Annotated in this window: 55 protein-coding genes and 3 tRNA genes; 29 read left to right on the top strand and 29 right to left on the bottom strand. The window is 69.3% G+C overall.

Annotation, left to right across the window (positions count from 1 at the left end):
* Positions 1-38: 38 nt before the first annotated feature.
* On the bottom strand, positions 39-1469 hold the full coding sequence (locus ACZ6JE_RS10575) for a CCA tRNA nucleotidyltransferase (protein WP_243213695.1): 1431 nt from the start codon (positions 1467-1469) through the stop codon (positions 39-41).
* Positions 1470-1644: 175 nt separating this feature from the next.
* On the opposite strand from ACZ6JE_RS10575, the gene ACZ6JE_RS10570 reads away from it, so the two are divergent.
* The 6 genes from ACZ6JE_RS10570 (at position 1645) to ACZ6JE_RS10545 (ending at position 9616) form a co-directional block, all read left to right on the top strand.
* Positions 1645-3942, top strand: coding sequence for a DUF6049 family protein (locus ACZ6JE_RS10570; RefSeq protein ID WP_464318905.1), 2298 nt, complete (start codon positions 1645-1647; stop codon positions 3940-3942).
* Entirely contained in the window at positions 3939-5609 is a 1671-nt protein-coding gene (gene murJ, locus ACZ6JE_RS10565; RefSeq protein ID WP_464318904.1) for a murein biosynthesis integral membrane protein MurJ, read from the top strand. The genes ACZ6JE_RS10570 and murJ overlap by 4 nt, the downstream gene beginning before the upstream one ends.
* A 182-nt stretch (positions 5610-5791) precedes the next feature.
* Complete coding sequence (gene trxB / locus ACZ6JE_RS10560; RefSeq protein ID WP_192061219.1) at positions 5792-6790, top strand: thioredoxin-disulfide reductase; 999 nt, start codon at positions 5792-5794, stop codon at positions 6788-6790.
* A gap of 68 nt (positions 6791-6858) precedes the next feature.
* Positions 6859-7185, top strand: coding sequence for a thioredoxin (gene trxA, locus ACZ6JE_RS10555; RefSeq protein ID WP_055799001.1), 327 nt, complete (start codon positions 6859-6861; stop codon positions 7183-7185).
* A gap of 114 nt (positions 7186-7299) precedes the next feature.
* The gene (locus ACZ6JE_RS10550; protein WP_192061218.1) at positions 7300-8607 is read left to right on the top strand and encodes an aminotransferase-like domain-containing protein; all 1308 of its coding nucleotides are present in this window, start codon (positions 7300-7302) and stop codon (positions 8605-8607) included.
* 49 nt (positions 8608-8656) lie between these two features.
* A complete protein-coding gene (locus ACZ6JE_RS10545; RefSeq protein WP_464318903.1) occupies positions 8657-9616 on the top strand; it encodes a D-alanine--D-alanine ligase family protein in 960 nt (319 codons plus the stop codon).
* A 915-nt stretch (positions 9617-10531) separates the two neighbouring features.
* On the opposite strand, the gene ACZ6JE_RS10540 is transcribed toward ACZ6JE_RS10545, so the two are convergent.
* The 8 genes from ACZ6JE_RS10540 to rpmH all read right to left on the bottom strand — a co-directional run bounded on the left by ACZ6JE_RS10540 (position 10532) and on the right by rpmH (position 15785).
* A complete protein-coding gene (locus ACZ6JE_RS10540) occupies positions 10532-11479 on the bottom strand; it encodes a ParB/RepB/Spo0J family partition protein (RefSeq protein ID WP_192061216.1) in 948 nt (315 codons plus the stop codon).
* Positions 11479-12381, bottom strand: a complete 903-nt coding sequence (locus ACZ6JE_RS10535) for a ParA family protein (protein WP_308196159.1) — start codon at positions 12379-12381, stop codon at positions 11479-11481. The genes ACZ6JE_RS10540 and ACZ6JE_RS10535 overlap by 1 nt, the downstream gene beginning before the upstream one ends.
* A gap of 322 nt (positions 12382-12703) precedes the next feature.
* A complete protein-coding gene (rsmG, locus tag ACZ6JE_RS10530; protein WP_464318902.1) occupies positions 12704-13345 on the bottom strand; it encodes a 16S rRNA (guanine(527)-N(7))-methyltransferase RsmG in 642 nt (213 codons plus the stop codon).
* A 20-nt stretch (positions 13346-13365) separates the two neighbouring features.
* Positions 13366-13944: a Jag family protein gene (locus tag ACZ6JE_RS10525; protein WP_464318901.1), complete on the bottom strand. Its 579-nt coding sequence runs from the start codon at positions 13942-13944 to the stop codon at positions 13366-13368.
* Between the two features lie 23 nt (positions 13945-13967).
* The gene (yidC, locus tag ACZ6JE_RS10520) at positions 13968-14930 is read right to left on the bottom strand and encodes a membrane protein insertase YidC (RefSeq protein WP_192061212.1); all 963 of its coding nucleotides are present in this window, start codon (positions 14928-14930) and stop codon (positions 13968-13970) included.
* A gap of 10 nt (positions 14931-14940) precedes the next feature.
* Positions 14941-15303: a membrane protein insertion efficiency factor YidD gene (yidD, locus tag ACZ6JE_RS10515; RefSeq protein ID WP_464318900.1), complete on the bottom strand. Its 363-nt coding sequence runs from the start codon at positions 15301-15303 to the stop codon at positions 14941-14943.
* On the bottom strand, positions 15300-15638 hold the full coding sequence (rnpA, locus tag ACZ6JE_RS10510) for a ribonuclease P protein component (protein WP_192061210.1): 339 nt from the start codon (positions 15636-15638) through the stop codon (positions 15300-15302). The genes yidD and rnpA overlap by 4 nt, the downstream gene beginning before the upstream one ends.
* Positions 15639-15647: 9 nt before the next feature.
* Positions 15648-15785: a 50S ribosomal protein L34 gene (rpmH, locus tag ACZ6JE_RS10505; protein ID WP_043595303.1), complete on the bottom strand. Its 138-nt coding sequence runs from the start codon at positions 15783-15785 to the stop codon at positions 15648-15650.
* A gap of 366 nt (positions 15786-16151) precedes the next feature.
* Here rpmH and dnaA point away from each other — a divergent pair, with 366 nt between their 5' ends.
* From dnaA to ACZ6JE_RS10455, 10 genes are all read left to right on the top strand, one after another.
* Positions 16152-17567: a chromosomal replication initiator protein DnaA gene (gene dnaA / locus ACZ6JE_RS10500; protein WP_055799026.1), complete on the top strand. Its 1416-nt coding sequence runs from the start codon at positions 16152-16154 to the stop codon at positions 17565-17567.
* 494 nt (positions 17568-18061) lie between these two features.
* The gene (gene dnaN / locus ACZ6JE_RS10495; RefSeq protein ID WP_192061209.1) at positions 18062-19210 is read left to right on the top strand and encodes a DNA polymerase III subunit beta; all 1149 of its coding nucleotides are present in this window, start codon (positions 18062-18064) and stop codon (positions 19208-19210) included.
* Between the two features lie 54 nt (positions 19211-19264).
* Positions 19265-20152: a phosphogluconate dehydrogenase (NAD(+)-dependent, decarboxylating) gene (gene gnd / locus ACZ6JE_RS10490; RefSeq protein WP_464318899.1), complete on the top strand. Its 888-nt coding sequence runs from the start codon at positions 19265-19267 to the stop codon at positions 20150-20152.
* A gap of 16 nt (positions 20153-20168) precedes the next feature.
* Positions 20169-21338, top strand: coding sequence for a DNA replication/repair protein RecF (gene recF, locus ACZ6JE_RS10485; RefSeq protein WP_192061207.1), 1170 nt, complete (start codon positions 20169-20171; stop codon positions 21336-21338).
* Complete coding sequence (locus tag ACZ6JE_RS10480; RefSeq protein ID WP_243213707.1) at positions 21335-21904, top strand: DciA family protein; 570 nt, start codon at positions 21335-21337, stop codon at positions 21902-21904. Before recF ends, ACZ6JE_RS10480 begins: the two co-directional genes overlap by 4 nt.
* Before the next feature lie 165 nt (positions 21905-22069).
* Positions 22070-24049, top strand: coding sequence for a DNA topoisomerase (ATP-hydrolyzing) subunit B (gene gyrB / locus ACZ6JE_RS10475; protein WP_192061206.1), 1980 nt, complete (start codon positions 22070-22072; stop codon positions 24047-24049).
* Positions 24050-24125: 76 nt separating this feature from the next.
* The gene (gyrA, locus tag ACZ6JE_RS10470; RefSeq protein ID WP_192061205.1) at positions 24126-26795 is read left to right on the top strand and encodes a DNA gyrase subunit A; all 2670 of its coding nucleotides are present in this window, start codon (positions 24126-24128) and stop codon (positions 26793-26795) included.
* Positions 26788-27195, top strand: a complete 408-nt coding sequence (locus tag ACZ6JE_RS10465; protein ID WP_243213711.1) for a DUF3566 domain-containing protein — start codon at positions 26788-26790, stop codon at positions 27193-27195. The genes gyrA and ACZ6JE_RS10465 overlap by 8 nt, the downstream gene beginning before the upstream one ends.
* An 84-nt stretch (positions 27196-27279) precedes the next feature.
* A tRNA-Ile gene (locus tag ACZ6JE_RS10460) sits at positions 27280-27353 on the top strand.
* A 40-nt stretch (positions 27354-27393) separates the two neighbouring features.
* Positions 27394-27466 (top strand) — tRNA-Ala (locus tag ACZ6JE_RS10455).
* A gap of 354 nt (positions 27467-27820) precedes the next feature.
* Here ACZ6JE_RS10455 and ACZ6JE_RS10450 read toward each other — a convergent pair.
* Complete coding sequence (locus ACZ6JE_RS10450; protein WP_243213713.1) at positions 27821-28357, bottom strand: hypothetical protein; 537 nt, start codon at positions 28355-28357, stop codon at positions 27821-27823.
* 138 nt (positions 28358-28495) lie between these two features.
* On the opposite strand from ACZ6JE_RS10450, the gene ACZ6JE_RS10445 reads away from it, so the two are divergent.
* Positions 28496-29035: a peptidylprolyl isomerase gene (locus ACZ6JE_RS10445; protein WP_192061203.1), complete on the top strand. Its 540-nt coding sequence runs from the start codon at positions 28496-28498 to the stop codon at positions 29033-29035.
* Complete coding sequence (locus tag ACZ6JE_RS10440) at positions 29036-29893, top strand: rhomboid family intramembrane serine protease (RefSeq protein ID WP_192061202.1); 858 nt, start codon at positions 29036-29038, stop codon at positions 29891-29893.
* A gap of 172 nt (positions 29894-30065) precedes the next feature.
* Here ACZ6JE_RS10440 and ACZ6JE_RS10435 read toward each other — a convergent pair whose 3' ends face one another.
* On the bottom strand, positions 30066-30314 hold the full coding sequence (locus tag ACZ6JE_RS10435) for a cell division protein CrgA (protein ID WP_192061201.1): 249 nt from the start codon (positions 30312-30314) through the stop codon (positions 30066-30068).
* A gap of 107 nt (positions 30315-30421) precedes the next feature.
* Between ACZ6JE_RS10435 and ACZ6JE_RS10430 the strand changes: the two genes are divergently transcribed.
* Together ACZ6JE_RS10430 and ACZ6JE_RS10425 are read left to right on the top strand one after the other, a co-directional pair.
* Positions 30422-31195 (top strand): class E sortase, encoded by a 774-nt coding sequence (locus ACZ6JE_RS10430; RefSeq protein ID WP_464318898.1) that lies wholly within the window; start codon positions 30422-30424, stop codon positions 31193-31195.
* 160 nt (positions 31196-31355) lie between these two features.
* Complete coding sequence (locus ACZ6JE_RS10425) at positions 31356-31994, top strand: anthranilate synthase component II (protein ID WP_464318897.1); 639 nt, start codon at positions 31356-31358, stop codon at positions 31992-31994.
* Positions 31995-32175: 181 nt separating this feature from the next.
* Here ACZ6JE_RS10425 and pknB read toward each other — a convergent pair whose 3' ends face one another.
* From pknB to ACZ6JE_RS10390, 7 genes are all read right to left on the bottom strand, one after another.
* A complete protein-coding gene (gene pknB, locus ACZ6JE_RS10420) occupies positions 32176-33870 on the bottom strand; it encodes a Stk1 family PASTA domain-containing Ser/Thr kinase (protein WP_464318896.1) in 1695 nt (564 codons plus the stop codon).
* Positions 33871-34039: 169 nt separating this feature from the next.
* Positions 34040-35842, bottom strand: coding sequence for a protein kinase domain-containing protein (locus ACZ6JE_RS10415; RefSeq protein ID WP_192061197.1), 1803 nt, complete (start codon positions 35840-35842; stop codon positions 34040-34042).
* A complete protein-coding gene (locus ACZ6JE_RS10410; RefSeq protein WP_192061196.1) occupies positions 35839-37314 on the bottom strand; it encodes a peptidoglycan D,D-transpeptidase FtsI family protein in 1476 nt (491 codons plus the stop codon). Before ACZ6JE_RS10410 ends, ACZ6JE_RS10415 begins: the two co-directional genes overlap by 4 nt.
* Positions 37314-38777, bottom strand: a complete 1464-nt coding sequence (locus ACZ6JE_RS10405; protein ID WP_464318895.1) for an FtsW/RodA/SpoVE family cell cycle protein — start codon at positions 38775-38777, stop codon at positions 37314-37316. Before ACZ6JE_RS10405 ends, ACZ6JE_RS10410 begins: the two co-directional genes overlap by 1 nt.
* Positions 38761-40005 carry a PP2C family protein-serine/threonine phosphatase gene (locus ACZ6JE_RS10400; RefSeq protein ID WP_192061194.1) on the bottom strand — a complete coding sequence of 415 codons (1245 nt, stop codon included), beginning with the start codon at positions 40003-40005 and terminating at the stop codon, positions 38761-38763. The genes ACZ6JE_RS10405 and ACZ6JE_RS10400 overlap by 17 nt, the downstream gene beginning before the upstream one ends.
* Before the next feature lie 7 nt (positions 40006-40012).
* Positions 40013-40531: an FHA domain-containing protein FhaB/FipA gene (locus ACZ6JE_RS10395; protein WP_464318894.1), complete on the bottom strand. Its 519-nt coding sequence runs from the start codon at positions 40529-40531 to the stop codon at positions 40013-40015.
* Positions 40528-41244 (bottom strand): FhaA domain-containing protein, encoded by a 717-nt coding sequence (locus tag ACZ6JE_RS10390; RefSeq protein ID WP_192061192.1) that lies wholly within the window; start codon positions 41242-41244, stop codon positions 40528-40530. Before ACZ6JE_RS10390 ends, ACZ6JE_RS10395 begins: the two co-directional genes overlap by 4 nt.
* A gap of 107 nt (positions 41245-41351) precedes the next feature.
* Here ACZ6JE_RS10390 and ACZ6JE_RS10385 point away from each other — a divergent pair.
* A tRNA-Leu gene (locus ACZ6JE_RS10385) sits at positions 41352-41435 on the top strand.
* A 55-nt stretch (positions 41436-41490) separates the two neighbouring features.
* Here ACZ6JE_RS10385 and ACZ6JE_RS10380 read toward each other — a convergent pair.
* A complete protein-coding gene (locus tag ACZ6JE_RS10380; protein ID WP_192061191.1) occupies positions 41491-42174 on the bottom strand; it encodes an SOS response-associated peptidase in 684 nt (227 codons plus the stop codon).
* Positions 42175-42289: 115 nt separating this feature from the next.
* On the opposite strand from ACZ6JE_RS10380, the gene ACZ6JE_RS10375 reads away from it, so the two are divergent.
* Positions 42290-42808 (top strand): universal stress protein, encoded by a 519-nt coding sequence (locus ACZ6JE_RS10375; protein WP_464318893.1) that lies wholly within the window; start codon positions 42290-42292, stop codon positions 42806-42808.
* Positions 42809-42894: 86 nt separating this feature from the next.
* On the opposite strand, the gene ACZ6JE_RS10370 is transcribed toward ACZ6JE_RS10375, so the two are convergent.
* A complete protein-coding gene (locus tag ACZ6JE_RS10370) occupies positions 42895-43809 on the bottom strand; it encodes a cation diffusion facilitator family transporter (RefSeq protein ID WP_192061189.1) in 915 nt (304 codons plus the stop codon).
* Positions 43810-44020: 211 nt separating this feature from the next.
* Here ACZ6JE_RS10370 and ACZ6JE_RS10365 point away from each other — a divergent pair, with 211 nt between their 5' ends.
* Positions 44021-44911 (top strand): SDR family oxidoreductase, encoded by an 891-nt coding sequence (locus ACZ6JE_RS10365; RefSeq protein WP_192061188.1) that lies wholly within the window; start codon positions 44021-44023, stop codon positions 44909-44911.
* On the opposite strand, the gene ACZ6JE_RS10360 is transcribed toward ACZ6JE_RS10365, so the two are convergent.
* From ACZ6JE_RS10360 to nucS, 4 genes are all read right to left on the bottom strand, one after another.
* Entirely contained in the window at positions 44877-46220 is a 1344-nt protein-coding gene (locus ACZ6JE_RS10360; RefSeq protein ID WP_464318892.1) for an MFS transporter, read from the bottom strand. The two genes, ACZ6JE_RS10365 and ACZ6JE_RS10360, sit on opposite strands and share 35 nt — an antisense overlap.
* Positions 46217-46894 carry an HAD hydrolase-like protein gene (locus ACZ6JE_RS10355; protein ID WP_192061187.1) on the bottom strand — a complete coding sequence of 226 codons (678 nt, stop codon included), beginning with the start codon at positions 46892-46894 and terminating at the stop codon, positions 46217-46219. The genes ACZ6JE_RS10360 and ACZ6JE_RS10355 overlap by 4 nt, the downstream gene beginning before the upstream one ends.
* A gap of 80 nt (positions 46895-46974) precedes the next feature.
* A complete protein-coding gene (locus ACZ6JE_RS10350; protein ID WP_192061186.1) occupies positions 46975-47214 on the bottom strand; it encodes a hypothetical protein in 240 nt (79 codons plus the stop codon).
* A 107-nt stretch (positions 47215-47321) separates the two neighbouring features.
* Positions 47322-48017, bottom strand: coding sequence for an endonuclease NucS (nucS, locus tag ACZ6JE_RS10345; RefSeq protein ID WP_192061185.1), 696 nt, complete (start codon positions 48015-48017; stop codon positions 47322-47324).
* Positions 48018-48163: 146 nt separating this feature from the next.
* On the opposite strand from nucS, the gene ACZ6JE_RS10340 reads away from it, so the two are divergent.
* Complete coding sequence (locus ACZ6JE_RS10340) at positions 48164-48859, top strand: hypothetical protein (protein WP_464318891.1); 696 nt, start codon at positions 48164-48166, stop codon at positions 48857-48859.
* 37 nt (positions 48860-48896) lie between these two features.
* A complete protein-coding gene (locus ACZ6JE_RS10335; protein ID WP_320477653.1) occupies positions 48897-49964 on the top strand; it encodes a LacI family DNA-binding transcriptional regulator in 1068 nt (355 codons plus the stop codon).
* Between the two features lie 181 nt (positions 49965-50145).
* On the opposite strand, the gene ACZ6JE_RS10330 is transcribed toward ACZ6JE_RS10335, so the two are convergent.
* From ACZ6JE_RS10330 to ACZ6JE_RS10315, 4 genes are all read right to left on the bottom strand, one after another.
* A complete protein-coding gene (locus ACZ6JE_RS10330; RefSeq protein WP_192061182.1) occupies positions 50146-50643 on the bottom strand; it encodes a CarD family transcriptional regulator in 498 nt (165 codons plus the stop codon).
* Positions 50644-50647: 4 nt separating this feature from the next.
* Entirely contained in the window at positions 50648-50983 is a 336-nt protein-coding gene (locus tag ACZ6JE_RS10325; RefSeq protein ID WP_243213736.1) for a histone-like nucleoid-structuring protein Lsr2, read from the bottom strand.
* A gap of 183 nt (positions 50984-51166) precedes the next feature.
* Positions 51167-51403 carry a helix-turn-helix domain-containing protein gene (locus ACZ6JE_RS10320; protein WP_464318890.1) on the bottom strand — a complete coding sequence of 79 codons (237 nt, stop codon included), beginning with the start codon at positions 51401-51403 and terminating at the stop codon, positions 51167-51169.
* Positions 51376-52164, bottom strand: coding sequence for a hypothetical protein (locus ACZ6JE_RS10315; RefSeq protein ID WP_464318889.1), 789 nt, complete (start codon positions 52162-52164; stop codon positions 51376-51378). Before ACZ6JE_RS10315 ends, ACZ6JE_RS10320 begins: the two co-directional genes overlap by 28 nt.
* Positions 52165-52463: 299 nt before the next feature.
* Here ACZ6JE_RS10315 and ACZ6JE_RS10310 point away from each other — a divergent pair, with 299 nt between their 5' ends.
* On the top strand, positions 52464-53237 hold the full coding sequence (locus ACZ6JE_RS10310) for a glucosamine-6-phosphate deaminase (RefSeq protein ID WP_464318888.1): 774 nt from the start codon (positions 52464-52466) through the stop codon (positions 53235-53237).
* Entirely contained in the window at positions 53234-54463 is a 1230-nt protein-coding gene (locus ACZ6JE_RS10305; protein WP_464318887.1) for an N-acetylglucosamine-6-phosphate deacetylase, read from the top strand. The genes ACZ6JE_RS10310 and ACZ6JE_RS10305 overlap by 4 nt, the downstream gene beginning before the upstream one ends.
* A gap of 143 nt (positions 54464-54606) precedes the next feature.
* Here the strand turns inward: ACZ6JE_RS10305 and ACZ6JE_RS10300 are convergent, their stop codons facing one another.
* The gene (locus ACZ6JE_RS10300) at positions 54607-54789 is read right to left on the bottom strand and encodes a hypothetical protein (protein ID WP_464318886.1); all 183 of its coding nucleotides are present in this window, start codon (positions 54787-54789) and stop codon (positions 54607-54609) included.
* Positions 54790-54810: 21 nt separating this feature from the next.
* Here ACZ6JE_RS10300 and ACZ6JE_RS10295 point away from each other — a divergent pair, with 21 nt between their 5' ends.
* Both ACZ6JE_RS10295 and ACZ6JE_RS10290 read left to right on the top strand, forming a co-directional pair.
* Positions 54811-55515 (top strand): hypothetical protein, encoded by a 705-nt coding sequence (locus ACZ6JE_RS10295; protein ID WP_464318885.1) that lies wholly within the window; start codon positions 54811-54813, stop codon positions 55513-55515.
* A gap of 66 nt (positions 55516-55581) precedes the next feature.
* Positions 55582-56136, top strand: coding sequence for a hypothetical protein (locus ACZ6JE_RS10290; RefSeq protein WP_464318884.1), 555 nt, complete (start codon positions 55582-55584; stop codon positions 56134-56136).
* Positions 56137-56293: the final 157 nt, after the last annotated feature.

Raw genomic sequence — 56293 nt, 5'->3', positions numbered from 1 at the left:
CGGCACGGCTCGGCTCCGCACGGCACGGCACGGCTCGTCTACGCCCCGCGCGCGCCCCACCAGGCCAGCAGCCGCTCGGTCGCCGCCTCGGCGCCCAGCGGCCCCTCTTCGGTGCGCAGCTCGAGCAGGAACCGGTACGCCTCGCCGACCTCGCGACTCGGGCCGATGCCGAGCACCCGCTGGATGTCGTCGCCGTCGAGGTCGGGTCGCAGCGAGTCGATCTCTTCACGCTCGCGCAGGTCGGCGATGCGGTGCTCGAGGTCGTCGTAGGCGAAGCCCAGACGGTCGGCCTTGCGGCGGTTGCGGGTCGTGACGTCGGCGCGGGTCAGCATGTGCAGCCGCTCGAGCTGGTCGCCGGCGTCGCGCACGTAGCGACGCACGGCGGAGTCCGTCCAGCCGCCCTCGGTGTAGCCGAAGAAGCGGAGGTGCAGCTCGATCAGGCGGTGGACGGCCGCGATCGTGTCGTTGTCGAAGCGCAGCGCCTTGAGCCGCTTCTTCGCGAGCTTCGCGCCGACCACGTCGTGGTGGTGGAACGTCACGACCCCGCCGGGTTCGAGTCGACGCGTGGCCGGCTTGCCGCAGTCGTGCAGCAGGGCGGCGAGACGCAGCGTGAGGTCGGGGGAGTCGCCGGGGTGCCGCTCGGCCTCGTAGCCGATGGCCTGCTCGAGCACGGTGAGGCTGTGCTCGTAGACGTCTTTGTGGTGGTGGTGCTCGTCGACCTCGAGGCGCATCGCCGCGAGCTCGGGCATCACGTGCTCGGCGAGCCCGGTGTCGACCAGCAGGCGGATGCCCGGGGTCGGGGTCGCGGTGCGCAGCAGCTTCGAGAGCTCGTCGGCGACGCGCTCGACCGAGACGATGGACAGGGTGGAGGCGCGGGTCGTCATCGCCTCGCGCACCTCGGGCGACACCTCGAAGCCGAGCTGCGCGGTGAACCGTGCGGCTCGCATCATCCGCAGCGGGTCGTCTCGGAAGCTGTCGACGGCGGCGCCGGGTGTCGCGAGGCGCTGGGCCAGGAGGTCGTCGACACCGCCCGACGGGTCGACCAGCACCTGCTCGGGCAGGCGCAGCGCCATGGCGTTCACGGTGAAGTCGCGGCGCACCAGGTCGCCCTCGAGCGTGTCGCCGAACTCGACGACGGGCTTGCGGGTCTCGCCGTCGTAGACGTCGCTGCGGTAGGTCGTGATCTCGACGACCTCGCCGTCGACCCGTGCCGCGATGGTGCCGAACTCGCGCCCGACGTCCCAGTGGGCCTCGGCCAGCGGCACGACGATCTCGAGGATCTGATCGGGGGAGGCGCTGGTCGTGAAGTCGAGGTCGTTGACCCGGTGCCCGAGGAACGCGTCGCGCACCGGACCGCCCACCAGGGCGAACTCGTGACCCGCGGCGGCGAAGGCGGCCGACAGGCGGGCGATGCGGGGAGTGGCGGCCAGTCGACCGAGGCGCTCGACGGCGGCGGCGACGTTGTCCATGGGCGACCACTTTGCCACACGAGGAGGCGCGGATCACCGTCGCGCGCCTCCTCCCCAGGGCTGGTTCCCCACCCCCGAAGCGCCCGCCGGGCGTGCTCGAGGTCCCCCTGCGAGGGACGATTCTCTAGACTCGCCTTGCTCGCGCGACCCCTGCGTCCGTGCGAGCGCCATCACTATGAGACTTCTCCCCGCCTTCCTGGCCCTCGTGACGACGCTCGGCGTCGCGGGCGCCGCGCTGCCCGCCGACACGGCGACGGCCGCGTCGGCGGGCACGGGCACGACGGCGTCGGCCGCGAGCGAGGCGGCCACGGCGGCCGACGGCGACTCGGTCACGCTGACGGTCGCGCCCGAGGCCGACGGGGTGCTGCGCTCGGGCGACGACCTCGACCTGACACTGACGATCAGCAACGGCGGCGAGACCGACCTCGAGGCGGGCAGCGCGCGGATCTACCTCGACCGCGACTCGTTCCTCACCCGCTCGAAGCTCGCCGACTGGCTCGAGCCCGAGACGACCACGGGCGACGACTACCTGGGCCTCTACATGGCGCGCGTCGACGTCCCCGCCGTCGCCGCCGGTCAGAGCGTCACGGTCGACGACGTGTCGATCCCGGCCGAGCGGACGGCCCTCGACGGGTGGACGTGGGGTGCGCGGGCACTCGGCGTGCGCCTCCTGGGCTCCGACGGGCTGCAGGTCGCGCAGGCCCGCAGCAGCGTCGTCTGGTACCCGAGCGAGAGCTTCCAGCCGACGAGGCTCTCGGTCGCCGTGCCGATCACGACCCCCGAGACCGAGAGCGGCGTGCTCGACGCCGCCGCGCTCGAGGCGTACACCTCGGCCGACGGGACCCTGACCCGGCAGCTGCGCCAGGTGGTGGGCAGCTCGGCGACCGTGGCCGTCGACCCGATGATCATCACGTCGATCCGCCTGCTGGGCAGCGAAGCCCCCGAGTCGGCCGTCGAGTGGCTCGACGAGCTGACGTCGGCGGGCCTCGAGACGTTCCCCCTCACCTACGCCGACGCCGACGTCGCCGGGCTCAGCCAGGCCGGCGCCCCCTCGGTGCCGGCGCCCACCTCGTTCGACTCGTTCGTCGACGAGTCGCGGTTCGACACCTCGGCCACCGCGACCGACGTTCCCAGCCCGGTCGAGACCGGCGACACGAGCGACGGGTCGGACTCGAGCACCAGCTCGTCGGGCTCGGGCTCGTCCGACTCGGGCTCCGACTCGGGCTCCGGGGCCGCCGGCTCCGGTGCGACCGCGACGCCCACCGACGAGCCGACCGCCACCCCCACCGAGGCCCCCTCGGCGCCGCCGCTGCCGACGACCGAGTCGCTGCTGGCGTTCCCGTGGTCGCTCTCGTCGATCGCCTGGCCCGTCGACGACAGCGTCGTCGCCTCCGACGTCGACACGATCACCCAGCGCGACTACACGTCGACGATCCTCTCGAGCTCGAACGTGAACGTGGCGACCGACGCGACCGAGAACGCGCCCGTCGACCTCGGCGGCTCGACCGGTCTCGTCTCCGACGACACACTCTCCGATCTCGTCCGCGAGGCCGCCTCGGCCACGTCGACCGACCTCTGGCAGTCCGCGATGGCCGAGCTGTCGGCGAGCGTCGCGACGATCGCGAAAGAGCGCCCCAGCGACGCCCGCACCATGCTCGCGACCCTCGACCGCTCGTGGTCGATCGACGGCGACCGTCTGCGCCAGACCCTCCAGGCGCTCGACGCGCTGCCCTGGTCGGCCCCGTCGTCGCTGGGCGACACCCTGGCAGCCGAGCCGACCGATGCGACGGTCGTCGACCGGCCCGAGCCGGCCGAGCGCCTCCGCGAGCTCCGCTCGCTCGTCAGGTCCGACCAGCAGGTCACCGACTTCTCGACCGCGCTCGAGCAGCCGCAGACCGTCACCGGCGCCGCCCGTCTGCGCACTCTGGCCCTGTCGTCGAACGCCTGGCGCGACAACGCCGAGGGTCTGACGAACGAGGTCGCCGACGCCGCGATCGCGGCCACCGAGACCTCGAAGCTCGTCTCGATCGTGCAGGGCAGCGATCAACTCATCCTCGGCGACCGCTCGTCGCTGCCGCTCTACGTGCAGAACACCTCCGACTCGGCAGCGACGGTGTTCCTCACCCTCGCGCCGTCCAGCTCGCGCCTCCTCGTCGAGGAGAACCGCATCCCCGTGACCGTGCAGGCGCAGTCGCAGACCCGTGTGCGGGTGCCCGTGCAGTCCATCGCCAACGGAACGGTCGACGTCTCGATGTCCCTCGTCAGCTCCACCGGGGTCACCATCGCGACCCCGGCCGTCGTCTCGATCAACGTGCAGGCCGGGTGGGAGACCGCGATCACCTGGGCCTTCGGCATCGGCTTCGCGCTGCTGTTCGGCGGCGGCATCTACCGCACGATCCGCAAGCGCCGTCGCGGCGCAACCGACGGAGACGCCACGTCGCACGACGCATCGTCGGAAGACGCCGTCGCGTGACCGGTCAAGGCGGTCTCGGCCGCGCCAGCGTGCTGCTCGCCTCGGGCACGATGGTGTCGCGGGTGCTCGGCTTCGTCAAGACGGCCGTGCTCGCCGCGGCGATCGGCCAGTCGGCGAGCCGCGCCGCCGACTCGTTCGCCCTCGCGAACCAGCTGCCGAACAACATCTACGCGTTGATCGCCGGCGGGCTGCTCAGCGCCGTGCTGGTGCCCCAGATCGTCCGGGCGGCGACCCACGACGACGACGGGGGGCAGCGCTTCATCAACAAGATCGTCACCCTCGGCACGATCGTCTTCGCCGCCGTCGGGCTGCTCGGCACCCTGCTCGCCCCGGTGCTCGTCTCGATCTACGCGCAGCAGGCGAATGCATCCGGTCAAGGGGGTTACACCTCCGAGTCGCTGGCCCTGGCGACCGCGTTCGCCTACTGGTGCCTGCCGCAGATCTTCTTCTACGCCATGTACTCGCTGCTCAGCGAGGTGCTCAACGCCCGTCAGGTCTTCGGCCCGTTCACCTGGGCGCCGGTGCTCAACAACGTGGTCGCGATCGCCGGTCTCGTCGTCTTCATGGTGCTGTTCGGCGGAGCCGAGTCGAACTCGTCCGTCGATGTCTGGTCGCCCGACCGCATCACCGTCATCGCCGGCACCGCGTCGCTCGGCGTGCTGGCGCAGGCGGCGTTCCTGCTGCTGTTCTGGCGTCGCGCCGGGCTCACGTTCCGCCCCGATTTCCGCTGGCGCGGGGTCGGTCTGGGCGCCACCGGCAAGGCGGCCGGCTGGCTGTTCGGCATGGTGCTCGTCACCCAGGTCGCCGGCCTCGTGCAGAGCCGGGTCGCCTCGCAGGGCAGCGGCGCGGGCGCCTCGAACGCCGTGCTCGCCAACTCGTGGCTGCTGTTCATGCTGCCGCACGGCATCGTCGCCGTCTCGATCGCGACCGCCTACTTCACCCGGATGAGCGGTCACGCCTCCCGCGGCGACCTCCGGGCCGTCCGCGCCGACCTGTCGCAGTCGCTCCGCACCATCGGCATGTTCATGGTCTTCGCGACCGTGGCGATGTGCGTCGTCGCCTACCCGTTCGCGAGCTTCTTCGAGCGGACCTTCGAGGGCGCCAGCCAGATGGCCCAGGTCATCCTCGGCTTCATGCCGGGGCTCATCCTCTTCAGCGTGCTGTTCGTCGTCCAGCGGGTCTTCTACGCCCTGCACGACCAGCGCACGCCGTTCTTCATGCAGGTCGTCCAGTCGAGCATCTTCGTGGTCGGCACCCTCATCTCGTCCGCCGTGGTGGCAGACGACCAGGTGGCCGTCGCCATCGCCGTGACCACCTCGATCGCCGGCTCGACGCAGACGGTCGTGGCGCTCGTGCTCATCTCGCGGCGCCTCGACGGCATGGACGGCCGTTGGGTGCTGCGCCGCTACGTGCAGTTCCTGTTCTTCTCGCTGATCGCCGGTGCCGTCGGGCTCGTCGTGGTAACCGCCATGGGCGGTTTCTCGACCGACGGATTCGCCCACACCGGCCGGATCCCCGGTCTGCTGACCGTCATGGTCGCGGCCGCCGTCATGGCCGTCGTCTACCTCGGCATGCTCAAGCTGATCCGGCTGCCCGAGCTCGAGGCCCTCACGGCGCCGGTGTGGAACCGGGCACGACCGATGCTGGCGCGCGTCCTGAAGCGCTGATCTGCGCCTCCTCGGTGTCCGGCCTGCGAAGTCCGCAGGGGCGAGCCGTGCCTCCCGGGTCGCTCGGAATAGCCCGTCGTTAGGATGTGTTCACTCAGACGGTCGGGCGAGAACGTCGATCGGGCACCACGGCTCGAACGCATCTGGCACGACATCCGCCACGATCTTCCAGAGAGGTGCTCATGCGCCAGATCATCATCATCGGCTCCGGCCCCGCGGGCTACACGGCCGGCATCTACGCCGCACGAGCCGGGCTCGAGCCGCTCATCGTGGCCAGCTCGGTCGAGGCCGGCGGCGAGCTCATGAAGACCACCGAGGTCGAGAACTTCCCGGGCTTCCCCGACGGCATCATGGGCCCCGACCTCATGTTCAAGCTGCAAGAGCAGGCAGAGAAGTTCGGCGCCGAGGTGCTGCTCGACGACGTCACCAGCGTCGACCTGACCGGTGACGTCAAGAAGGTCACGCTCGGCAACGGCACCGTCGAGGAGGCCGTCACGGTGATCTTCGCCACGGGCAGCGCGTACCGCAAGCTCGGCCTCGCCGACGAAGAGCGCCTCAGCGGCCGCGGCGTCAGCTGGTGCGCCACCTGCGACGGCTTCTTCTTCAAGCAGAAGGAGATCGCGGTCGTCGGTGGCGGCGACTCGGCGATGGAGGAGGCGACGTTCCTCACCCGCTTCGCCAGCAAGGTCTACGTCATCCACCGCGGCGACTCGCTGCGTGCGTCGAAGATCATGCAAGAGCGCGCCTTCGCCAACGACAAGATCGAGTTCCTCTGGAACAAGACCGTCACGAAGATCAACGGCGACGAGAAGGCCACGGGCGTGCAGCTGACCGACACGGTCGACGGCAGCACCAGCGACCTCGACCTCGACGGTCTCTTCATCGCGATCGGCAACGACCCCCGCGTGCACCTCGTCCACAACCAGCTCGACCTCACGGTCGACGGCACGATCGCCGTCGAGGGCCGCAGCTCGAAGACCAACCTCCGCGGCGTGTTCGCGGCCGGCGACGTCATCGACGCGACCTACCGCCAGGCGGCCACCGCCGCCGGCTCCGGTGTCGTCGCAGCGCTCGACGCCGAGCACTTCCTGGCGAGCCTCGACCAGACGTTTCTAGCCGAGAACACCGAGGGCGCGGCCGAGGGCATCGACACGGCCGAGTCCGTCGCGGTGGGCGTCTGACCGGCGCACCCGGTCACCGTCTCGCGAACCCCACAGCCCTAACAGTCCCCACGACGAAAGGAACCACCATGAGCACCGCCAAGGCAGTCACCGACGCGTCCTTCGAGAGCGACGTCATCACCTCCGACAAGACGATCCTGGTCGACTTCTGGGCCGAGTGGTGCGGCCCGTGCCGCGCCGTCTCGCCGATCCTCGACCAGATCGCGGCCGAGCACTCCGACAAGATCGAGATCGTCAAGCTGAACGTCGACGACAACCCGCAGACCGCGGCGAAGTACCAGATCACCTCGATCCCCGCCATGAAGGTCTACCGCGGTGGCGAGGTCGTCAAGACCGTCATCGGCGCGAAGCCCAAGCAGGCCCTCGAGGCCGACCTGGCGGAGTTCCTGGCGTAGTCGACAGACCGCATCGAGAGCCCGCCCAGCACCACGCTGGGCGGGCTCTCGTGGTCTCACCGCCGCACCAGGCATAGTCTTGAGCGATTCACCCTCCGACCGTTAAGGACGCAGATGAGCGACAAGGGCACCAACCTCGATCCGTGGTACGACTCGTACGCCGACCGCACGGCCGGCCTGAGCGCCTCCGAGGTCCGAGCCCTGTTCGCCGTCGCCTCCCGCCCCGAGGTGGTCTCCCTGGCCGGCGGCATGCCCTACGTGTCGGCCCTGCCCCGTGAGCTCGTCACGGGCTCGATCGACCGCGTCATGTCGAAGGGCGGGGGCGCGATGGCGCTCCAGTACGGCTCGGGGCAGGGCACACCGGCGATCCGCGAGCACATCATGCAGATCATGGCGATGGAGGGGATCCGCGGCAGCGCCGACGACGTCGTCGTCACGACCGGCTCGCAGCAGGCGCTCGACCTGGTCACCCGGCTGTTCATCAACCCGGGCGACGTCGTGCTGGCCGAGTCGCCGAGCTACGTGGGCGCCCTGGGCGTCTTCAAGGCCTACCAGGCCGATGTGCAGCACGTCGCGATGGACGACGAGGGGCTGATCCCGGAGGCGCTGCGAGAGGCCATCACGGCCGTCACCTCGCGGGGCGGCACGATCAAGTTCCTGTACACCATCCCCAACTTCCACAACCCGGCCGGTGTCACGCTCTCGTGGGCCCGCCGGCTCGAGATCCTCGAGATCTGCCGCAGCGCGGGCATCCTCGTGCTCGAAGACAACCCGTACGGGCTGCTGTCGTTCGACGAGCCGGCCCCGCAGGCCATGCGCTCGGTCGACGACGAGGGCGTCATCTACCTCGGCTCGTTCTCGAAGACGCTCGCCCCCGGGTTCCGCGTCGGCTGGGCCCTGGCCCCGCACGCGATCCGCGAGAAGCTGATCCTCGCGAACGAGTCGGCCACCCTGTCGCCGAACTCGTTCGGTCAGTTCGTCATCACCGAGTACCTCGATCAGGCCGACTGGCGGGGCCAGATCGACATCTTCCGCGATCTCTACCGCGAGCGGCGCGATGCGATGCTGTCGGCCTTGGGGGAGTACCTGCCGTCGCTCAGCTGGACGCGCCCCGAGGGCGGCTTCTTCGTGTGGCTGTCGCTGCCCGACGAGCTCGACTCGAAGGCCATGCTGCCGCGGGCCGTGAAGGAGCTCGTCGCCTACACGCCCGGTACGGCGTTCTACGCCGACGGGGGAGGGCGACAGAACATCCGTCTGTCGTTCTGCTACCCGACGTCCGAGATGATCAAAGTCGGCGTGGCCCGGCTGGCGACCGTGATCAATGGCGAGCTCGATCTGCTCAACACGTTCTCGGGGGCGCAGCTCGGCAAGCCCAGCCGTCAGCGCGAGGGCGTCACGATGCCTCCGCCGAACATCTCCTGATCAGGCTTTTACCCGTAACACCGCTCTCTCTCCCGAAGGATCACCGGCCATGAACTCGAGCCCTCTGCGCAACGTCACCGTCCTCGCCGGCGGCATCTCGCACGAGCGGGACGTGTCGCTGCGATCAGGGAGGCGCGTGGTCGACAGTCTCACCTCCCACGGCATCACGGTGGAACTGCGTGATCCCGATGCGACTCTGCTGGCTCACCTGACCGAGACGCGGCCCGACGTCGTGTGGCCGGTGCTGCACGGGGCGAGCGGTGAGGACGGCGCTCTGCGGGGCCTACTCGAGGCGCTGGACATCCCGTTCGTCGGCAGCACCTCCGCCGCGGCGCGACTCGCATGGGACAAGCCGACGGCCAAAGAACTCGCCCGTCGAGCCGGGGTTCTGACCCCTCGCGGACTCACGCTGTCGCACGACGCGTTCCGCGAGCTGGGCGCCGCGGGAGTCCTCGCAGCGATCGCCGACGAGCACCCGGTGCCCGTCGTGGTGAAGCCGGCCCGAGGAGGCTCGGCGCAGGGAGTCACGGTCGTCGAGTCCGCAGATGGCCTGCCCCGTGCGATGGTCGACGCCTACACGTACTGCGACGACGTGATCGTGGAGCAGAAGATCACCGGCACCGAGATCGCCGTCGGGGTCATCGACACCGGTGATGGTCCGACGGCGCTGCCAGCTGTGGAGATCGTGCCGCGGAGCGGCTTCTACGGGTTCGACGCGCGCTACAACGCGGGGGAGACCACCTTCTTCACACCCGCGCGTCTCGACGATGACGCTGCTGCTGGTGCGGCCCGGGCTGCGGTCGCGGTGCACGAGGCACTGGGGCTGCGGCACCTGTCGCGGGTCGATCTCATCGTCGATGCGGCGGGTGCCGCGTGGTTCCTCGAGGTGAATGTACTGCCCGGGCTCACCGAGACCTCTCTCGTACCCATGGCACTCGATGCCGCTGGCTTCGAGCTCGGCCTCGTCTATGCCGCGCTCGCTGAGAAGGCAGTGCGCGACCACCAGTAGGTCTGCCACGCCGATCTGTGTGGCTGTGTTTCACGTGAAACCCGGTGGAAGTGCGGCACTCTCTCGCGTTAAAACTCCTTCATGTGCCTCGTCGCGCTACTGAGGCACGTGCGCCGGTCCCGTTTCACGTGAAACGTACCGACTTGACCGACGACACACGGACCTTTGCACCTGGCGCACGGCGCCGGGCACCCGCAGACCCTAAACCCCAAACCCCGGATCCCGAGCCCCGAACCCATCACCTCGTACTTGCACGCTGCGTGCCTGCCCACCCGCGGACCCGGCACCTCCCTCTCGAACACCCGCGCACCTGCGCACCTCCGCACTTGCGCTCCGGCGCACCGGCGCTCCGGCGCACCGGCGCACCGGCGCACCGGCGCACCGGCGCAGGCGACTATGCGTAGATGGACCACCGCCATCGATTCACATACCTGCGCAACCACATGCGCCCTCTCCGTGGTGTCCTGACACAGCCGCAAGTTAGATCGCCGCAGTCCTGCCCGTCGCATGGCCCTGCGGATGTATTGCTCGGGCGTCGCGCCACGATCGGCGACTCGGATATCCCGACACAGCACGGAAGAACAGGTCGTACCGTCGAAACTGCTGTTCACAGACATGTGACAGCGCATCGGCGTCCAGCGACGAGCATCACAGCATGGCTATCACAGAGACGAGCAGACCCTCTAGATCGCCGTGCACGCCCCTGCACGGTACGACCGCGACAACGAACGGTGCCCGGACCCGGGCCAGGGCGAGACTGAAGGGCAGGCCCACCTACCAAGCCAGGCGATGAATCGGGTCTGTACGCAGCCAGTGTAAGTAACAGGACTGCCCAGCATCCTCGACGTCGAAACGCCCCCTCCAAGGAGGGGGCGTTTCACGTGAAACACGACCGCCGAGACGGCCAGTTCGACCTCAGACCACGGGATCCTGGCCCAATTCGCCCAGGATACGGTTCAGGTCGTCGATCGTGGCGAAGTCGATGGTGATCGACCCCTTTCGCGCACCCAGGTTGACCTTTACCCGTGTCTCGAGCCGGTCGCCGAGGCCCTCGGCGATCTCGTCGAGGTGCGCTTGGTGGCGGCCGGCCGCCTTGGTGGTCTTGGCCTTGGCCGGAGACCCTGCAGCGATCGCCTCAGCCTGTCGGACGGAGAGATCCTCGTTGACGATCTTCTCCGCGAGACGCTCCATCAGCACGGGGTCGCCCGTCGACAGGATCGCCCTTGCATGACCGGCCGACAGCACGCCCGCAGCCACCCGGCGCTGCACACTGGCCGGCAGCCTCAGAAGGCGCAGCGTGTTCGTGATCTGAGGTCGGCTTCTGCCGATGCGAGTGGCGAGTTCATCCTGAGTGATGCCGAAGTCGGCAAGAAGTTGCTGATAGGCGGATGCTTCCTCCAGCGGGTTCAGCTCAGCCCTGTGCAGGTTCTCCAGCAGAGCATCACGCAGCATCGCGTCGTCAGCGGTGTCTTTGACGATCGCCGGGATCGTCGCGAGACCCAGCTCCTTCGTCGCGCGGAGTCTGCGCTCGCCCATGACGAGCTCGTACTGCACCGGCGTCGTCTTCTTGCCCTTGTTCGGCAGGGGCCGTACGACGATGGGCTGCAGCACACCGACCTCGCGGATCGACGTCACGAGCTCAGCCAGCTCCTCGTCACGGAACTCCGTGCGCGGCTGCTTCGCGTTCGGAACCACGTCGAGGGGATTGAGGTTCGCCAACCGAGCCCCGGGCACCGCGACCAGGTCTTCCGCCGTCTGCTGCGCCGTGGGGAAGAACACGTCGACAGGGCGTCCCTGTGTCTCGTCGTTCACGGGGATGAGAGCGCCGATGCCGCGCCCGAGTCCGGTTCTCTTCGTAGCCACTACTGGGGTGCTCCTCGGTGTGCGAGTTCGGCGGCCGCCTCGAGGTACGAGATCGACCCGGGGGAGTTCTGGTCGTAGCTGATCACGGTCTGCCCGTAACCAGGGGCTTCGCTGATCCGCACCGAGCGGGGGATCAGCGTCTTGAGCGCCTCCTTGGGGAAGTGCTCGCGTACGTCGGCGACGACCTGCTGCGCCAGGTTCGTGCGCCCGTCGTACATCGTCAGCAGGATGCTCGACACGGCCAGACGCGGGTTGAGGTGCTTCTCGATCAGCTGGATGTTGCGGAGCAGCTGGCTCAACCCCTCCAGCGCGTAGTACTCGCACTGGATCGGGATCAGGACTTCTCCTGCAGCGACGAACGCATTGATGGTGAGGAGACCCAGTGACGGCGGGCAGTCGATGAACACGTAGTCGTAGCGCTGGCCCGCAGCCTCTGTCCGCTCGAGGTGTGCTTCCAACGCCGTGCGGAGCCTCTGCTCACGGGCGACGAGAGAGACGAGTTCGATCTCAGCACCGGCGAGGTGGATGGTGGCCGGGATGCAGAACAGGGTGTCGAACTCGGGGCTCTGCTGCACGACGTCGTCCATGTTGCCGTCGTTGACGATGACGTCGTAGACGCTCGGGGTGTCCGCCCTGTGGTCGACTCCGAGAGCGGTCGAGGCGTTGCCCTGGGGATCGAGGTCGATGACGAGCACGCGGGCGCCACTGCGAGCCAGGGCGGCGGCGAGGTTCACCGTCGTCGTCGTCTTACCCACACCACCCTTCTGGTTCGACACGGTCAAGACCCGTGTCTCCGCCGGCGGGGGAAGCGGCGCACGCGACAGTGCCGCCTTGCGCCGATTCAGGTCGGCGAGCTCCCGAGCCAGGGGAGTGGTGCCGTCGTAGTCAGTGGAGGAACTCACCGGATGGATTCTCCGAATCGCCATGTTTCACGTGGAACAACGTGGGTGCCGCCCGACGAACACAGTCGAACACCGAGGAGGCGCGGCGACAGGTCGAGCACTGGCTCAACTTTAGCTTGCAGCACCGACAAAGCACGGAGGTGAGCGTGCAATAACAAACAAAGCGTCGAAACTCCTGATCAAGGGTAGTTCAGGTACCAAATCGGGTGTCGCATGCGTCAAACACTCTCTCAGCGCTACAGCCACCACGAGTCGCACCCCGACGCGACCGAACGCGCTCAGATCGGCTCCTGTGGAGCCGGATCGCGCCTCCTGAAGGTGGTCACGCCAGGGTGGCGCGGAACACCCGGGTCGTCTCGGCCGGGTCGACCACGCCGACGCCCAGCTCGATCACCTCGACGTCGACGAGATGGTTCTTCGCGATGACCTTGCGAGCCGCGTCGACCTCGGCATCGACCCGCGCGCCCTTCATCAGCAGCAGCTGGCCGCCCGTCTTCACCAGGGGAGCGGTCAGCGGGATCAGCTTCGACAGCGCCGACACCGCGCGGGCGGTCACCTGGTCGAGCCAGCCGTCGAGCTCGACCTCCTCGGCACGTGCCCGCACGACCTCGACGTTCGTCAGGCCCATGCGCTCGGCCTCGGCACGCAGCCAATCCGTGCGACGCTCCATCGGCTCGATCAGCACGAGCGTCGCGCCGGGTCGTGCGGCCGCGAGCACCAGGCCGGGCAGACCCGCACCCGACCCCACGTCGCCCACGCGGCCGTCGACGAGGAGCGGAGCGACGAGACCGGAGTTGACGATGTGCCTCGTCCACAGCCGCGGCAGCTCGAGCGGGCCGATCAGACCGAGCTCTTCGCCGTACTGGGCGAGATCACGTGCGTACTGCCGCACCACGTCGATGCGGTCGCCGAAGATCTCGGCGGCGACGGCCGGTTCGGTCTCGAGGGTGCTCTGGTCGGCCATCGGTCGTTCGACGTGCCGACTCAGGCGCGGGTGATGACGGTGTGGCGGTCGCGGCCTTCGCCCTCGGACTCCGAGGTGAAGCCACGGGCGGCCACGATGTCGTGGACGAGCTTGCGCTCGTACGACGACATGGGGGGCAGCGACGCCGCGGTGCCGCCCTCTTCGAGCTTCTCGACCGCACGGTCGACGAGGGCCCCGAGCTCCGCCTCGCGGATGGCGCGCGAGCCGCCGATGTCGAGGATGAGCCGCGAGAACTCACCGGTCTTGGTCTGCACCGCGATGCGCGTCAGCTCTTGAAGGGCGTTCACCGTGTCCGGCTTCGACAGCACGCGGAGGTTGCCCTCGCCCGTAGAGTCCACCGAGATGTACGAGCGGCCGGCGCGGACCTCGATGTCGATGTCGCCGTCGAAGTCGCAGATGTCGAGCAGCTCTTCGATGTAGTCGGCGGCGATCTCACCCTCGTCGAGGTCGCCCGTCGAGGAGGCGCGGGTCGCGTTCTCGTCGGAGCCCTCGGCGGCACTCGGGTCGACCCGCGCCTCCTCGGGGGACTCGGTCTCGGAGGCGACGCCCTCGGCGTCGGTCGGCTGCGTGTTCGTCACGTCGTTGTGGTCCGTCTCGCTCGTCACTTCTTGTTGCCGTTCTGCTTCTTGGCGCGGTTCTTGCCCACCGGCTGAGTGCGCTGGGTGGTCTTCGGCACGGCCGGAGCCGACTCGATCTCGGTCACCGTGATCGCGGGCAGACCCTGCCCCTTGCGCTGCTGCTTGCGAGCGAGGCGCTCTTCGCGGGCGAGCGCGGCCTCGCTGCCGGGCGTGGGCATGTTGCGGATGACGATGAACTGCTGCGCCATCGTCCAGATGTTCGAGGTCAGCCAGTAGAACATGACGCCGAGGGGGAACGAGAGACCCGAGAAGACGAAGACGAGGGGCAGCACGTAGAGGAGCATGCGCTGCTGCTTGAACATGGGGCTCGCCTTGGTCTCGGGCGACATGTTCTTGGAGACGATCTGCAGCTGGGTGATGAACTGCGACGCGGTCATGACGACGACCATGCCCGCGGCGATGAGACGCACCTCCCAGGTGGTGGCGCTGAGGAAGGTCTCCTTCAGCGGTGCGCCCCAGAGGGTCGCCTCGCCGAACGACGTGGAGAGCGCCTGGTTCAGCAGGCCGACCCCGACGCCCTCGCGCTGGGCGTTCTGCAGCACCGAGAAGAGGCTGAAGAAGATCGGCATCTGGATCAGCAGCGGCAGGCACGAGCTGAGCGGGTTGGTTCCGGTGTCTTTGTACAGCGCCATGGTCTCGCGCGACATGGCCTCGCGGCTGAACTGGTCGCGCTTGCCCTTGTACTTGTCTTGGATCTTCTTGAGCTTGGGCGCGATCTCCATCATGCGTCGCTGGCTCTTGATCTGCCGGACGAAGATCGGGATGAGCAGCGCGCGCACGACGAGCACCAGGCCGACGATCGACAGCACCCACGTTCCGCCCCAGTCGAAGCCCATGCCCGCACTGGTCAGGAGTTCGTGGAAGCCGACGAGGATCGCCTCGACGACCCACTTGAGGGGCCAGAGGATGGTGTCGATGAAGCCCATGGTGTTCGGGTCAGCCCTTTCCGTGGCTCTGTACGAGGAGACCGTGCGGTGCGACGGGAGCGGAGGCTCGAGCCGCACGACGGGGGAGCACGAAGCCGGAGCCCGTGATCGAGAAGTTCTGGAACCGCGGTTCGGGGACGTCGTCGATGCCGCCCGCCGCCCAGGGGTTGCACCGCGCGATGCGCCAGGCGCCGCGAGCGGAGCCGGCGACGACGCCGTACCGCTGGATCGCTTCGAGCGCGTACCGCGAGCACGACGGGTGGTACCGGCAGACCTCGCCGTAGAGCGGGGAGATGACCGCCCGGTAGGAGCGGAGCACGACGATCGCGACGTTGCGTGGAAGCAACGACACGAACAGTACGAGTTCTCTCACGCTTTCACGACCTTGTCGACGACCCCTGAGATATCCCTCAGCAGGGTAGACCAGGAAACGTCGACACTGCCTGGCAAAGAGCGGATCACGATGTCGGTGCCCGGAGGCAGCGACGGCAGCAGCTCGTGGCAGACGTGCTTGAGGCGACGACGCACGGTGTTGCGGGCGACCGCATTGCCCACGGTCTTGGCCACGATGAACCCGAACCGGACGTCGCCGCCGTCGTCATGACGACGCACGTAGACGACCGAGTGCGCCGTGGCCGACTTGCGGCCACGGCGCACGGTGTTTCGGTAGTCGTCTGCGCGGACGATCCGGTTGGCTCTGGCCAACACCGGGTGCGACTACGCGGAGAGTTCGGTGCGACCCTTGCCACGACGGGCGGCGAGGATGGCGCGACCCGCACGGGTGCGCATGCGAGCACGGAAACCGTGCTTCTTGGCGCGGCGACGGTTGTTCGGCTGGAACGTTCTCTTGCTCATGGTGTTTTCTCCAGTGATGCGGACCTGGCCTGCTGCCATGATCCGAGAAGTCTTGTACAGCCCAACTGGCTGAAATCAACTGATTAAAAGTACGCGGCATCGGCCCTGCGGTCAAACGGCAGCCTCGGGGGAGTTTATCCACAGTGTTGAAAACTCCGATTGCAGAAGACATACTCATCCGAACTAGGGTGGGTACCTCCCGCTCCGGATCCGCGTAAACACGGGGAACGAGCACCACTCCCGGCTGAATCGGCCACCGCCGACCCGTGGACAAAGCTGTGCATAACTCGGTACGCCGAGATGCCGTCGCCCCCGGGGCGCACGGCGTGCCCAGCACGCAGATCACCGGCAGAAAGAGAAATCCCCGTGGCGAACACCGTCGATCCGGTCCAGGACCTCTGGCGGTCCGTGCTCGCGAGTCTGACCACCGACGACCGCATCACCCCCCAGCTGCACGGCTTCATCAGCCTGGTCGAGCCGAAGGGCGTGCTCGGCGGCACCCTCTACCTCGAGGTGCCCAACGACCTCACCCGGGGCATGCTCGAACAGCGCATCCGGGGTCCGCTCCTCGAATCGATCGCCGCGCTCGGCGACGACTCGGTCGCGAGCTTCGCCATCACGGTCAACCCCGACATCACGCCCGACACCCTCACCCAGCAGCCCGAGCAGACCGAGCCGGCCCACTACATCGAGGCCCCGTTCGTCCCCACCCCGGTCGAGTCGCCGACCACGGGCAAGCGCAACGACTCGCGACTGAACCCGAAGTACAGCTTCGACAACTTCGTCATCGGGGCCTCGAACCGGTTCGCCCACGCCGCCGCGGTCGCCGTGGCAGAAGCGCCGGCCAAGGCCTACAACCCCCTCTTCATCTACGGGTCGTCCGGTCTGGGCAAGACGCACCTCCTCCATGCCATCGGCCACTACGCCGAGACGATGTACCCGGGCATCCGCGTCCGCTACGTCAGCAGCGAGGAGTTCACGAACGACTTCATCAACTCGATCGCGAACAACCGCTCGAACCTGTTCCAGCAGCGGTACCGCGAGATCGACATCCTCCTGATCGACGACATCCAGTTCCTGCAGGGGAAGGACAGCACCCAGGAGGCGTTCTTCCACACCTTCAACACGCTGCACGATCACGACAAGCAGCTGGTGATCACGAGCGACCTGCCGCCGAAGCACCTGACCGGCTTCGAGGACCGCATGCGCTCGCGCTTCGAGTGGGGCCTCATCACCGACGTGCAGGCGCCCGACCTCGAGACCCGCATCGCGATCCTCCGCAAGAAGGCGCAGAGCGAGAAGCTGCAGATCCGCGACGAGGTGCTCGAGTTCATCGCCACGAAGGTGTCGAGCAACATCCGCGAGCTCGAGGGCACGCTCATCCGGGTCACGGCGTTCGCGAGCCTGAACCGGACGGCCGTCGACCTGGCGCTGGTGCAGACCGTGCTGAAGGACCTCATCACGCTAGATGAAGACAACATCATCGCGCCGGTCGACATCATCAACCACACCGCCGACTACTTCAAGCTCTCGGTCGACGACCTCTACGGCTCGTCGCGGTCGCAGGCGATCGCGACCGCGAGGCAGATCGCGATGTACCTGTGCCGCGAGCTGACCAGCCTGTCGCTGCCGAAGATCGGTCAGCTGTTCGGCAACCGCGACCACACGACGGTCATGTACGCGAACAAGAAGATCAGCGAGCTGATGAAGGAGCGCCGGTCGATCTACAACCAGGTCACCGAGCTCACCAGCCGCATCAAACAGGACACCCGCTACAAATAAGGGCCCGGTCGAGGGGCGAGATCGTCACCTCCCGGCAGCACCGTCCGAACGGGCGTCGACCATCGGTCGGCGCCCGTTCGTCGTCTCGTCGACCTGCAGGAGGCGCGCAACAGCACCCAAGGAGACCGGACGATCCCACAGTGTGGATAACCTGTGGAAAGTGGTGGATAACTTGGGGGCCGGTTGTTCACGGATGACATGACCCTGTGGGAACAGCCCTCGACCCCACCGGCGGTCGTCCCGGAGTTTGTGATTCCGGTCCACACCGAGTGCACAAGTCACACGGTTGTAGTTCCCTGTCGCCGCGGGGTTTTTAACAGGTTATCCACACTGTGCACAACGGTTAAGACTGTTAATCCTCATTACAAGAAATCATTGGAGAGACAACCTTGTGGACGGATCGAGGGCCCTCGAGGCCACGGGTCCGGGGCGCCGATTGCTGTGCCAGTATTAACCGGCCATCCACGAGCAGGTAGTCGATAGGGGTCCCCCGCGTGAAGTTCCAGGTCAACCGTGACGTCTTCAGCGATGCCGTCTCCTTCGCGGTGAAGCTCCTTCCGCAGCGCACCACGCTGCCGATCCTGAGCGGGGTGCTGATCGAGGCGGACGCCGACGGCCTCACCCTGTCGTCGTTCGACTACGAGGTCTCGGCTCAGACGCAGATCCCCGCCGAGGTCGACGAACCCGGCACGATCCTCGTCTCCGGGCGTCTGCTGGCGGACATCGCGAGTCGCCTGCCGAACGCTCCCGTCACGTTCTCCACAGAGGAGAACCGCATCGCGGTCAGCTGCGGGTCCGCCAACTTCTCGTTGCTGAGCATGCCCGTCGAGGAGTACCCGACGCTGCCGACGGTGGGCGAGCAGTCGGGTGTCGTACCCGGCGACCGCTTCGCACTGGCCGTCTCGCAGGTCGCCGTCGCCGCGTCACGCGACGACGTCACCCCGGTCATCACGGGTGTCCAGCTCGAGGTCACCGAGAACGCACTCTCGCTCGTGGCCACCGACCGCTACCGCGTGGCCGTCCGAGGTATCGACTTCGACCCGGGCACCGCGGCCAGCGCCGAGACGACCACCGCGCTCGTCCCGGCCCGCACCCTGCAGGAGGTCGGCAAGACCTTCGGCAACGCGACCACCGTCTCCGTGTCGATCACCGGCAGCGACGACCGCGAGCTCATCGCGTTCCAGGCCGGCAACAAGACCGTCACCTCGCTGCTGATCAAGGGCAACTTCCCCCCGGTCAAGCGGCTCTTCCCCGAGACCGTCGAGAACTACGCCGTGATCAACACGGCCGAGCTCGTCGAGTCCATCCGCCGCGTCTCGCTCGTCCTCGAGCGCGAGGCGGCCCTCAGGTTCACGTTCACCATCGACGGCCTCACCCTCGAGGCCATCGGTAGCGAGCAGGCGCAGGCGTCAGAGTCGATCGATGCGTTGTTGACGGGAGAGGACACCGTGGTCTCGTTGAAGCCGCAGTTCCTCCTCGACGGTCTCGGAGCAGTCCACTCCGAGTTCGTCCGCATCTCCTTCACGAAGACGGAGAACCCGAACAAGCCCGGTCCGGTGCTGATCACCAGTCAGTCCTCCAAAGACCAGGCAGGCGCTGACAGCTACAAGTACCTGCTGCAGCCCAACCTCCTCCTGCGCTAGACGCGCCCCCCAGAGCAGGCGCCCACCCGCGCCTCCCACGAACAAAGGAAACCTATGCACATCGGCCTCGTCGGTCTCGGCAAAATGGGCAACAACATGCGTGCCCGCCTCCGCGACAAGGGCATCGAGGTGACCGGTTACGACGCCAACCCCGCCGTCTCCGACGTCGCCACGCTCTCCGATCTCGCCGCCGGGCTCCCCAGCCCCCGCATCGTCTGGGTGATGGTCCCCGCGGGTGACATCACCGCCGCCGTCATCGAAGACCTCTCCAAGGAGCTCTCCGAGGGCGACCTGGTCATCGATGGCGGCAACAGCAAGTTCACCAGCGACTTCGCGAACGAGAAGCTGCTCGGCGCCAAGGGCATCAAGTACATCGACGCCGGCGTCTCGGGCGGTGTCTGGGGCAAAGACAACGGGTACGGCCTCATGGTCGGCGGTTCCACCGAGAACGTCGCCGTCGCACAGCCGATCTTCGACGCGCTCCGTCCCGAGGGCCCCCGCGAAGAGGGCTTCGTGCACGCCGGCGACACCGGCGCAGGTCACTACGCGAAGATGGTCCACAACGGCATCGAGTACGCGATCATGCAGGCCTACGGCGAGGGCTACGAGCTCCTCGAGGCCCGCTCCGACCTGATCAAGAACGTGCCCGGCACCTTCAAGGCCTGGCAGCGCGGCACCGTCGTGCGCTCCTGGCTGCTCGAGCTGATGGTCCTCGCCCTCGAGGCCGACCCGAAGCTCGCCGAGATCTCGGGCTACGTCGAGGACAGCGGCGAGGGTCGCTGGACTCTCGAAGAGGCGATCAACCACGCCGTGCCGATGCCGACGATCAGCGCGTCGATCTTCGCGCGCTTCGTCTCGCGTCAGGGCGAGGGTTCGCCGACCATGAAGGCCGTCGCCGCGTTGCGCAACCAGTTCGGTGGCCACGCGGTCAAGAAGGCCTAGCGCCTCTCCGGCCCGCGTGCGAGTACTGCATCTCAGTCTCACCGACTTCCGCAACTACACCACTGCAGAAGTCGGCCTCGCGCGCGGGCCGAACCTCTTCGTCGGCAGCAACGGCCAGGGCAAGACGAACCTGGTCGAGTCGCTCGGCTACCTCTCGAGTCTCGGCTCGCACCGCGTCTCGAGCGACGCCGCCCTCATCAGACAGGGCGCCGACTCCGCGATCGTCCGGGCCCGACTCGAGGCCGACGGTCGCGAGCTGCTCGCCGAGGTGCAGATCAACCGGTCGTCGGCGAACCGGGCGCAGATCAACCGCGGCGCGATCAAGCCCCGCGAGCTGCCGCGCTACTTCACCAGCGTGCTGTTCGCCCCCGAAGACCTCGCGCTCGTGCGAGGCGAACCGTCGGGTCGCCGCCGGTTCCTCGACGAGCTGCTCGTCGCCCGATCACCTCGCTTCGCCGGCGTCCAGACCGACTACGAGCGGGTGCTGAAGCAGCGGAACACCCTGCTCAAGTCGGCCAGGGCCAGCGGCGTCAAGGCCGGTCAGCTCGGCACCCTAGACATCTGGGACGAACGTCTCGTCGCCCTCGGCAGCGAGCTCATCATCGCGCGCGATCGACTGGCCGCCGATCTCGCCCCCGAGGTCGCCCGCGCCTACGCCGCCGTGGCCGGTGAAGACCACCGGGCCCGGCTCGCCACCGTGCTGAGCATCCGCGGGTCCGTCCCCGACGACGAGACCGCGGCGGCCGCGGAGGTCCCCGACGAGGCGATCCCGGCCGAGTCCGTCGCCGACGTGTTCCGCGAGGCGCTCGCCCGCGTGCGTCCCTCCGAGCTCGATCGCGGTCTCACCCTGGTCGGGCCGCACCGCGACGACCTCTTCCTCTCGTTGAACGGCCTCCCGGCACGCGGTTACGCCAGCCACGGCGAATCGTGGTCGTTCGCTCTGGCATTGAAGCTCGCGTCGGCGGCGGTCGTCCGCTCCGAGTCGGCCACCGGCGACCCCGTCATCGTGCTCGACGACGTGTTCGCCGAGCTCGACGGATCCCGCCGCGAGCGTCTCGCCGACGAGGTCGCCGGCTACGAGCAGGTGCTCATCACCGCCGCGGTCGAGGGCGACGTGCCGCAGCGGCTGAAGGCGCACACCGTGCGCATCGCGGCCGGCACCATCGTCGACGAGGCGACCCCGTGACCGACGCGCCCGATCCGTCCGAGACCGGCGCCGCGCCTCCTCCGGTCCCCGGCCCGCAGCTGCCGCCGGTGGAGCCGCCGCCCGCCGACGAGGCGCAGCGGGTGTATCTGCGCTTCCGCCGGGTCTTCGGCGACCCCACGAGCCGGTCGCGCGACGGTCGACGACGCAAGGCCATCAAGCTCGGATCGCCGAGTCAGCCCTTCGGCACGGGTCGCGAGCCACGGGGCATCGCCGACGTGCTCGCCAGCGTCACGACCGAGATGGGCTGGAACTCCCCGCTCGCGCAGTCCGAGCTGATGGAGGCGTGGCCCGCGCTGGTGGGCGACGAGCTCTCGGGGCACTCGCATCCGGTGTCGATCGACGACGGCACGCTCACCGTGCAGTGCGATTCGACGGCCTGGGCGACGCAGCTCCGTCTGATGCGCGGACAGGTCACCACGACCATCGTCCAGAGGTACCCCGAGGCGGGCATCCAGTCGGTGCGATTCTTGGCACCCAACGCCCCGACCTGGAAACGCGGTCCCAGATCGGTTCCAGGGCGTGGTCCTCGCGATACCTACGGGTGACGAGGGTGAATCGTCCAAGGCGGTGGAGAAAATCCCTCTGAGGGCGGATTTCGCCCCGTCGCGGACGGGCCTGCGGTAGACTCGGAAGGTCGTCCGCCGGCCTCTCCAGGGGTTCGGAGAACGGGCGTTCCACCCTCGTCCCATCCGGCAGGAGCCTCCCCGCACATGTCACCTGACACCACCGACGCCCAACCCGACCACTCTTACGGCGCCGGCGACATCCAGGTGCTCGAAGGGCTCGAGGCCGTCCGCAAGCGACCGGGCATGTACATCGGCTCGACAGGGCCCCGGGGTCTGCACCACCTCGTGTACGAGATCGTCGACAACTCGGTCGACGAGGCCCTCGCGGGGCATTGCGACCACATCGAGATCACGATGCGCGAAGACGGCGGCGTGCGCGTCGTCGACAACGGCCGCGGCATCCCGGTCGACATCCACCCGGTGGAGGGGCGGTCGACGGTCGAGGTCGTCCTCACCGTGCTGCACGCCGGCGGCAAGTTCGGCGGTGGCGGGTACGCGGTCTCGGGCGGTCTGCACGGCGTCGGCAGCTCCGTCGTCAACGCGCTCTCGAGCGAGCTCGACGTCGAGGTCCGCCGCCAGGGCAACGTGTACCGGCAGAGCTTCACCGACGGTGTGCCCGTCGCCCCGCTCGCCAAGGGCGAGGCGGACGAGACCACCGGCACCACGATCACCTTCTGGCCCAACGCCGAGATCTTCGAGAGCATCGAGTTCGACTACGAGACGCTCCGCACCCGATTCCAGCAGATGGCCTTCCTGAACAAGGGCCTCCGCATCGAGCTCAGCGACGAGCGCGTGCAAGAGGACGACGCCGAGCCGAGGCACGACGTCTTCCACTACGAGAAGGGCCTCGTCGACTACGTCGAGTACCTCAACACGGTGAAGAAGGTCGAGACCGTCCACGACGACATCATCGCCTTCGAGCAGGAGGACACCGAGAAGAAGATCTCGCTCGAGGTCGCCATGCAGTGGAACACCTCGTACCAGGAGAGCGTCCACACCTACGCGAACACGATCAACACGCACGAGGGCGGCACCCACGAAGAGGGATTCCGTGCGGCGCTCACCACGCTGGTCAACCGCTACGCGAAAGACCCGAAGAACAAGCTGCTGAAGGAGAAGGACGACAACCTCACGGGCGACGACGTCCGCGAGGGCCTGACCGCCGTCATCTCGATCAAGCTGGGCGAACCGCAGTTCGAGGGTCAGACGAAGACGAAGCTCGGCAACACCGAGGCGAAGTCGTTCGTGCAGAAGGTCGCGTTCGACCAGATCACCGACTGGTTCGACCGCAACCCGCGTCAGGCCGCCGAGATCGTCCGCAAGGGGATCCTCGCATCGCAGGCCCGCATGGCCGCCCGCAAGGCGCGCGAGCAGACCCGCCGCAAGGGCGTGCTCGAGTCGAACGGCATGCCCGGCAAGCTGAAGGACTGCCAGAGCAAAGACCCCTCGCTCAGCGAGATCTTCATCGTCGAGGGCGACTCGGCCGGCGGTTCGGCCGTGCAGGGGCGCAACCCCGAGACCCAGGCGATCCTGCCCCTCCGCGGCAAGATCCTCAACGTCGAGAAGGCCCGTCTCGACCGCGCGCTCGGCAACAACGAGGTCCAGGCGATGATCAAGGCCTTCGGCGCCGACATCGGCGAGGACTTCGACCCCGACAAGGCCAGGTACCACAAGATCGTGCTGATGGCCGACGCCGACGTCGACGGCCAGCACATCACGACGCTGCTGCTGACCCTGCTGTTCCGCTACATGCGTCCGCTGATCGACCTCGGCTACGTCTACCTCGCACAGCCGCCGCTCTACAAGCTCAAGTGGAGCAACGCGCCGCACGAGTACGTCTACAGCGACGCCGAGCGCGACGCCGTGCTGGTGTCGGGTCGCGCCGCCGGCAAGCGGATCCCCAAGGAGAACGCGATCCAGCGCTACAAGGGCCTCGGCGAGATGGATTACAAGGAGCTGTGGGAGACCACGATGGACCCGGAGACCCGCACCCTGCTGCAGGTGACCCTCGAGGACGCCGCGGCCGCCGACACGATCTTCGACACCCTGATGGGCGAGAACGTCGAGTCGCGACGCAACTTCATCCAGCAGAACGCGAAAGACGTGCGCTTCCTCGACATCTGACACGCGCCTCCGGTGATCCGGAGGACATCCGCGCCCCGCGGAGCAGATCGGGGCCGACGACGACAAACGGAGAATCATGGCCGACGAGCCGACAGACACCCCCGAGGGCACCGACCCCGAGGTCACGCCCACCTTCGCGGCGGCGCTGAAGCGCGACAGCATCGAGCAGGTCGACCTCCAGCTCGAGATGCAGCGCTCGTACCTCGACTACGCGATGAGCGTCATCGTCGGGCGCGCGCTGCCCGAGGTCCGCGACGGCCTGAAGCCCGTGCACCGCCGGGTCATCTACGCGATGTACGACGGCGGGTACCGCCCCGACCGCGCGTTCTCGAAGTGCTCACGCGTCGTCGGCGACGTCATGGGTCAGTTCCACCCGCACGGCGACACGGCGATCTACGACGCGCTGGTGCGTCTGGTCCAGCCGTGGAGTCTGCGCTACCCGCTCGCGCTCGGCCAGGGCAACTTCGGCTCGCCCGGCAACGACGGCGCCGCGGCACCGCGGTACACCGAGACCAAGATGGCGCCGCTCGCACTCGAGATGGTCCGCGACATCGACGAAGACACCGTCGACTTCCAAGACAACTACGACGGCCGCACGCAAGAGCCGGCCATCCTGCCCAGCCGGTTCCCGAACCTGCTCGTCAACGGCTCGGTCGGCATCGCGGTCGGCATGGCCACGAACATCCCGCCGCACAACCTGCGCGAGGTCGCGTCGGGTGCGCAGTGGTACCTCGAGAATCCCGAGGCGTCGCGCGAAGAGCTGCTCGAGGCGCTCATGCAGCGCATCAAGGGGCCCGACTTCCCGACGGGCGCGCAGATCCTCGGCGTCAAGGGCATCCAGGACGCCTACCGCACGGGTCGCGGCTCCATCACGATGCGCGCCGTCGTCAACGTCGAAGAGATCCAGGGTCGCACCTGCCTCGTCGTCACCGAGCTGCCGTACCAGGTCAACCCCGACAACCTGGCGATCAAGATCGCCGAGCTCGTCAAAGACGGTCGCGTCGGCGGCATCGCAGACATCCGCGACGAGACCTCGGGTCGCACCGGTCAGCGACTCGTCATCGTGCTCAAGCGCGACGCGGTCGCGAAGGTCGTGCTGAACAACCTCTACAAGCACACGTCGCTGCAAGAGAACTTCGGCGCGAACATGCTCGCGATCGTCGACGGCATCCCGCGCACGCTCGCGCTCGACGGCTTCATCTCGGCCTGGGTCGATCACCAGATCGACGTCATCCAGCGGCGCACCCGCTTCCGTCTGAAGAAGGCCGAAGCCGACGTGCACATCCTGCGCGGCTACCTGAAGGCGCTCGACGCCCTCGACGAGGTCATCGCGTTGATCCGCCGGTCGCCCACCGTCGAGGAGGCGCGGGTCGGCCTGATGGACCTCCTCACGGTCGACGAGATCCAGGCCTCGGCCATCCTCAACCTCCAGCTGCGCCGTCTGGCCGCCCTCGAGCGGCAGAAGATCCAGGAGGACGCCGACAAGCTCGAGCGCGAGATCGCCGACTACAAGGACATCCTCGCGAAGCCCGAGCGCCAGCGCACGATCGTCAGCGACGAGCTGGCCGAGATCACCGAGAAGTTCGGCGACGACCGGCGCACCGAGATCATGTTCGGCTTCGACGGCGACATGAGCGTCGAGGACCTCATCCCCGAAGAGGAGATGGTCGTCACCATCACCCGCGGCGGTTACGTGAAGCGCACCCGCAGCGACAACTACCGCAGCCAGCACCGCGGCGGCAAGGGCGTGCGGGGTGCGCAGCTGCGCGCCGACGACGTCGTCGATCACTTCTTCGTCACCACCACGCACCACTGGCTGCTGTTCCTCACGAACAAGGGTCGCGTGTACCGCGCCAAGACCTACGAGCTCCAGGAGGCCGGTCGCGACGCGAAGGGCCAGCACGTCGCGAACCTGCTCGCGATGCTGCCCGACGAGCAGATCTCGCAGGTGCTCGACATCCGCGACTACGAGGTGGCCCAGTACCTGGTGCTAGCCACCCGCGACGGTCTGATCAAGAAGACCGCGCTCACCGAGTACGACACGAACCGCACCGGCGGCATCATCGCGATCAACCTGCGCGACGACGACGAGCTCGTCTCCGCCCTGCTGGTCGACGAGCACGACGATCTGCTGCTCGTCTCGCGCCACGGGATGTCGCTCCGCTTCACGGCGACGAACGACTCGCTGCGTCCGATGGGTCGGTCGACGTCGGGTGTGAAGGGCATGACGTTCCGCGAGGGCGACACGCTGCTGTCGGCGTCGGTCTCGGACGACGAGGGCTACGTGTTCGTCGTGACCGAGGGCGGCTACGCCAAGCGCACCGCCGCCGACCAGTACCGGGTGCAGAACCGAGGCGGTCTCGGCATCAAGGTCGCCAAGCTCGCGGAGGCGCGGGGCGACCTCGCCGGCGCACTCATCGTCGGCGAGGACGACGAGGTGCTCGTGGTGCTGTCGAGCGGCAAGGTGGTACGGTCTGCCGTGGCCGAGGTGCCTGCCAAGGGCCGCGACACCATGGGTGTCGTGTTCGCACGGTTCGCCGCAGATGATCGGATCATCGCCGTGGCGCGCAACACCGAGCGCAACCTCGTGGCACAGTCCGACGAGGCTGTCATCGATGCCGTCGGTGACAACGAGGCCGTACCGGCCGTCAGTCCCGGAGACGTGATCGACGCCGTCGACACCGACGCCACGACGACCGATGTGCCGAACGACGGCACCACCGGAGAGGAACCGATCAATGAGTAGTGTCGCCGAGCGACTTCAGCGCAAAGCCAAGCGACCTGCGGGCACCAAGCAGGTCAGGCTGAAGCTGGTCTACATCGACTTCTGGTCGGTCGTGAAGCTCTCGTTCCTGATCGCGGTCGCCCTGGGCATCATCACCGTCGTCGCGACGTTCCTGATCTGGTTGATCCTCAACCAGACGGGCATCTTCAACGACCTGGACCAGCTGCTGCGAGACATCCTCGGCGATCAGGACTTCTCGATCCAAGAGTCGTTCAGCATCGGCCAGGTCATGCTCTTCGCGATCGTCGTCGCCATCCTGAACGTCGTGATCGGCACCGTGATCGGCGCCATCGTCGCGGTGCTCTACAACCTCAGTGTGCGTGTGACCGGCGGTCTCCTCGTCGGTTTCACCAACAACTGATCCGTTCCATCGGATCGTCGACGCGGCCGCCGCGTCGACGATTCGGAAACTCCGTCGTGGTGTTGTAGGCTTTACGACGGTTCGGGGGCTATAGCTCAGGCGGTTAGAGCGCTTCGCTGATAACGAAGAGGTCACAGGTTCAAGTCCTGTTAGCCCCACTCCCGTGAGATCCACCAGCGGGTGAAACCCCAGCTCCACGGGGCCTTAGCTCAGTTGGTAGAGCGCCTGCTTTGCAAGCAGGATGTCAGGAGTTCGATTCTCCTAGGCTCCACGAGAAGTACTTCTTTCCCCGCTCCCCGATGTCCTCGGGCAGCGGGGATTTCTTGTCTGTGCTCGTCATGCCTCAGCGCTGGCACGTTCCGGTTCGGCGGGTTCGTGTCATCGGGGGCGGGTCAGCGCTGACCCGCCGCAGATGACACGAACCCGCCGAAGCAGACGTACGGGCAGCGGGCAGCGTGTGCGGGCGGCGGGCAGCGTGTGCGGGCGGCGGGCAGCGTGTGCGGGCGGCGGGCAGCGTGTGCGGGCGCCGGGGAGCGTGTACGGGCGCCGGCTGCACGTGCCGGCTCCGGACGGCGAGAGGGCCCGCATCCGTTGGATGCGGGCCCTCTCGGTGGTTCGGCGGAGACTAAGCCTTCGTGTCGGCGTCGTCGTCCGCGACCCAGAGCTCGTCGTCGGCACGGAGCGTCTGCACGGCGGCGAAGACGAGAGCGCCGAGGGCGATGACGCCCACGCCGATCAGCAGCACGCCGCCGACGCCGGGGCCCGACTTCTTGGGGGCGGGAGCGTACTTCTTCGCGACCTTCGCGCCCTGCTTCTTGGCGTTCTTGACGGCCTTCTGCACCTTGGGGTCATTCGTGATGTCGAGACCGTTCAGGTACGACTGCACGCTCGGGTACACGTCGTGCTTCAGGCGGTCCTGAGCCTTGGTCGCGTACTTGCTGCCGGCGGCGAGACCGGTCGACACGGCCGGGCGGACGTTGTTGTCCACCGCGGAACGGACCCGGGGCACGACCTCCTTGTTGGCGGCCTTCACTCCGGCGTCGCGGACGTCGACGAGGACCTTGCCAGCGTGGCCGAGCACCTCGCGCTGCTCCGTCCACACGTCGGACGCGTGCTTCTTGAACTTCTTCAGTTCCTTCTTCTGCTTGCGTGACAGGGCCACAGTGTTCCTCCAACGAGTAGGCAACGGGGCCAGAGGGATACTGGCTCCTCCATCCTGGCACGACGCAACCTGACAGGGAACACCACGAATTCTGTACCCACCCTGAGGTCGACGGGCCCCTGTGAAAGAATGAGGTCCATGTCAAAGCACACTTCTGTTGCCACCGTGACGACCTCGCTCGGCACGATCAAGGTCAACCTGTTCGGCAACCACGCCCCCAAGACCGTCGCCAACTTCACCGGCCTCGCCACCGGCACCATCGAGTGGAAGCACCCGGGCACCGGCAAGGTCAGCACCGACAAGCTCTACGACGGTGTCGTCTTCCACCGCATCATCAAAGACTTCATGCTCCAGGGCGGCGACCCGCTCGGCCAGGGCATCGGCGGCCCCGGCTACCAGTTCGACGACGAGATCAACCCCGAGCTCGACTTCAGCCAGCCGTACGTCCTCGCCATGGCCAACGCCGGCACCCAGGGCGGCAAGGGCACCAACGGTTCGCAGTTCTTCATCACGACCGTCGCCACCCCCTGGCTGCAGGGCAAGCACACCATCTTCGGCGAGGTGGCCGACGACGAGTCCAAGAAGGTCGTCGACGCCATCGAGGCGGTCAAGACCGACGCTCGCGACAAGCCCCTCGAGGACGTCGTCATCCAGAGCGTCACCATCGACGAGGTCTAAGTGACGCGACCCTCTCCGTCGGATGCGGGCAACTTCTGCTACCGACACCCCGATCGGCAGAGCTTCGTGCTCTGCCAGCGCTGCGGACGGACCATCTGCGGGCAGTGCCAGACACCGGCGGCCGTCGGTGTGCACTGCCCGGAGTGCGTTCGTGAGGCGCGCAGCAACGCCCCGCGGGTCCAGCCCGCGGTCGTGACCCGCATGCGGAGCGCGTCGGCGAGCGGTGCGCCCGTGGCGACGTATTCGCTGATCGGCGTCAGCGTGCTCGTGTACGTGCTGCAGTTCGTCTTCGGTTCCGCTCTGACGAACCAGCTGTCGTTCTCGGCGCCGTTCGAGATCACTCAGCCGTGGCGACTCGTCACGTCGCTGTTCGCGCACGCCGGTCTGCTGCACCTGCTGTTCAACATGTACGCGTTGTTCATCTTCGGCGGGCAGCTCGAGCGGACGCTGGGCCGAGGTCGCTACCTGGCGCTGTACTTCATCAGCGGGGTAGGAGGCGCGGCAGCGGTCTCGCTGATCGCTCCTTTGTCGAGCGTGATCGGCGCCTCCGGGGCCATCTTCGGCCTCATGGCGGCGTTCTTCGTGATCGCCCGCAGTCTGGGCGGCTCGAACGGGGTGCAGCTGCTGGTGCTGGTCGGCATCAACCTGGTGATCGGCATCGTCCTGCCGAACGTCTCGTGGCAGGCGCACGTCGGCGGCCTCGTGGCCGGTGCCGCGGTCGCGTTCGTGTTCTCGAAGACCCGGCATCGGTCGAAGCGCGCGGTCCAGACCGCCGCGATCGCCGGGATCGGCGTCGTCGTGCTCGCGATCGTGTTCTGGCGCTCGTACGAACTCGCACAGGCCTACGGCATCATCTGACCCGGCGAGGGTTCGAACACGCAGACGACAGAAGAGGCGGCTCCGTTCAGGAGCCGCCTCTTCTGTCGTTCGTGGCCGGGCCGGGACTTTTCACACCGTTGTCCACAGAAAGTTATCCACAGGTTTATTAACACTGGGGATAGTTACATCCGTGTAAGTCCGAAGGTGTGTTCTAGCGCCAGCGGGTCGTCATCAGGAACCCGATGAACATGATGCCGAAGCCGACGAGGATGTTCCACGAGCCGATCGACGGCACGGGCAGCGTGCTCTGGCTGACGTAGAAGACGACGATCCAGGCGAGCCCGATCAGCATGAAGCCGAACATGACGGGCTTGAACCACACCGGGTTCGGGGCGTCTGCGGCCGTGCGCGTCTCGCGCGGATCGATGGGCTTCGAGGTGCGGTTCGTGTCTTTGGCCATGGCCGACATCATACCGTGGGGCCTTCAGGAGGCGCGGGGGAGGTCGATCCGTCCACAGTCGTCTCCGAGACGGCCGGCCCCCGAGGGCCTGCACCTAGAATCGAGCCATGACCGACGACCAGCGCCGACCCGGTCGGAAGCCGCGGTCGCGTCGGGCCCCTCACCGCACCTCCTTCGTGGGTGTCGTCGGTGAGCTGCTGATCACGGCCGGTGCGCTCGTGCTGCTCTTCATCGGGTGGCAGCAGTGGTTCAACGACCTCGTCGTCGCCGGTGAGCACCGCGATCAGGCGTCGAGTCTCAGTGAGCGCTTCGAGCAGGAGGCCGGGCCGGCGAGAGAGCCCGACGCCGACGGGTCGTTCGGCGATCCGCCGGTGGGCGAGCAGCCGACGGAGGCCGAGGAGTTCGCGAACTTCTACGTGCCGCGCTTCGGCGACGACTACGCCGTGCCGATCGCCGGGGGCACGAGCACGGTCAAGACCCTCAACACGGTCGGGATCGGGCACTACGACCAGACGCAGATGCCGGGAGAGGTCGGCAACTTCGGCATCGCCGCGCATCGGACGACCTACGGCGCCCCGTTTAACGCGATCGCGGACCTCCGTGCGGGCGACAAGATGTACGTCGAGACGAAGGACGGCTGGTACACCTACGGCTTCCGCAATCTGCAGTACGTCCAGGCGACCCAGGTGTCGGTGCTGCAGCCGGTGCCCGACGCCCCGGACGTCTCGTCCGCCTCGGGCGAGCGACTCATCACGTTGACCAGCTGCAATCCGATGTTCACCGCCCAGGAGCGCATCGTCGCCTACGGCGTCTTCGATTCGTGGCAGCCGCTCTCCGCCGGGCCTCCGGCCGAGCTCGCCGCCACCGATGTGGGGAGCTGATCATGTACGCAGCCCTGTGGCGTATTCTTCCGGGTCCGTGGTGGGTGAGGCTGGTGATAGTGCTGGTCCTGCTCGCAGCGGTCCTCTTCGCACTCGTCGAGTGGGTCTTCCCCGCCGTCAACGAGCTGCTGCCCGCCCCCGACGTCACTGTGGAGAACCCATGACGCGCATCCTGGTCGTCGACAACTACGACAGCTTCGTGTACACCCTGAACGGCTACCTGCAGCAGCTGGGCGCCGAGACGGAGGTCGTCCGCAACGACTCCTTCTCGGGTCGCGACGCGGCCGCGCGCATCGGCGACTACGACGCCGTGCTGCTCTCGCCCGGTCCGGGCACGCCCGCGGCCGCCGGGGTGTCGATCGACGTCGTGAACGCCGCCCTGCAGGTCGACAAGCCGCTGCTCGGAGTCTGCCTCGGGCACCAGGCGATCGCCGAGGCGCTGGGTGCGACGGTGACCCACGCCGAAGAGCTGATGCACGGCAAGACCTCGGCCGTGACGCACGACGACAGCCCCTTCTACGACGGCGTGCCGCAGCCGTTCACCGCGACGCGCTACCACTCGCTCGCCGTCGTCGACGAGACCGTGCCGGAGGCCCTGGAGGTCACGTCACGCACGACGGGCGGCATCATCATGGGCCTGCGGCACCGGAGTGCACCCATGTACGGCGTGCAGTTCCACCCCGAGTCGGTCTTGACCGAGGGCGGCTACCAGATGATCGGCAACTGGCTCGGCGAGGCGGGGCTGCCCGAGGCGAAGGTCACGGCCCGAGGGCTGTCACCGCTGCTCGACCTCAGCTGAGAGCGGGCGCGCTGAGCCCACGGCGGGCGCCGGGCGGCGCGACGGGTCAGGTGGACCGGGGTGGGTGCGATGTCGATGAACCGCGTTCGCGACGATGAACCGCGGTACATCGCGGTTCATCTTCGCGAACGCGGTTCGAGACGACCTGACGTGACCCGGCACCGCTCGCGCGCTCGCTCGGTCAGCCGCTGCAGACCCGGAGGGTGATGGCCGAACCCTGCGGCTGATCGCCGGGTGCGAGGGTCTGCCCGGCGACGACGCCGCCCGTGCAGGTGAAGTCGGACTCGAGCGTCACGACGAGTCGCAGCTGCACGCCGAGCTGCGTGTTCGCGTCGACGGTCGACTGCCCCGTCACATCGGGGACGTTGACGAGCCCGTTCGAGACGATCAGATCGACCGTGCTGCCCGTCGGCACCTCCGTGCCCGTCGCCGGGTCGGCCGAGATGACCGCGCCCTGGGCGACGTCGGGCGAGTAGTCCGTGGTCTGCTGGCCCTGCGTGAAGCCAGCATCGGACAACGACACCCAGGCCGCGTCGACCTGCGAGCCGACGATGTCGGGCACGGCCGCCAGCTGCGGGCCGGTGGAGACGGTGACCGTGACGGTGGTGTCGAGAGGGACGGACATGCCCGAGGTCGGATCGGTCGAGATGATGTCGCCCTCGGACACGGTGTCGTCGGGCATCTCGGCCCGGGTGACGTCGAGTCCGAGCTCGCCGAGCTCGGCGGAGCCCTCTTCGTAGCTGACCCCCACGAGATCGGGGATGCGCGCGGACTGCGTGTTGTCGACCACGGGAGGAGTCAGATTGACGACCCAGAAGACGACGGCGACGATGACGATGGCGACCAGGACGATGCCGGCCCAGATCCAGGCGACCGGAGGTCGGGTCTGAGTGCGCTGCGGGCGGGTGTTGTCGTCGGAGGCGAGCTCTTTCAGCGCCGCCTCGCTGCCCGCCGCCGCGGCGGGGTTGACGCCGAACAGCGTCGAGCCGGCGGCAGCGGCGGGGCGACGACGATTCGGCGCCCGCCCGTCGGCGGCGGCCTCGACGTCGGAGCGGAACTCGGCCGCGGTCTGGAATCTCTCGAAGCGGTCTTTGGCCAGCGCGTGCAGGACGACGGCGTCGAGCGCAGGCGAGATGCTCGGGATGATCGTGCTGGGCGGGACGGGGGGCTCGCTCACGTGCTGGTAGGCCACGGCGACCGGCGACTCGCCCCGGAACGGCGGACGCCCGGTGAGCAGCTCGAAGAGGAGCACACCGGTCGAGTAGAGGTCGGTGCGGGCGTCGACGGTCTCGCCCCGGGCCTGCTCGGGGCTGAAGTACTGGGCCGTGCCGAGGATGGAGGTCGTCTGGGCGACGGTGGCCGACGAGTCGGAGATGGCCCTCGCGATGCCGAAGTCCATGACCTTGACCTCGCCGGCGTGGTTGATCATGACGTTGCCGGGCTTGATGTCGCGGTGCACGACGCCGGCACGGTGGGAGTACTCGAGCGCCGTCAGGATGCCCTGCGTGATGCGCGCGGCCTCGGCGGGCTCCATCGGGCCCTCGGCTGCGATGTCTTTGAGGAGCCGCCCCTCGACGTACTCCATGACGATGAAGGGGACCTGCACCTCGTGGCCGTTGGCCGAGCGCACGGTCTCTTCGCCCGCGTCGAACACGCGGACGATGGTCGGGTGGGCCATCCGCGCAGCGGCCTGCGCCTCTTGGCGGAACCGGGTGCGGAACGCCGGATCGGTGGCCAGCGCCGGCTTCATCAGCTTGATCGCGATGCGACGACCCAGACGGGCGTCGGTGCCGACGTGCACGTCTGCCATGCCGCCACGACCGATGCGCTCACCGATCTGGTAGCGGTTGGCGAGGAGTTCGATGCCCTCTCTCACGCCTTCGACCACGCCGTACACTCCCTCACGAGACCGCGAACTCGGAACACACGGTCGCAGCAAGTGTACTTGGCCGTCTGGCCCCAGATCGGGTGTCGAGGTCCGTCGTGGGGATGATTGTCACGGGTTCGTGACCACGGCCGACGAGGGCCGTGGTCACGAGAGGGTGCTACGGGGTGGGGACGACGGGGTCGGTCGGAGGCGTCGTCGGCTCGGCGGTCGGCTGCGACTCGTCGGCCGTCGCGGTGACCGTCACCCCGGGCGACGGGTCGGACGCGAGGTCGCCGCAGTTCGCGACGTAGGCGACGGTCACGTTGCCGGGAGTCGTCGTCACGACCTGGATCGAGGAGACGTTCGCGCCGACGGCGCCGCCGGTCTGGCCCGCCGTGTCGGTGCCCCCGGTGATCGAGTACGAGTAGCCGGTCAGCGAGTAGCCGGCCGGGCAGCCCGCGTAGGGCTCCCACGTGATCGTGGCGGCGTCCGTGCCGTCGGCGGTGATCTGGGTGGGCGACGCGGTCGGCGACCCGGGCTGGGTCGGCTGGGGCGCCTCCTGGTAGATCAGGATCGTCACGGTGCTGCCCTTGCGGACGTTGCCGCTCGGGTTCAGGCTCGCGACGGTGCCGACGTCTTGAGCGCTGGCGGGGGCCGCCGAGCTCGGAGCCGACTCGACCGCGAGGCCGAGGGCGCCGAGCGCCGCCCGTGCGTCGCTCTCGCTCATGCCGACGTAGTCGCCGGGCACGACGTTGACCGTGTCGGGCGTAGGGCTCGGCGTCGGGCTCGGCGTGGTCCGCGTCGGGCTCGGCTCGGTCGACGGCGCGGCCGACGACGAGGTCGGCGCGGGCGCGGGCTCGTTCGAGCTCAGCGCGAATGCGATCACGGCGACCGCACCGGCCAGGACGAGCACCCCGAGCACGATGAGGGGCCAGAACCAGGGGCTCCGCCGCTTCGGCTCGTCGTCGAGGTCGTCGTCGCGCAGGGCGTCGGGGTCTGCGGACCCGGGCGTGTAGGCGCCGGTGACGGCCGCACCCGCACCCGTGGCGTTCGGGTTGAAGAGCTGCGTGGTCGCGTCCTGCGCCGCGAAGGCGCGGGTCGCGTCGTCGGCGGGGAGGGCCGCGGCGCCGATGGCAGGCACGGCGACGGTCGCTGCGCCGACGTCGCCTCGACGCAGGGCGCGGGCGGCCTGCGCGAGGGCCGAGGCCGTCGCGGGTCGCTCGCCCGGCTTCTTCGAGATGCACGACATGACGAGTCGGCGGACGGGCTCGGAGACGGTGGCGGGGAGGTCCGGTGGCTGTTCGTTGATCTGCGCCATCGCGATGGCGACCTGCGACTCGCCCGTGAACGGACGTCGACCGGCGAGGGCCTCGTACGCGACGATGCCGAGCGAGTAGATGTCGGTGCTCGGGGAGGCCGGGTGGCCGCTGGCCTGCTCGGGCGAGAGGTACTGGACCGTGCCCATGACCTGACCGGTGGCGGTCAGCGGAACCTGGTCGGCGATGCGCGCGATGCCGAAGTCGGTGATCTTGACCCGACCGTCGGGCGTGACGAGGAGGTTGCCGGGCTTGATGTCGCGGTGCACGAGGCCCGCGGCGTGGGCGGCCTGCAGAGCCGATGCCGTCTGGGCGACGATGTCGAGCACCTTGTCGGTCGGCAGCACGCGGTCGCGCTCGAGCACGGTGGACATGGCCTCGCCGGGCACCAGCTCCATCACCAGGTAGGCGCTGCCCTCCTCTTCGCCGTAGTCGAAGACGTTGGCGATGCCCTCGTGGTTGACGAGGGCCGCGTGGCGGGCCTCCGCACGGAAGCGCTCGAGGAACCCGGGGTCGCCGAGGTACTCGTCTTTCAGGATCTTGATGGCGACGGTGCGCCCGATCACGAGGTCCGTGGCCTCCCAGACCTCGCCCATGCCGCCGATGGCGACGCGGGTCGACAGCTGGTAACGCCCACCGAAGGTGATTCCGCCCGAAGGTCTCATTTGTTCAGCACCGCCTCAATGACTTTCTTCGCGATTGGTGACGCGACACTGTTTCCGAACGCGGATTGTCCCTGCCCGCCGCCGTTCTCGACGACGACCGCGACGGCGACCTCGGGGTCGGCTGCCGGGGCGAAGCCGGTGAACCACAGCGTGTACGGCTCGCCTGGGCCGTTCTCCGCCGTGCCCGTCTTGCCGGCCACATCGACACCGCTAATTCTTGCATTGCTGGCCGCGCCGTCGGCGACGTCGTCCACCATCATGTCGGTCATCGTCGACGCCGTGTCGGAGCTGATCGGGTCGCCGTACTCGGTGGGCGAGAAATCCTCCACCGGGCTGAGATCGGGGTTCAGGACGCTGTCGATCAGGGTCGGATCCATCTGCGTCCCGCCGTTGGCGATCGCGGCCGACACCATCGCCATCTGCAGCGGCGTGACGCGGTCGTTGCCCTGTCCGAACGACTGCAGCATGAGGGACGCGTCGCTGATCTCGGCGCCGTCGGCGTCTTCGATCGGGAACTGGCTGGGGGTGACCGACTGGGGGATCTCGATCGAGTCGTCGTCGAAGCCGAAGGCCTGCGCCTGCTCCTTCAACGCGTCGGCGCCGAGCGCGCGACCGAGCTGGGCCATGGGGATGTTGCACGACAGGCGGAGGGCGGTCGCGATCGTCGCCTCGTCGCCGCCGCCGCAGCTGCCGCCCTCGGCGTTGTTGATGTTGGTCGACGTGCCGGGCAGGGTCAGCGTGGACGGGTTCGGGAACGCGCTCTCGGGCGTGTAGTCGCCGCTCTCGAGCGCCGCCGCCACGGTGATGAGCTTGAAGGTCGACCCCGGCACGTAGAGGTTGCCCTCGATGGCCTTGTTCTGCAGCGGGTCGGCCGGATCGGCGACGAGCGAGTCGTACGCGGCCTTGACGGCGGCGCTGTCGTGACTCGCGAGGGGGTTGGGGTCGTAGCTCTGCTTCGACACCATGGCGAGGATCTTGCCGGTGGAGGGCTCGACGGCGACGATCGAGCCGTTGTTGGAGCCCAGCGCGTCGAAGGCCGCCTGCTGGACGGCCGGGTCGAGCGTGAGGTTCACCGTGGCGCCCTCGGGCGACTGGCCGGTCAGCAGCGAGTTCATCTGCTCGAAGAACTGCGAGTTCGCGTTGCCGGTGAGGTACTGGTTCATCGCGTCCTCGATGCCCCGCGACCCCTGACCGAGCGTGTAGTAGCCGGTGACGGGCGCGTAGAGCTCGGGCTGCGGGTACGAGCGCTGGTACTCGTAGACGTCGTCGACGGGGTCGGACTGCGCGACGGGCTCGCCGCCGACGAGGATCGGACCCCGCTGGGCCGAGTAGCTCGCGAGCAGGGAGCGCGAGTTGCGCGGGTCGGCCCGGAGGGCGTCGGCCTGGAACGTCGTGATGTACGTGCTCGACACGAACAGCGCGACGAACATCGCGAGGACGACGAGGCTCACTCGTCTCAGTTCTTTGTTCATCAGCCGATCACCAGCCTGGGTTGATTGCGCACCGAGTCGGACAGACGCAGCAGCAGGGCCACGATGATCCAGTTCGCCACGAGGGACGATCCGCCGGCGGCCATGAAGGGCGCCGTCAGACCGGTCAGGGGGATGACGCGGGTCACGCCGCCCATGACCACGAAGACCTGCAGGGCGATGACGAAGGCCAGACCCACGCCGAGCATCCGGCCGAAGTCGTCCTGGCCGACGAAGCCGATGCGGAACCCGCGTGAGACGAGCAGCAGGTAGAGCGCGAGGATCGCGAAGATGCCGGCGAGACCGAGCTCTTCGCCGAGCGACGCGAAGATGTAGTCGCTCTCGGCGAGCGGCGTCGTCTGCGGTCGACCCTGACCGAGCCCCGTGCCGATCAGCCCGCCGTTCGCGAAGCCGAACAGACCGGAGACCAGCTGGAACGATCCGCCGTCGGCGCTGTACTCCGCCGGGTCGAAGGGGTTCAGCCAGGCGGCGAAGCGCCCCTGCACGTAGCCCAGGAACGTGGAGGCGACGATCGCGCCCCCGAGGAAGAGAGTCAAACCCAGCACGATCCAGCTGGCACGACCGGTGCCGACGTAGATCATGACGAGGAACAGCCCGAAGTAGAGCAGCGACGTCCCGAGGTCGCGCTGGAAGATCAGCACGCCCATGGCGACGAGCCAGACGATGAGGATCGGCCCCAGGTCGCGCGGTCGCGGGAACCGCATGCCGAGGATCTTCGGGCCCATCAGCGAGAGGTTGTCGCGGGCGGTGACCAGGTAGCCGGCGAAGAAGATGGCCAGCGTGATCTTCGCGATCTCGCCCGGCTGGAACGAGAACGGCCCGATGTCGATCCAGACGCGCGCGTTCAGGCCCTCTCGGCCGAGACCCGGGATGAGCGGCAGCAGCAGCAGCACGATGGAGACGAACATGGCGATGTAGCGGTACCGCGACAGGATGCGGTAGTTGCGGACCACGAACAGCGCGACGAGGGCGATCACCATGGCCATCGCCGTCCAGGCGATCTGCTTGATGCCGAAGGCCTCCCAGCCCGAACGACCGTAGGCCAGGTCGATGCGGTAGATCATCGCGATGCCGATGCCGTTCAGGGCGAGCCCGATCGGCAGGATGAACGGGTCGGCCTCGCGGGCGACCACGCGCAGCACGACATGGAAGATCAGACCGAGACCGAGCACGGCGGAGCCGGCGATCAGCACGCTGGGATCGATGGCGTCGGTGGCGCCGAGCTGCACGAGCACCACGGCGCCCGCGCAGATGCCGCACGCGATGAGCAGCATGAGCAGCTCGAGGTTGCGGAGCCGGGCCGGCTGCCGCAGACGGATGGTGATGGCCTGCGTCAGACTGGTGGGCTCGGCGGGTGCGGGGCGGGGGGTCTTGACGGACCCTCGTGCGCCTCCTGAAGGACGACCGATCAGCTCGGTCGACGTGTCGTCACCGGGTGCTGGCATCGGTCAACCTCTCGACGATGGCGCGGGCGTCGGCCAGCGAACCGGCGTTGATCGTGTCTTCGACGGTCCGCTGCGTGTAGTTCGGTAGATCGGACACGTCGAGATCGGTCTCTTCGACCACGCTCGACAACGCGATCGGCCCGAGGGTCTGCTGCACGCCGCGGTAGATCACGACGGTTCCGTCTTGCTGACCCACGTAGTAGTGGTCTTGAGTCCACTGGTAGGTGAGCACGAGACCGGCGACGAGTGCGCCGATCGCGACCACCAGCGCGGCCAGCCACGTGATGCGGCGGCGACGGCGACGGCGCTTGTCTTCGGCGATGAGCTCGGCGAGGTACTCGTCGGACTCGGGCTCGAAGTGGCTGTCTTCGGGGGTGGTCGCCACCTTGAGCGGGTGCAGCAGGATCGTGGGCAGCCGGAGCGACTTCCGACCCGTCTCGCCCTCGAAGGTCAGCGGGACGGCGGCGGAACCGACCGTCACCGGCGGCTCGACGGACGAGTCGCCCGACTCGTCGACGTCGACGATCACGACGGTGACGTTGTCGGGGGCGCCGTGGTCGAGCGTCTCCTTCACGAGACGACGGGCGGTCTGCTCGGGGTCGAGCCCGGCCGCGAGGGCCTTCTTGATGCGGTCTTCGGCGAGATAGCTGCTGAGACCGTCGGAGCAGATCAGCCAGCGGTCGTCGGGCTGCGTGCCGAGGATGGCCGTATCGATCTCGGGAGCCGCGTCGACGTCGCCGAGCACGCGCATCAGCACGCTGCGACGGGGGTGCACCGCGGCCTCTTCGGCCGTGATGCGACCGCTGTCGACCAGTCGCTGCACGAATGTGTGATCGGCCGTGATCTGACTGAGCTCGCCCTCGCGCCACAGGTAGATGCGCGAGTCGCCGATGTGCGCGATCGCCATGCTGTCGCCGACCCGCAGCATCGCGCTGACGGTCGTGCCCATGCCCGTGAGCTCCTGATGCTCGAACACCGTCTCGGCGAGCAGCTGGTTCGCCGCGATCAGCGACGACTGCAGAGCGAACTCGGCGTCGCCGGGCGAGCTGTACTGCTTGTCGGTCTCGCGGATCCGACGGATGGCGATGGCGGAGGCGACGTCGCCACCCGCATGCCCGCCCATCCCGTCGGCGACCACGAACAGACGACCACCGGCATAGCCGCTGTCTTGGTTGTTCGAGCGGATCTTGCCCACATTGGACAGAGCCGCGCTCTTGGGAGGCGTCATCGGGCGCTTACCGTCGCAGCTCGAAGCTCGTCTGGCCGATCGTCACCGTGGAACCGACGGGCACCGGGGTCGGGACCGTGACACGCTCGCCCGCGAGGAACGTGCCGTTCGTGGAGTCGAGGTCTTGGATGACCCAGCGCCCGTTCCAGAGCATGAGACGCGCATGATGCGTCGACGTGTAGTCGTCGCGGATGACGAGGTTGCTCTCTTGCGAGCGACCGATCGTCAGCGGGCCGTCGATCAGGGGCATCTCGAGCCCGGCCTTCGCGCCCTTCGTGATGACCAGGCGGCGGGCGGCGGAGTCTCCGTCGGACGCGGCGGGGGCGGCCGGAGCCGAGGCGCGAGGCGCGGCAGGAGGCGCGGCGGGGGCTGCGGACATCTGGCCCGGCTGCTGGTCGGCGGGCAGTCTGCGGGCCCGCTGGCCGAAGAGATCGGACCGGAGCGCGAAGACGATCGCGAACACGAACAGCCACAGCACGGCCAGGAAGCCGAACCGCAGGGCGAGGAGGGTGAGCTCACTCGTCATCGTCGACCCCCCGAGACGTCGGGCCCAGGAGAGGGGTCGGGCGTCGCTGAGAGGGGGAGCACGCGGAACACGATACGCGTACGACCGATCTGGATCGTCGAATCGGGGGGCAAGGGGGCCTTCGACAGGGGTTCGCCGTTGAGTTTCGAGCCGTTCGTGGAGCCGAGATCGCGGGCCTGGGCCCGGTTGCCGTCCCACAGGATCTCGACGTGCCGACGCGACGTGCCCGTGTCTTGGATGGTGATGTCGGCGTCGGATCCGCGCCCGATCACCGTGCGCTGACCGCGGAGGACGTGCCGCTGCCCGTCGATGTCGACCACCGGTCGCCACGAGACCTCTTCGCCCCGGACGTTGCGCGAGTCGACCGCCATGATGCCGATGCTGAGCGACTCGTCTTCGCGCAGGCGGATGCTCAACGGGCCGGCGAAGTGGTACCCCTGCGCCGTCGCGTGACGCTGGGTCAACTGGGTCAGCTCGTCGATGAGGCTGGAGCCGATGGCGGCCATCTTCTCGTAGTCCACCGGGGCGAGCCGCACCAGCAGCTCGTTGGGCACCAGGATGCGGTCGCGCGAGACCACGGCGGCCTTCGTGTCGAGCTCGCGCCGCAGCGCGTTCGTCAACTCGAGAGGTTGCACGCCCGAACGGAACGTCTTGGCGAAGGCACCGTTGACGGCACGCTCCAGCCCGCGTTCGAAGTTGTCGAGCAGTCCCATGTCTCTCCAGGGTCGGGTCTCAGGTCGCCCGATCTTAGCCGGAACGGGTGGCATGTTCTCACGAGTGCGAAGCGGGAGGCCGTCTTCATGCTAGTGTTTTCGAGTTCGCGCGAGTGGCGGAATTGGCAGACGCGCTGGCTTCAGGTGCCAGTGCTCGAAAGGGCGTGGGGGTTCAAGTCCCCCCTCGCGCACGAACGAAATGGCTCTCCCCCTACGGGAGGGCCATTTTCTCTTGCGCCGCGCCTCCTAGGGGAGGGGGGTGATCAGGTGCGGGCCGTTGTTGCGGACGCTGTTAGCCTCTCGCGAGACCTCGTGGTGCACCAGATCGTGCGCGATCTCGTGCGAGTCGCGGTCGAGGAGCTCGAGCAGCTCGGTCGTGTCGAGGTGATCGCCGAGCCAGTCGTCGTACGAGTCGGGGGTCAGGCAGGCCGGCATCCGGTCGTGCACCTCGCCCGGGGCCACATGGGCGTCGCGGGTGATGATCGACATCGAGAGCAGCCACTTGTCGGGGTCGTCGTCGGTCTTGGCCGGGTCGGGCCACGCACTGGCGACCGCGGCCATCGCGAGCCCCGACTCGGGCTGATGGATGAAGTGCGGCTGCTTGCCCGTCTCGGTGACCACCCACTCGTAGTAGCCGAGCGCGGGCACGATGCACCGGGCCTGCGCGAACGGTCGACGGAACATGCCGCTCGTCGCCACCGTCTCGATGCGGGCGTTGATCGGCTGCGGTCGCCGCTTCAGATCCGGGTACCACGAGGGCACCATGCCCCAGCGGATCAGCGGCAGTTCGCGTCGACCCTGCCGCTCGCGCACCACGGGCACGCGGGTCGTCGGCGCGACGTTGAAGTCGTCGGGCAGCGGCCCCAGACCGTCGAGCAGGCTCGGCAGCAGATCGGACGTGGCTCGGGCGATGACGTAACGGCCGCACATGCGCCCAGTCTCCCCTTCCGCAGCCCCCACCGGTAGTGCTTCACTGAGGCCGAGCGGTCGGCGTCACGCCGCCGCAGCACCGGCCCCGCGAGGCCTCGACGAGACGAGGGTGACCATGGCGACAGACGATTCGGACCTGCACGGCTACGTCGTGGCGGGCGTGGTCCCCGGCAGCGGGGAGGCGGTGGTCACCCGGGCGGTCGAGTTCGCCGCCCGCTTCGGCACGGGCCTCGTCTGCGTGATCGTCGAACCGGATCGCGTGGCCTTCACCGAGGGCATCGACGGGACGGTGCTCTCGTACCCCCTCGACCCCGACGAGTTGGACGGCCCGCCGGCCTTCGACGACGACCAGGAGGCGCGGCTCCGGCCGATCGCGGAGGCCCGGGGCGTCGCTCTCGAGACCCGTGCCCTCAGCGGCGAACCCGCGCACTGCCTCGGCCGGTTCGCCGAGCGCATCGGCGCCCCGATGATCGTCGTCGGCAGCCGCGAGGCGGGTCTGCGCGGGAGCGTCCGCGAGTTCTTCGCCGGCTCGGTCGCTCTGCATCTGAGCCACCGACAGCACCTGCCCGTCGTCGTCGTGCCGTTGGCCCCGGTGGCGCGCACCGACCGGCTGCCGTGGGAGCACGACCTCTGACCCCTGACCCCTGACCCCTGACCCCCGACCCCGCGCCGGGTGGTGGCGGGATCACCGCGCGGGGCGCGGGGCGCGGACGAGGTCGACTACGCGTGCGTCGCGCGCTCGTGGTCGGCGTGATCGGCCGGCTCGAGCTGGAAGGTCGCGTGCTCGACCTCGAAGTGCGCGGCCAGGCAGCGGTCGAGCGAGTCGAGGGTCTCGTCGACCCGCATGTCGCAGAAGACCTCGCGGTCGACGACGACATGCGCCGAGAAGACCGTCGCGCCGCTGGTGATCTGCCAGGCGTGCACGTCGTGCGCCGACACGACGCCGGGCGTCTCGGTGATGTGGCTGCGGATGTCGTCGAGGTCGATGTCGCCGGGCGCCGAGCCGAAGAGCACCCGGAACGCCTCGCGCAGCAGCGACCAGGCGCGCGGCACGATCATCGCCGCGATGATCAGCGAGCCCACCGAGTCGGCCTGCACGAAGCCCGTCGTCAGCACGACGATCGACGCCGCGACGACGGCGACCGAGCCGAGCAGGTCGCCGAGCACCTCGAGGTAGGCGCCCCGCATGTTGATCGAGTGCGTCGCCCCGCCCCGCAGCACGAGCAGCGCGACGACGTTGGTCGCCCCGCCGATCACGCCGACGACGAGCATCGGAAGACCGAGCACCTCGTGATCGGATGGGGTCAGCAGTCGCCCGACGGCCGCGACGGCCACCGAGATCGACACGGCGATCAGCACCAGGCCGTTGATCGCGGCGGCGAAGACCTCGGCCCGCCGGTAGCCGTACGTCTGCCGACCGCTCGCGGGTCGGGCCGCGACGATGGTGGCCGCCAACGCCACGACCAGGCCGGCGAGGTCGGAGAACATGTGCCCCGAGTCGGCGAGCAGGGCGAGCGACCCCGAGAGGAGGGCGCCGATCAGCTGCGCCACCAGACCGAGCGCGATGACGAGGATCGCCAGTCGCAGCCGTCGCCCGTCGGCCGCCATGTGACCGTGCTGGTGGTCGTGCGCCATGCTGTGCTCTCTCGGGTGTTCGGGCGGCTCGAGCCCACGGCCCGGTCGCGGGTCGTCGGTGATCGCTCACCCCGACGATAGCCCGGGCCGCCGACACCCGACAGGTCTCGGACCCAGTCGATAACGACTCTCGATCCGCGTCAGCACGGCGATCGAGCCCAGGAGGCGCGGGTCACGGAACAGGGAGGGCGCGACCGCGGTTGGCTGAGTCATGGACTCGACCCGCACCTCCTCGGATTCCCCCCGCCTCGTCGCCGTGACCGGCGCCACCGGAGCCCTCGGCGGGCGGGTCGCCGCCGCGCTCGCCGCCGACGGCGTACCGCTGCGCCTCGTCGTACGCGACGCCTCGCGCGCGCCGAGCCTCGGCGAGCACGTCGAGATCGCCGTCGCCTCGTACGCCGACCGCGCCGCGGCCCGCACGGCGCTCGAGGGCGTCGAGACGCTCTTCATGGTGTCGGCCGCCGAGGCCGTCGACCGACTCGACCAGCACCGCGCGTTCGTCGACGCCGCCGTCGAGGCCGGGGTGCGGCACATCGTCTACACGTCGTTCCAGGGCGCGGCGCCCGACGCGGTCTTCACGCTGGCGCGCGACCACGCCGCCACCGAGCAGCACCTGCTCGCCTCGGGTGCCGCCACCACGTTCTTGCGCGACTCGTTCTACCTTGACGCCCTGATCGACTTCGCCGACGCCGACGGGGTGATCCGCGGACCGGCGGGGGAGGGGCGGGTCGCCGCCGTCGCCCGCGCCGACGTGGCCGACGCCGCGGTCGCCGTGCTGCGCGACCCGTCGGCGCACCGGGGCGCCGCCTACGACCTGACGGGCCCCGAGGCGCTGAGCCTCGCCGAGCTCGCCGCCCGACTGACCACCGCGACCGGACGCCGGCACACGTTCGTCGACGAGACCCTCGACGAGGCCTACGCGTCGCGCGCGGCCTGGAACCCCGAGCCCTACATCGCCGACGCCTGGGTCAGCACCTACGCGTCGATCGCCTCGGGCGAGGTGTCGGGCGTCTCGACCGCGGTGCGCGATCTGACCGGGCACGACCCGCTGACGCTCGAGCAGCTGGTCAGCGGATCCGCCGGGACGACAGCACGCCGCTGACGCCGAGCACGAGCGTCGCGGCGAAGACGCCGAGCATCGGCACCTGCCAGTTGCCCGAGGCGTCGTGCAGCCCGCCGATCGCCAGCGGACCGAGTGCCGCGATCGCGTAGCCGCCGCCCTGCACGAGCGCCGAGAGGCGCCTGGCGTCGGTGTCGGTGCTCGCCATGCGCACGATGACGATGAAGATGATCGTGATGCCGCCGCCCTGGGCCGCGCCGCCGAAGATCGACCAGAGCAGCCAGTGCTCGGGGGCGAAGAGCAGCCCGAGGGGCATGACCGTCCAGAAGAGGCTGATCAGGGCGATGACGATCGCGGGGCGCAGTCTGAGGGCCAGCACCGGCACCCCGAGCGCACCCACCACGGCGAGGATCTGGAAGACCGACGAGCTGGCGCCCGCGGCCTCGCGCGTGAGTCCGATCTCGTCGCGCAGCAGCGTCGGCATCCAGGCCGTCAGCCCGTAGTAGCCGAAGGCCTGGCCCGCGAACGCGAGGGTGAGCCCCCAGGTCGTCCAGCGGCGCAGCAGAGGCGGACGGTCGGCCTCGGCCTCGGCGCGGCGTGCGGCGTCCGCGGCGGCGGACCGCTCGTCGATGACCGGGACGCCGCCGGTCAGCACGTCGGACGCGCCGGGCTCGGCCCCGGGCGTCGTGTCGGACCCGTCGCGAGCCGAGGAGGCGCGGGTCGCGTCGCCCGCGCCCGTCGCCGCCCGCTCGCGCACGCCCCGCAGCGCCACCCGGGGCCCCACGGCGATCGACCACACGACCCCCGCGAGCACCGCGAGGAGACCCCAGGTGAGCAGCGCCACCGGCCACCCGACGACGGACGCGATCGGGGCGGTGCCGAGCGAGGTGATCATCGACCCGACGTTGAGCGCCGACGTGTAGACGCCCGTGACGAAGCCGCCCCGCTCGGGTGAGAAGTCGCGCTTGATGACCACCGGCAGCACCACGTTGCCGATGGTGATCGCGATGCCGATGACGATCGTGCCGGCGTAGAGCCAGAAGGAGCTGCCGAGGGTGCGGATGATCGTGCCGGCGAGCACGCCGACGAGACCGAGGGTGACCGCCAGCTCGGGGCCCACCCGGCCGATCAGGGCCGAGGCCGCCGGGCTCGCGACGGCGAAGCAGAGCACCGGGATGCTGGTCAGCAGGCCGGCCACGACCGCGGAGAGCCCCAGGTCGCCGATCATCTGGTCGAGCACGGGTGCGGTGGCCACGATCGGACCACGGAGGTTGATCGCGATCAGGACGATCGCGAGGGTCAGCAGCCAGGTGGCGGGCGACCGCACGGCGGCGCCCGCGCGGGTGCTCACGCCGCGCCGCGCAGGAGGGTGACGCCCAGCAGGGCCGCGAGCTCGTCGACGTCGGCCGCCACCGCGACGGACCCGACGTGCTCGTTCTCGTCGCCGTAGCCCCAGCCGGCGATGATCGTCGGCACGCCGTGGACGGCGGCGCCCTCGACGTCGTGGTGCCGATCGCCGATCAGGACCGGACGCGACAGGTCGACGCCGCGGGCCTCGAGTCGGCGGAGCGCCTCGGCGACGACGTCGGCCTTGGTGTTGCGCACCTCGTCGTCGGAGGCGCCGGTGATGATGTCGAGGTAGCGGACCAGGTCGTTGACCTCGAGGATGCGCGTGGCCGGGGTCTCGGGCTTGGAGGTCGCCGTCGAGGTGGGGATGCCGGCGGCGTGCACGGCGGCCAGGAGATCGGCGACCCCGGGGTAGATGGGGCTGGTGAGCGCCCCGGTCTCGAGGTAGTGCGCCCGGTAGATGCGCATGGCCTCGACCAGACGGTCGCCGGTGAGACCGAGACGGACCTCGAAGCTCTGCGGGAGGGGCGGGCCGACCCAGGCGATCAGCTCGGTCGCCGGGGGCACCGGCAGCCCCATGGCCTCGATCGTGTAGGCGAGACTGGCGGTGATCGCCGGAGCGGAGTCCGCGATGGTGCCGTCGAGGTCGAAGAGCACGGCGGTGTAGGGGAGAGTCATCACCCTCAGCTTAGGCATCGCCGCCGACACCGGGCGGCGGTGCGGTCGGCCGCCGTGTCATGCGTCTCGACCGGCGGTGCTCAGGCGACCGGGCCGAGGGGCCAGGTGGTCGTCGGGACGGTCAGCGGGGCGACCGGTCGGACGCGATCGGACGAGACCGGACGACGGGCGGGACGCTCGGAACCGGAGCGCCGGCGCGAGATCGAGGGGAGGGCGTCGATGTCGTCTCGCATGACGCTCGGGAACGAGCCGGAGATGGACTCGAACAGGGGAGTCGCCTCTCGCTGCGAGAGGATCTGGTCGAAGATGGGCGAGGTCACGGGAGCCTCCAGGAGGTCGCGGGTCGGAGAAGAGGGCGGGTCATAAGAAATGTTACCCTCATATTCCGGTTCCGCAAGGGGGTCGGCGAACATCGTCCGCCGCCGCGCTAGAACAGCCGCGAGTGCGAGTCGTCCAGTCCGCGCATGGCGTCGTAGTCGAGCAGCAGCGTGCGGATGCCGCGGTCGTGCGCCAGGGTGCGTGCCTGCGGCTTGATCTCCTGCGCCGCGAAGACGCCCGTGACGGGCGCCAGGTGCGGATCTCGGTTCATCAGCTCGAGGTAGCGGGTCAGCTGCTCGACGCCGTCGATGTCCCCGCGACGTTTCAGCTCGACCGCCACCGCGCCTCCGGAGGCATCGCGGGCGAGGATGTCGACCGGGCCGATCGCCGTCATGTACTCGCGGCGCACGAGGGTGTGGCCCTCGCCCAGCAGCTCGATCTGCTCGGCCAGGAGCTTCTGCAGATCGGCCTCGACGCCGTCTTTCGTCAGGCCGGGGTCGAAGCCCATCTCGTGACTCGAGTCGTGGATGATCTCGTGGATCGAGACCACGAGGATGTCGGCGGTCTTCGCCTGCGTGACCTTCCAGAGCTCGACGACCCCCGCCTCCTGCTGGTCGGCGTCGGCCTCGAGGATGCTGATCGAGCAGGGCGGGCTCATCCAGTTGAGCGGCTTGTAGCTGCCGCCGTCGGAGTGGACGAGGAGGCTGCCGTCGCTCTTGATCATGAGCAGGCGGGTGGCCAGCGGCAGATGGGCCGAGAGTCGCCCGGCGTAGTCGACTGAGCAACGGGCTATGACGAGACGCACCCGACGATCTTAGGCGGTGGCCGGGCGGAGGGGGCTTCGTCGATCGGACCGCTACCCGGTGTTGACAGAGTGTGAAATGCGACATATGTTCATGACACCGACACGATCGGTGCCCGACCATCCGCTTCAGACCCCGGAGGAACACCATGTCGACCACGCTGCCCCCGACCGCATCGCACCCGACCGCGCCGCACCCGAGCGACTCGCAGGCGAGCGACCCCCGGCCCGTGGTCGACCTCGTCGGAGACGTGTTCCTGGTGGACCTCGCGACGGGTCGTCACACCCCGGGCGACGTGCTCGACGAGGCGGCCGTGGCCGACGAGCTCGGCGTCACGCTCGCGGAGGTGCGCCGGTCGGTCGACGTGCTCTGCCGGATCGGCGTCCTGCTGCGCCCCCCGTTCGGACGCGACGCCGTCGTCGGACTGCCCGCGTACTGCACGACGACCCTGCTGCGCCGCCTCGGCGGGGCCATCGAGCTCGCGTTGGCCCGCGGCGCCCAGGCCGAGGACCTCCCCGAGCCGCGGCCCGCCGCGACCCTCGGCGACCGGCACGGGCTCGAGACGCCCCTCGACATCGCCCGCCTCATCGAGCTCGCCGACCCGCTGCTCGGCCTCTTCGACGACGACGAGGCCGCTCGACTCGATCGCGAGGTCGTCCGCCCGCTCTCGGTGCTCGCGACCGAGCAGGCGCTGCGCGTCCACGGAGCGGCCCCCGCTCTCTCCGACGATCTCCGCGCCCGCATCGTCGACGAGATCGAGACGGCCGTGCACTACGGCGAATGGCGCGCGATCCCCGGTCTGATGGCCGACTTCTCCATCGCGTTCGCGCCCGACAAGCCGTAGGGGGCTCTCTCCGGCGGCTTCGCTAGGCTGCACCACCATGACCCGGGCAGAGAAGGCCGCCGCCGTCAGGCCGACGCTCGCCGCCGTGGCGCAGGCGGCCGGTGTGTCCGCCTCCACCGCCTCCCTGGCCTTCAGTGGCGCCGGGCCCGTCTCGCCGGCCACCCGCGATCGCGTGCTGGCCGTCGCCGCCGAGCTCGGCTACGGCGGGCCCGATCCGCGCGCGAGGTCGCTCCGCCGCGGCCGTTCGGGGATCGTCGGCGCCGTGATCGAGTCGAGTCTCAGCGACGCGTTCCGCGACCCGGTCAACGTGGCGATGCTCGACGGGCTCGCCGACGTCACCGGCCCGGCCGACAACTCGCTGCTGCTGCTGACCGAGACCGGACCGGAGCAGTCGCGACTGATCGACGCGCCCGTCGACGCCGTGGTGCTCTTCGGCTGCAGTCTGCGGCTCGACGAGTCGGTGGCCGTCGTGCGTCGTCGGGGCATCCCCGTCGTGTCGATCGAGGCTCGGGCGATGGAGGGGGTGCTCGACATCGGTCTCGACAACGTCGACGCGTCTCGCGCCCTCGCCCGGCACCTGCACGACCTCGGTCACCGCGACGTCGCCGTGGTCGCGCTCCAGCTCGGCCCCACGCGCACCCTCGGGCCGATCACCGTCGAGCGCATCGCGTCGGGGACGACGCACACCGCACTGCAGCGTCTGCAGGGGGTCCGCGAGGTCTTCCCCCGGGCCCGCGGCGTGGTCACGGCGGGCAGCTGGACGTCGGAGGGGCACCGGGCCGGTCGGGCGCTGCTCGACGTCGCCCCCGACCAGCGCCCCACGGCGATCGTCGCCCAGAGCGATCTGCTCGCGTCGGGGGTCATCGCCGCGGCCTCCGAGCTCGGACTCGAGGTGCCGCGCGACCTCAGCGTCGTCGGCTTCGACGGCATCCGGCTCGACGACCCCCGCGCAGCCGACCTGACGACGATGCGGCAGCCCGCGGTCGAGAAGGGGCGTGCGGCGGGCCGGGCGCTGCTCGACCTGCTGGCCGGCGCACCCGCCGAGTCGACGACCTTCACGAGCGTGTTCCATCGCGGGTCGACCACGGCGCCGCCGCGTCGCTGACCGGCGCCGCGCCTCCCCTGCAGGTACCGGGCCCCGGGTCCGCCTCGTCTTCGGCGCGGCGTCCTGCGGGACGGGCGCCGCGCCTCCTGCAGGCCCCGCCTCGGGACGCCGGGGATGAGGAGAGGGGCGCCGCGCCGCTGGGATCAGCGGTGCGACGCCCCTCTTCGCAGGACGCGGCGTGTCAGCCGGCGGGGGTGGCGAGCACGCCCTCGAGGGCCTTGTCGGCCTCTTCGGAGGTCGTGTTCAACGCCAGAGCCAGCTCGGAGACCAGGATCTGCCGAGCGCGACCGAGCATGCTCTTCTCGCCGGCGGAGATGCCCTTGTCTTGATCGCGACGCCAGACGTCGCGGACGACCTCGGCGACCTTGTAGACGTCACCGCTCGTCATCTTCTCCTGGTTGCTCTTGTAGCGACGCGACCAGTTGCCGGCCTCTTCGACCTCGGAGGTGCGGAGCACGTCGTAGACGCGCTCGACACCGGCCTGGTCGATGACCTCGCGCACACCGATGTCGGTGGCGTTGCCGGTGGGGATCTGGATGACCAGCTCGCTCGTGTGCACGCGCAGCGACATGTACTCGGTGGGTGAGCCCTTGATGTTCTTGGTGGTCAGGTCGGTGATCGTGACGGCGCCGTGGTGCGGGTAGACCAGCGTCGTGCCGACTTCGTATGTCGTAGTCACCGTTCTAGTGCGCAGCGTCGTAAGCGTCGCGGACGGTGGCGGCGATGCGGCCGCGGTCGGACACGTCGTGCCCGTTCGCCTTCGCCCATTCGCGGATCTTCTGCAGATCGTCGGAGTTCGACTTGGTCGAGCCGGTGCGGGCCGGGGTCTTGCGCCCGGTCTTGCGCGCCGCTCCGACGAAGGGGGCCAGAGCCTCGGTGAGCTCGTCGACGTGCGCGTCGCTCAGGTCGATCTCGTACGAGACGCCGTCGAGCGACAACGAGACGGTCTTGCCCTCGCCGTCGGCGATGGGGGTGCCGTCGAGGTCGTCGACGAGCTGGATGAGTGTTTTCTGGGCCAACGGAGTCTCCTGAAAAAACAATGAAAAAGCGCCGCGGATAAACGTGCGACGGCGTGCTAGGGGTCAAGTGTAATTCATGGTTCTCCGTATGACATGCCTAACCGGTTCCGCCGACGGCGGAAGCACCTCCTAATCGTTTATGCGCACGCATTCACGCGACGGTGAAGAGGGCGATTCCCGACGTCACCAGCGGCTCAGCGTGTCTCGCGGATACTCGCCGAAGCGCGCCGCGTAGGCCGCGGAGAAACGCCCCAGATTGCCGAAGCCCCAGCGGCGAGCGATGCCGGCAACGAAGTCGGAGCCGGGGTCGGCCGCGAGGAGGTCCTGACGGGCCCGGTCGAGGCGCACGTGGCGGAGGTAGGTCGTGGGGCTCGATCCGAGGTGCTGGCTCATCAGCTGCTGCAGGGTTCGGGTGTGCACTCCGGCCGCCGACGCGATGTCGCCCGCGGTGATCGGCTGGTCGGCGAAGGCGTGCACGTACTCGGCGGCCTGGCGGAGCTTGCGGTGTGCTCGGTGCGGAGCGCCTCGGGGACGTCGACGGCCCGCCACGGGAAGAGGTCGAGCAGGGCCCGGGCCAGCGACGCCTGCGCCGAGTGCCGGGCGAGAGGGGGTGTCGCGGGCGCGACGATCAGAGGCGTCGCGGCGCCGAGCGCGGCCTGCCAGGCGGAGAGGGCCGCCGCGTCGGGGACGGCGGCGTAGTCGAAGACGATGCGCTGCGGCGGACCGCCGTGTCGCTCGGTCGCGACGTCTTCGAGGAACGACGCCCCGAAGTGCACGATGCCGTGCCGGTGCGGCGTCATCGTGAACGAGTACGACGTCTCGCTCGGCGTCAGGAAGGGCCGGGAGCCGTCGCTGTTGAGCTGGCCGCCCGGATGGTCGATGATGACCGCGCCCGTGCGGAACCACGACACGATGTAGTCCTTCGACCAGGGGATGACCCCCTGGATGTGCGCGAGGAACGTCCCGCTCTGCAGGCTGAGACGCGAGTCGCCCGCCGACGCGAATCGGTACGAGAAAGGCATCTCGGCACGTCGGGCGCGGAATTCGCGACCTTCGAGACTGGTCTCGAGACCGGCCCGCGCCTCCTCGAGATCCTCTCCCGACATCTGGAATCGATCGAAGCCGCCCGGCGGCGAGGGCTCGGCGGAGGGAGCGTCGTGGGGCGTGTACGTGCTGGTCATGGTGTCTCCTGGTCCTGAGCGTCCGGCAGCGCGCGCTGGTGGGGCGTGCGGCTGCATGTATCAGGACGGGGCCGGAGGGGTCATCGTCACGAACACGCAGGGCGTGGGCTCATCCCTCCACGGTCGCGCATCCTGGCCGAGTCCGCGCGCCCCCAAAACGCGGGGCGCCGATGCTAGCGTCGTCTGCGGCGCGGGATCGCGCGTCGGGCCGGGCGCCAGGCCCCGCCCTCGCCCCAGCCCTCGCCTCAGCTCTCGCCTCCGCCCACGCCTCAGCCCCCGCTTCGAAAGGCCCGACCGCCATGGCCGAAGTCGTCATCGTCACCGACGCGGAGGCCGCGGGTCGTCTCGCCGCCGACGCGATCCTCCGTCGCTTCGCGCGCATCGATCGACCCGTGCTCGGGGTCGCCACCGGCTCGACCCCGCTCACGACCTACCGAGCGCTCGCGTCGGCCGGCGCCGACCTGAGCGGGGTGCGCTGCTTCGCGCTCGACGAGTACGTCGGCCTGCCCGACGGGCACCCCGAGAGCTACCGCGCCGTGCTCGACCGCGAGGCCGTCGAGCCGCTCGGGCTCGACCCGGCCCTGCTCGCCGTGCCCGACGCGTCGCCCGCGACCCTCGCCTCGGCCGGGGAGCGCTACGAGGCGGCCATCACCGCCGCCGGCGGCGTCGACGTGCAGCTGCTCGGCATCGGCACCGACGGGCACATCGGCTTCAACGAACCCGGCTCGAGCCTCGCGAGCCGCACCCGCGTCAAGACCCTGACCACCCAGACCCGCGAGGACAACGCCCGCTTCTTCGACTCGATCGACCAGGTGCCGCTGCACTGCCTCACGCAGGGTCTCGGGACGATCCGCGACGCGCGCCACCTCGTGCTCCTCGCGTTCGGGGCGAACAAGGCGGCCGCGGTGGCCGCCGCCGTCGAGGGCCCGGTCAGCAGCGGCGTGCCCGGCTCGTTGATCCAGCTGCACCCGAGCGTCACGGTGCTGGTCGACGAAGCCGCGGCGAGCGAGCTGCAGCACGCCGACTACTACCGCCTCGCCTACGCGAACAAGCCCGAATGGCAGGAGCTGTGACCGCTGACGCGGGTGCTGGTGCTGGCGCCGGTGCGGGTGCGGGTGCGGGTGCGGGTGCTGGCGCCGACGGGGGTGCGCTGTTCGTGCACGACGCCGTTCTGATCGACTCGGCGGGGCGACGGCCGGGATGGCTGCGCATCGAGGGCGGGGTCGTCGTCGAGGTGGGGACCGGGGTCGGGACCGGTGCGGGGTCTCTCGCCGAGCCTCCGGCGGGCGTCCGCACCATCGATGCGCGGGGCCGGGTCGTCACCCCCGGGTTCATCGACCTGCACGGGCACGGCGCGGCCGGGATCTCGTACGACGACGACGCCGACCTCGCACCCGCCCTCGCGCACCACCGCAGGCACGGCACGACGCGGCAGGTGCTGAGCCTCGTCTCGGCGCCGATCGACCGGCAGGAGGCGGCGCTCCGGCGGGTCGCGGCGCTCGCGGCGTCGGACCCCCTCGTGCTCGGTTCGCACCTCGAGGGCCCCTATCTCGCACCGTCGCGCAAGGGCGCGCACGACGAGACGGTGCTCACGACGCCGACCGCCGAATCGATCGACCGCCTGCTCACCGCGGCGGCCGGGTCGTTGCGGATGATCACGATCGCGCCCGAGCTCGACGGTGCCGCCGACGCCCGGAGACGACTCGTCGAGGCGGGGGTCGTCGTCGCCGTCGGGCACACCGCGGCCGACTACGACTGCGCCCTCGACGCCTTCCGCCGGGGCGCCCGCGCGCTCACCCACGCCTTCAACACCATGCCCCCGCTGCTGCATCGCGAGCCCGGGCCCGTGCTGGCGGCCGTCGATGCCGACGCCGTGCTCGAGCTCATCGTCGACGGCGTGCACCTGCACGCGGCCGTGACCCGCGCCGCCTTCCGCCTCGCCCCGGGGCGCGTGGCGCTCGTGACGGACGCGATGAGCGCCACGGGCAGCGCTGACGGCGCGTACCGCCTCGGCGGGCTCGACGTCGTCGTCTCGGACGGGGAGGCGCGGCTCGCCGACTCGGGCGCGCTCGCCGGGTCGGTGCTCACGCAGGACGTCGCCCTGCGCCTCGCCGTCGAGTCGGGCGTCGACCCGGTCGCGGCGGTCACCGCGCTGACACGCACCCCGGCCGATCTGCTCGGCCGCGGCGACCTCGGGCGCTTCGAGGTCGGTGCCCGCGCGGACCTCGTCGTGCTCGGCGCCGACTGGACGCCCGACGTGGTCGTGGCCGAGGGCGCGGTGCTGTTCTCGGTGTCGTGAGGGTGCGGCGGGTCGCCGTCATCGGTGGCGGGTCAGCGCTGACCCGCCGCGAGTGACGGGAACCCGCCGAACCTCCCGCGGGTGCGGTGCCCAGTAGGCGCGGTGCGGTGAGGGTGCGGCGGGTCGCCGTGATCGGTGGCGGGTCAGCGCTGACCCGCCGCGAGTGACGGGAACCCGCCGAACCTCGCGCGGGTGCGTGCGCCGGGGGCGGGTGCGTGCGCAGGAGGCGCGTGCGTGCGCGGGAGGCGGGCGCGTGCGCGGGGTGCGCGGACCGCCGGCGGGCCGACCGGGCCGACCCGCGCCTCCTCGGGCAGGATGATCGACATGCCTGGAGGGAGGCGCGGCTCATGGACGACCACATCGGCTCGCGACGGCTCGGCGAGCGTCTGATCGACTCGGCCGCCCCCGGTGCGGCGGAAGTCTCCCGGTTCGTCGGATCGATGCCGCCCGATGATCGGTTCGACCTCGATCGGGTGGCCGCAGCGACGCTGGCTCGGATGCTGCGCCGGTCTCGACAGGTGCCGACTGCGAGCCTGGAGGCGCTCGTGGCGGTGCTCGACGGGCTCGGCGCGAGCGACGTGCTGTTCGGACGACACGACAGCGAGTCGGAGACGGCCGTCGTCGTGCTGGACGTCGCGAGCGGGGCGGTCGTCGCAGGGTCGGTCCGACCGATCCCCGAGCGGGAGGTCATCACGGCGGGTGAACTCGCCGGGATCCTGCGGCGGGCCGATGATGCCCCGATCGCGACGACCGCCGTCGCGCGTACCCTCGAGCTCCTCTCGACTCGGGACGACGACGAAGCGCTCGTGGTCGGTCGCCAGGGGGCGTCGGCCACGGCGCGGACCTTCCGGACCAAGTACTCCATGGCGCGCGAGACGGGCGTCACCGTGCTGGGGCTCGAGGAGTTCGCCGACCGGCTCTCCGCCCTCGGCGACACGGAGATCGCCTTGTGCCTCGCATCGACGGACGACGCCCGCGTCGTCGCAGCGCTCGACGCGGATCGCTCGGCGGCGATCGCCGCCCTCGTCGTGACCGACCTCGCCACGACCTGAGTCACGCGACCGCGGTGCGAGCCGAGGAGGCGCGGGTCGGGTGCCGCCCGCCACGGCGACCTGGCCGTGCTCGAGGGGCTGGCGGCTGCGGACGCCCTGCCGGTCGTCAACGCGATGACCGACGTGAACCACCCGTGCGAGGTGCTCGCCGACCTGTACGCGCTTCGGTCGGGCGGTGACAGCGGGTCGCTGCGCTACCTGTTCGTCGGGGCCGACGGCAACATCGCGCGGGCCTGGCAGGAGGCCGCGCGCGTGCTGTCGCTCGACCTTGTGCAGTGCTGCCCGGCCGAGGTGGCGACGCCGGCCGAGGTCGCGATGCCCGCTGGAGTCGCACAGGGCACCCGCTGGACCGACGATCTCGCGTCGGCGATCCGCACCGCCGACGTGATCATCACCGACGGGCCGGGAGCGCACGCCGACCTGCTCACGCCGTTCCGGATCACCGCGGCCCTGCTCGACACGGCGCCCGCCGGTGCGAGGGTGAACCCGTGCCCGCCGTTCCTCCGCGGCGTCGAGGTCGCCGCCGACGCGATCGAGCACCCGGCCTTCGTCGGCCACGGCTTCAAGGCGGCGCTGCTGCCGGTGCAGCAGGCCGTCCTGGCGCACTGTCTCGGGCTCTAGCCCGCCTTCTCGATCCGGCGGACGCACTGCTCGCCGATGCCGAGGACGGCCTCGATCGTCACGCCGAGTCACGCGCCACGGAGGGTGCGGCGGGTCGCCGTCATCGGTGGCGGGTCAGCGCTGACCCGCCGCGAGTGACGGGAACCCGCCGAACCTC

The organism is Frigoribacterium sp. AC759 (genome assembly GCF_979256015.1).
Note: the sequence above shows the minus strand (reverse complement) of the source record. Positions and strands in the feature narration are given on the sequence as shown.

Coding starts and splice junctions, on each gene's coding strand:
- ACZ6JE_RS10415 (WP_192061197.1), bottom strand. CDS start 35,842: ATGAGACCTTCGGGCGGAATCACCTTCGGTGGGCGTTACCAGCTGTCG.
- ACZ6JE_RS10410 (WP_192061196.1), bottom strand. CDS start 37,314: ATGAACAAAGAACTGAGACGAGTGAGCCTCGTCGTCCTCGCGATGTTC.
- ACZ6JE_RS10370 (WP_192061189.1), bottom strand. CDS start 43,809: ATGGCGCACGACCACCAGCACGGTCACATGGCGGCCGACGGGCGACGG.
- ACZ6JE_RS10340 (WP_464318891.1), top strand. CDS start 48,164: ATGTCGACCACGCTGCCCCCGACCGCATCGCACCCGACCGCGCCGCAC.
- ACZ6JE_RS10355 (WP_192061187.1), bottom strand. CDS start 46,894: ATGACTCTCCCCTACACCGCCGTGCTCTTCGACCTCGACGGCACCATC.
- ACZ6JE_RS10575 (WP_243213695.1), bottom strand. CDS start 1,469: ATGGACAACGTCGCCGCCGCCGTCGAGCGCCTCGGTCGACTGGCCGCC.
- ACZ6JE_RS10400 (WP_192061194.1), bottom strand. CDS start 40,005: ATGACGCCTCCCAAGAGCGCGGCTCTGTCCAATGTGGGCAAGATCCGC.
- ACZ6JE_RS10425 (WP_464318897.1), top strand. CDS start 31,356: ATGACGCGCATCCTGGTCGTCGACAACTACGACAGCTTCGTGTACACC.
- ACZ6JE_RS10430 (WP_464318898.1), top strand. CDS start 30,422: ATGACCGACGACCAGCGCCGACCCGGTCGGAAGCCGCGGTCGCGTCGG.
- ACZ6JE_RS10395 (WP_464318894.1), bottom strand. CDS start 40,531: ATGACGAGTGAGCTCACCCTCCTCGCCCTGCGGTTCGGCTTCCTGGCC.
- ACZ6JE_RS10335 (WP_320477653.1), top strand. CDS start 48,897: ATGACCCGGGCAGAGAAGGCCGCCGCCGTCAGGCCGACGCTCGCCGCC.
- ACZ6JE_RS10295 (WP_464318885.1), top strand. CDS start 54,811: ATGGACGACCACATCGGCTCGCGACGGCTCGGCGAGCGTCTGATCGAC.
- trxA (WP_055799001.1), top strand. CDS start 6,859: ATGAGCACCGCCAAGGCAGTCACCGACGCGTCCTTCGAGAGCGACGTC.
- ACZ6JE_RS10435 (WP_192061201.1), bottom strand. CDS start 30,314: ATGGCCAAAGACACGAACCGCACCTCGAAGCCCATCGATCCGCGCGAG.
- rpmH (WP_043595303.1), bottom strand. CDS start 15,785: ATGAGCAAGAGAACGTTCCAGCCGAACAACCGTCGCCGCGCCAAGAAG.
- ACZ6JE_RS10315 (WP_464318889.1), bottom strand. CDS start 52,164: ATGACCAGCACGTACACGCCCCACGACGCTCCCTCCGCCGAGCCCTCG.
- yidC (WP_192061212.1), bottom strand. CDS start 14,930: ATGGGCTTCATCGACACCATCCTCTGGCCCCTCAAGTGGGTCGTCGAG.
- gyrB (WP_192061206.1), top strand. CDS start 22,070: ATGTCACCTGACACCACCGACGCCCAACCCGACCACTCTTACGGCGCC.
- ACZ6JE_RS10570 (WP_464318905.1), top strand. CDS start 1,645: ATGAGACTTCTCCCCGCCTTCCTGGCCCTCGTGACGACGCTCGGCGTC.
- ACZ6JE_RS10365 (WP_192061188.1), top strand. CDS start 44,021: ATGGACTCGACCCGCACCTCCTCGGATTCCCCCCGCCTCGTCGCCGTG.
- ACZ6JE_RS10550 (WP_192061218.1), top strand. CDS start 7,300: ATGAGCGACAAGGGCACCAACCTCGATCCGTGGTACGACTCGTACGCC.
- ACZ6JE_RS10465 (WP_243213711.1), top strand. CDS start 26,788: ATGAGTAGTGTCGCCGAGCGACTTCAGCGCAAAGCCAAGCGACCTGCG.
- ACZ6JE_RS10375 (WP_464318893.1), top strand. CDS start 42,290: ATGGCGACAGACGATTCGGACCTGCACGGCTACGTCGTGGCGGGCGTG.
- gnd (WP_464318899.1), top strand. CDS start 19,265: ATGCACATCGGCCTCGTCGGTCTCGGCAAAATGGGCAACAACATGCGT.
- ACZ6JE_RS10310 (WP_464318888.1), top strand. CDS start 52,464: ATGGCCGAAGTCGTCATCGTCACCGACGCGGAGGCCGCGGGTCGTCTC.
- gyrA (WP_192061205.1), top strand. CDS start 24,126: ATGGCCGACGAGCCGACAGACACCCCCGAGGGCACCGACCCCGAGGTC.
- trxB (WP_192061219.1), top strand. CDS start 5,792: ATGCGCCAGATCATCATCATCGGCTCCGGCCCCGCGGGCTACACGGCC.
- ACZ6JE_RS10300 (WP_464318886.1), bottom strand. CDS start 54,789: ATGTCGATCATCCTGCCCGAGGAGGCGCGGGTCGGCCCGGTCGGCCCG.
- ACZ6JE_RS10445 (WP_192061203.1), top strand. CDS start 28,496: ATGTCAAAGCACACTTCTGTTGCCACCGTGACGACCTCGCTCGGCACG.
- ACZ6JE_RS10545 (WP_464318903.1), top strand. CDS start 8,657: ATGAACTCGAGCCCTCTGCGCAACGTCACCGTCCTCGCCGGCGGCATC.
- ACZ6JE_RS10405 (WP_464318895.1), bottom strand. CDS start 38,777: ATGCCAGCACCCGGTGACGACACGTCGACCGAGCTGATCGGTCGTCCT.
- ACZ6JE_RS10380 (WP_192061191.1), bottom strand. CDS start 42,174: ATGTGCGGCCGTTACGTCATCGCCCGAGCCACGTCCGATCTGCTGCCG.
- ACZ6JE_RS10390 (WP_192061192.1), bottom strand. CDS start 41,244: ATGGGACTGCTCGACAACTTCGAACGCGGGCTGGAGCGTGCCGTCAAC.
- rsmG (WP_464318902.1), bottom strand. CDS start 13,345: ATGGCCGACCAGAGCACCCTCGAGACCGAACCGGCCGTCGCCGCCGAG.